At 60.2% G+C, this 43,593-nt stretch carries 37 protein-coding genes and 1 tRNA gene; 25 read left to right on the top strand and 13 right to left on the bottom strand.

The window, feature by feature from the left end; translation table 11 throughout:
- From VGG64_14995 to VGG64_14985, 3 genes are all read left to right on the top strand, one after another.
- Positions 1-1,266, top strand: a 1,266-nt coding sequence (locus VGG64_14995) for a dockerin type I domain-containing protein (GenBank protein ID HEY1600911.1), incomplete at its 5' end; no start/stop codon positions are given.
- 325 nt (positions 1,267-1,591) lie between these two features.
- On the top strand, positions 1,592-2,512 hold the full coding sequence (locus tag VGG64_14990) for a PEP-CTERM sorting domain-containing protein (GenBank protein HEY1600910.1): 921 nt from the start codon (positions 1,592-1,594) through the stop codon (positions 2,510-2,512).
- Between the two features lie 634 nt (positions 2,513-3,146).
- Positions 3,147-3,440: a hypothetical protein gene (locus VGG64_14985; protein HEY1600909.1), complete on the top strand. Its 294-nt coding sequence runs from the start codon at positions 3,147-3,149 to the stop codon at positions 3,438-3,440.
- A gap of 186 nt (positions 3,441-3,626) precedes the next feature.
- Here VGG64_14985 and VGG64_14980 read toward each other — a convergent pair whose 3' ends face one another.
- Complete coding sequence (locus tag VGG64_14980; GenBank protein ID HEY1600908.1) at positions 3,627-4,739, bottom strand: NF038122 family metalloprotease; 1,113 nt, start codon at positions 4,737-4,739, stop codon at positions 3,627-3,629.
- 367 nt (positions 4,740-5,106) lie between these two features.
- A complete protein-coding gene (locus VGG64_14975) occupies positions 5,107-6,567 on the bottom strand; it encodes a Gfo/Idh/MocA family oxidoreductase (protein HEY1600907.1) in 1,461 nt (486 codons plus the stop codon).
- Positions 6,568-7,095: 528 nt separating this feature from the next.
- Between VGG64_14975 and csrA (VGG64_14970) the strand changes: the two genes are divergently transcribed.
- Positions 7,096-7,302 carry a carbon storage regulator CsrA gene (gene csrA, locus VGG64_14970; GenBank protein ID HEY1600906.1) on the top strand — a complete coding sequence of 69 codons (207 nt, stop codon included), beginning with the start codon at positions 7,096-7,098 and terminating at the stop codon, positions 7,300-7,302.
- 177 nt (positions 7,303-7,479) lie between these two features.
- Here csrA (VGG64_14970) and VGG64_14965 read toward each other — a convergent pair whose 3' ends face one another.
- Entirely contained in the window at positions 7,480-7,656 is a 177-nt protein-coding gene (locus tag VGG64_14965) for a hypothetical protein (protein ID HEY1600905.1), read from the bottom strand.
- Positions 7,657-7,701: 45 nt separating this feature from the next.
- On the opposite strand from VGG64_14965, the gene VGG64_14960 reads away from it, so the two are divergent.
- Positions 7,702-8,271: a hypothetical protein gene (locus tag VGG64_14960; GenBank protein HEY1600904.1), complete on the top strand. Its 570-nt coding sequence runs from the start codon at positions 7,702-7,704 to the stop codon at positions 8,269-8,271.
- 112 nt (positions 8,272-8,383) lie between these two features.
- Here VGG64_14960 and VGG64_14955 read toward each other — a convergent pair whose 3' ends face one another.
- Positions 8,384-9,445: an alkaline phosphatase D family protein gene (locus VGG64_14955; GenBank protein HEY1600903.1), complete on the bottom strand. Its 1,062-nt coding sequence runs from the start codon at positions 9,443-9,445 to the stop codon at positions 8,384-8,386.
- A 282-nt stretch (positions 9,446-9,727) separates the two neighbouring features.
- Here VGG64_14955 and VGG64_14950 point away from each other — a divergent pair, with 282 nt between their 5' ends.
- The 4 genes from VGG64_14950 (at position 9,728) to VGG64_14935 (ending at position 15,205) form a co-directional block, all read left to right on the top strand.
- Positions 9,728-12,598: a DUF1553 domain-containing protein gene (locus VGG64_14950; GenBank protein ID HEY1600902.1), complete on the top strand. Its 2,871-nt coding sequence runs from the start codon at positions 9,728-9,730 to the stop codon at positions 12,596-12,598.
- An 80-nt stretch (positions 12,599-12,678) separates the two neighbouring features.
- Positions 12,679-14,184, top strand: a complete 1,506-nt coding sequence (locus VGG64_14945) for a DUF1501 domain-containing protein (protein HEY1600901.1) — start codon at positions 12,679-12,681, stop codon at positions 14,182-14,184.
- 39 nt (positions 14,185-14,223) lie between these two features.
- On the top strand, positions 14,224-14,652 hold the full coding sequence (locus VGG64_14940) for a VOC family protein (protein HEY1600900.1): 429 nt from the start codon (positions 14,224-14,226) through the stop codon (positions 14,650-14,652).
- A 70-nt stretch (positions 14,653-14,722) separates the two neighbouring features.
- A complete protein-coding gene (locus VGG64_14935; GenBank protein HEY1600899.1) occupies positions 14,723-15,205 on the top strand; it encodes a DinB family protein in 483 nt (160 codons plus the stop codon).
- A 28-nt stretch (positions 15,206-15,233) separates the two neighbouring features.
- On the opposite strand, the gene VGG64_14930 is transcribed toward VGG64_14935, so the two are convergent.
- Both VGG64_14930 and VGG64_14925 read right to left on the bottom strand, forming a co-directional pair.
- Complete coding sequence (locus VGG64_14930) at positions 15,234-16,562, bottom strand: PQQ-binding-like beta-propeller repeat protein (GenBank protein HEY1600898.1); 1,329 nt, start codon at positions 16,560-16,562, stop codon at positions 15,234-15,236.
- A gap of 80 nt (positions 16,563-16,642) precedes the next feature.
- Positions 16,643-17,944, bottom strand: a complete 1,302-nt coding sequence (locus VGG64_14925) for a hypothetical protein (GenBank protein HEY1600897.1) — start codon at positions 17,942-17,944, stop codon at positions 16,643-16,645.
- Between the two features lie 480 nt (positions 17,945-18,424).
- Here VGG64_14925 and VGG64_14920 point away from each other — a divergent pair, with 480 nt between their 5' ends.
- The gene (locus VGG64_14920) at positions 18,425-19,828 is read left to right on the top strand and encodes a hypothetical protein (protein HEY1600896.1); all 1,404 of its coding nucleotides are present in this window, start codon (positions 18,425-18,427) and stop codon (positions 19,826-19,828) included.
- Positions 19,825-22,890, top strand: a complete 3,066-nt coding sequence (locus VGG64_14915; protein ID HEY1600895.1) for a PVC-type heme-binding CxxCH protein — start codon at positions 19,825-19,827, stop codon at positions 22,888-22,890. Before VGG64_14920 ends, VGG64_14915 begins: the two co-directional genes overlap by 4 nt.
- Before the next feature lie 105 nt (positions 22,891-22,995).
- On the opposite strand, the gene dgoD is transcribed toward VGG64_14915, so the two are convergent.
- Positions 22,996-24,186: a galactonate dehydratase gene (gene dgoD / locus VGG64_14910; protein ID HEY1600894.1), complete on the bottom strand. Its 1,191-nt coding sequence runs from the start codon at positions 24,184-24,186 to the stop codon at positions 22,996-22,998.
- A 466-nt stretch (positions 24,187-24,652) separates the two neighbouring features.
- Here dgoD and VGG64_14905 point away from each other — a divergent pair, with 466 nt between their 5' ends.
- The 4 genes from VGG64_14905 to VGG64_14890 all read left to right on the top strand — a co-directional run bounded on the left by VGG64_14905 (position 24,653) and on the right by VGG64_14890 (position 28,658).
- Positions 24,653-25,990, top strand: coding sequence for an MFS transporter (locus VGG64_14905; protein HEY1600893.1), 1,338 nt, complete (start codon positions 24,653-24,655; stop codon positions 25,988-25,990).
- A 113-nt stretch (positions 25,991-26,103) separates the two neighbouring features.
- Positions 26,104-26,478 carry a hypothetical protein gene (locus tag VGG64_14900; protein ID HEY1600892.1) on the top strand — a complete coding sequence of 125 codons (375 nt, stop codon included), beginning with the start codon at positions 26,104-26,106 and terminating at the stop codon, positions 26,476-26,478.
- Positions 26,479-26,541: 63 nt separating this feature from the next.
- The gene (locus VGG64_14895; protein HEY1600891.1) at positions 26,542-27,981 is read left to right on the top strand and encodes a LutB/LldF family L-lactate oxidation iron-sulfur protein; all 1,440 of its coding nucleotides are present in this window, start codon (positions 26,542-26,544) and stop codon (positions 27,979-27,981) included.
- The gene (locus VGG64_14890; protein HEY1600890.1) at positions 27,978-28,658 is read left to right on the top strand and encodes a lactate utilization protein; all 681 of its coding nucleotides are present in this window, start codon (positions 27,978-27,980) and stop codon (positions 28,656-28,658) included. The genes VGG64_14895 and VGG64_14890 overlap by 4 nt, the downstream gene beginning before the upstream one ends.
- 7 nt (positions 28,659-28,665) lie before the next feature.
- On the opposite strand, the gene VGG64_14885 is transcribed toward VGG64_14890, so the two are convergent.
- The 6 genes from VGG64_14885 to csrA (VGG64_14860) all read right to left on the bottom strand — a co-directional run bounded on the left by VGG64_14885 (position 28,666) and on the right by csrA (VGG64_14860) (position 34,327).
- On the bottom strand, positions 28,666-30,159 hold the full coding sequence (locus tag VGG64_14885) for a radical SAM protein (protein HEY1600889.1): 1,494 nt from the start codon (positions 30,157-30,159) through the stop codon (positions 28,666-28,668).
- Positions 30,160-30,174: 15 nt separating this feature from the next.
- Positions 30,175-31,485 (bottom strand): glycosyltransferase, encoded by a 1,311-nt coding sequence (locus VGG64_14880; protein HEY1600888.1) that lies wholly within the window; start codon positions 31,483-31,485, stop codon positions 30,175-30,177.
- A 388-nt stretch (positions 31,486-31,873) separates the two neighbouring features.
- On the bottom strand, positions 31,874-32,308 hold the full coding sequence (locus VGG64_14875) for a PaaI family thioesterase (protein HEY1600887.1): 435 nt from the start codon (positions 32,306-32,308) through the stop codon (positions 31,874-31,876).
- 136 nt (positions 32,309-32,444) lie between these two features.
- The gene (locus VGG64_14870; GenBank protein ID HEY1600886.1) at positions 32,445-33,482 is read right to left on the bottom strand and encodes a ferrochelatase; all 1,038 of its coding nucleotides are present in this window, start codon (positions 33,480-33,482) and stop codon (positions 32,445-32,447) included.
- A gap of 250 nt (positions 33,483-33,732) precedes the next feature.
- Positions 33,733-33,806: transfer RNA gene (locus tag VGG64_14865), tRNA-Glu, on the bottom strand.
- A 293-nt stretch (positions 33,807-34,099) separates the two neighbouring features.
- Positions 34,100-34,327, bottom strand: coding sequence for a carbon storage regulator CsrA (csrA, locus tag VGG64_14860; GenBank protein ID HEY1600885.1), 228 nt, complete (start codon positions 34,325-34,327; stop codon positions 34,100-34,102).
- An 865-nt stretch (positions 34,328-35,192) separates the two neighbouring features.
- Between csrA (VGG64_14860) and VGG64_14855 the strand changes: the two genes are divergently transcribed.
- The 10 genes from VGG64_14855 to VGG64_14810 all read left to right on the top strand — a co-directional run.
- Complete coding sequence (locus VGG64_14855) at positions 35,193-35,720, top strand: NADH-quinone oxidoreductase subunit I (protein HEY1600884.1); 528 nt, start codon at positions 35,193-35,195, stop codon at positions 35,718-35,720.
- A gap of 26 nt (positions 35,721-35,746) precedes the next feature.
- Positions 35,747-36,214, top strand: coding sequence for a DUF2203 domain-containing protein (locus tag VGG64_14850; GenBank protein HEY1600883.1), 468 nt, complete (start codon positions 35,747-35,749; stop codon positions 36,212-36,214).
- 263 nt (positions 36,215-36,477) lie between these two features.
- Positions 36,478-36,882 carry a pentapeptide repeat-containing protein gene (locus tag VGG64_14845; protein ID HEY1600882.1) on the top strand — a complete coding sequence of 135 codons (405 nt, stop codon included), beginning with the start codon at positions 36,478-36,480 and terminating at the stop codon, positions 36,880-36,882.
- Positions 36,883-37,065: 183 nt separating this feature from the next.
- A complete protein-coding gene (locus VGG64_14840; protein HEY1600881.1) occupies positions 37,066-37,677 on the top strand; it encodes an NADH-quinone oxidoreductase subunit A in 612 nt (203 codons plus the stop codon).
- A gap of 90 nt (positions 37,678-37,767) precedes the next feature.
- Entirely contained in the window at positions 37,768-38,298 is a 531-nt protein-coding gene (locus VGG64_14835; protein HEY1600880.1) for an NADH-quinone oxidoreductase subunit C, read from the top strand.
- A 40-nt stretch (positions 38,299-38,338) separates the two neighbouring features.
- Positions 38,339-39,544, top strand: coding sequence for an NADH-quinone oxidoreductase subunit D (locus tag VGG64_14830; protein ID HEY1600879.1), 1,206 nt, complete (start codon positions 38,339-38,341; stop codon positions 39,542-39,544).
- A 344-nt stretch (positions 39,545-39,888) separates the two neighbouring features.
- Positions 39,889-41,121, top strand: coding sequence for an NADH-quinone oxidoreductase subunit NuoH (nuoH, locus tag VGG64_14825; GenBank protein ID HEY1600878.1), 1,233 nt, complete (start codon positions 39,889-39,891; stop codon positions 41,119-41,121).
- Positions 41,122-41,124: 3 nt separating this feature from the next.
- Entirely contained in the window at positions 41,125-41,850 is a 726-nt protein-coding gene (locus VGG64_14820; GenBank protein ID HEY1600877.1) for an NADH-quinone oxidoreductase subunit J, read from the top strand.
- 94 nt (positions 41,851-41,944) lie between these two features.
- Positions 41,945-42,289, top strand: a complete 345-nt coding sequence (gene nuoK / locus VGG64_14815; GenBank protein HEY1600876.1) for an NADH-quinone oxidoreductase subunit NuoK — start codon at positions 41,945-41,947, stop codon at positions 42,287-42,289.
- The coding region (locus tag VGG64_14810; protein ID HEY1600875.1) for a proton-conducting transporter membrane subunit at positions 42,289-43,593 on the top strand (1,305 nt) is incomplete at its 3' end. The genes nuoK and VGG64_14810, both read left to right, overlap by 1 nt.

The following is a 43,593-nucleotide window of genomic DNA, read 5'->3' as shown; positions in this document are numbered from 1 at the left end:
AATGGCAACCCGACTTGGCTTCAGCTTTACAATGGCGTCGCTCAGAACGATGTCGGGGTTCCCAATTGGGGGCCGTATGCGGGTAATACTAGTTCCTTGGTCACAAGTTCTGCCGGCACCATTTCGACGACGACGGGCTTCCTTAGCAATGTGAATTTCGGTGCTGATCCTCCTGACCAGACGGATTTTAACAGTCAGTTCCATCCGACCGTCACGTTCGCCCAAAGCGGAAATTATCTGCCCGAATCCGACAATGGTGGCTCTCAGGGAGGGCCATATGGCAATCCGACCCCGGCACAGACGGCGTTGACTCTTGTTGGCGCGTCTGGGAATAGTAATTTCCCCGCCGGCAACCCCTTGGCGGCGCCACTGAGTGCCGTCCCGGGTGGTGGACCTGCCGATGCCGGAGGGGGGCCGAATGGCACGGGAACTGCCGGACGCATCGCCCTGACGAATACGGCCGGTTACGCCAGCTCGGGCAATACCGCCGTGCCAGTCTCGCAGGTGCACATTACCGATCCCTCGGTCAATCCTGCCGGTACGGTGCCGGGTTTTGACACGAGCAAGCTCACTTTTACGGGTGTGCTCGCGGCGGCATACAACTATATTCCGGACGCTTCGGCCTCGGCTACGATCAACGCTCTTGGCGGTGGGTATCCGGTTAACAACGCCTTTACGCAATCGAGCTTTTATAGTCTGGTCTTGCTAGCCACGGGGGGGCAGACCGGGATCGACGGTATCAACAACAACTACTCGGGCGCCCAGGCGCAGGGGTGGATTACGCGTGCCGGAACCAACACCAGTCCTCTACCGGGCTACATACTGCACATTCCCTATCAGGCTGATATTCCGTTCGGCGGCGGTGCCGCTCCCGCAGGCAGCCTGACCTCTTTGGGATATGGTTCCAACATCGGTACTGCCATCTACTTTGATCTCCGCTTCCAGGCCACGTTCACGGCCCTCTCGACGAACGTCATCGAGGGCGATGCGAACAGCGACGGCGTTGTAAACGGTTTGGACGTCAACCAAGTTGCCGGACATTGGCTGGCGACTGATCCGAACCGCATGGGTGCCGGCGACGTCAACGGCGACGGCGTGGTTAATGGTTTGGATATAAACCAGATCGCCTCGCATTGGCTCCAGAGCAATGGCGGTGGATCGGGCAGTGGTAGCGGTACGGCAGTGCCCGAGCCAGGATCCGTGGTCCTACTCGGACTGGGCGCTTTGGGGCTCGCCCTCGCGCGACGCCGCATGGGCACAAAGTAGTAAAGAAAACAATTGCAAAGAAGTTTTGCTGCGATATAGTGGCCGACAGTCCTCGGAGGGCTGTGGCTGCATGGGCTGAGAACGAAGGCAAGATGTAGTTTTGTATTCGCGAGCCAAAGGTCAGTGGTGGGACGCTAATGAAAACAGGTTCATAAGCTGAAAAAAACGGAATTTGAGTTCGGGGCATCTGGCCGTGGGTTATCTGGTAAGTCAAGCTAACCTATGGCATTGTGACGCGTTGCAAGTTCTTCAATCGCTTAAGACCCATCTCTAGCTTGCGCATCAACTAGGAGAATGCACAGTGAAATTAAGAGCATTTTTTGCCATGGCCGTCATCCTTGCGATGGCCACTTCTGCCCAGGCCATACAATTGGTTGTTATGGCCGTCAACAACGCTCCGGGCGTCGCCGGCGCCAAGGCATTTACGATCGGCGTGCAGGTGACTGCCGCTGACGTTGCCGCCAATCCGGATTCTACTTTGTTCGTGCAGAACATGTCATTCGTTGGCAATACCCTCGGCGCGATTCAGGCTGCTGGCGCGGCAAATGTGCCGGACATTCAAACGGCCTGGAACACGTTGGACCTCAACAGCCCGAACAGCATCGGAAATGGTGGGTCAGGTGGACCTAGCTTCCCGCCAGGCAGCGTTGCTACCACAAACGAGGTGTACAAGGACAGCTGGTGGTACTCTAGTGGTACAGGATCGCTGCAAGGTATCAACGGGGTTACCGCAGATCAAAGTGCCGACACGTTCGGTACGGTGACCACGGCGAATACTCCATCGGGGGTTTATGCCCAAGGGCCAGGAGCCGCCGTCGGGGCAACCGGCTACCTATTCCAGCCCGAAGCTACAGGCATCACCGGAGGCGGTGCCGCCGTTGCAGGCGTAAACGCAACCATGGGATACACTGGCCTGTTTGGCCCGTTGGGCGCAAATGTGCTGGACCAGGCACCCTTGGCTGGCCAGTTTGTCGGTGGTGTTTTGACCGTCCCTTTGGCCCAGATCATTACCAAGGGCAACATTACGCTGCCGGACACCTACCTTGCTGGAATTGGTAACTTCCTCGCCGTTGGTGGGACCGCGTACAACTTTGCTGGACAGCCAGCCGCCGGCAATGACGGGTTCTCGACCCTCAACTTTACCGCTGGCACGCTGACTTTCACGCGTGTTCCCGAGCCAGGAACTTTCGTGCTGGCGGGCATGGGCGCCCTCGGCATGCTGTTGGCTTGGAGACGGCGTAAGTAAATGGTTTGCAGGAACTGTCTCTCGAATGCGAGAGGCTGCTCCTCAGAACACCAAGGTCGCAGTTGCCATAAGCTGCGACCAAGAGATGGGCACTCAAGCTGGGGACGGCATAACGTCGTCCCCAGCTTTTTTTGTTTGCCAGGCGTGTTTGCCAACTTGAGGGTGAAGGTCCCTTATTGGAGGTGCGGGATTAGCAAAGCGCAAGGGCGTGGCCGCGAGGAATGCGTCTGAAGGACGCGTGGAGCAAATTCGCGGCGCCACGAACGGGAATCGGATCGTAGGCAGCGCTGGTGGGACGAGCCGACATAAGACGTCGAAGCTCTCCGTCAATCTAAGGCCAGGGCTGTAAATCCGGCGGGGGCGCGCGAGGAAGGTTGTCAGACTTAGCCTGACTGATCTGTGCCGTGTCCCGGGCACCGACGCGCAGCGTTGGTCGCAGGACTGGGCAAGGCCGCAAGGCGCGCCGACCTTGGCACAGAAGTCAGCAGAGAGCGTAGTAGGAGAAGTGCATCGACCACCTTGGCAGTCTTACTCGGCTCTAATGGCCCGAACGGCTCCTACCGCGACTGCAGTGAGTAAATAGTGGGGCAAGTAAGCCTCGCGACTCATCCGCAGCAAGCGGTGGAGGAACCAGTTGCTCCTGGCCTTCGCGGCGGAGAGTAGGGGTGAATCCCCGACGGCCGCCGTCGAAGGGATTGAACTGCCCGTGGCGAAGCGAGAAGCCCAGCGCCCGACGCAGACGGATTCGTTGATGGAGCAGGTGTGCCAGCGCGAGAACTTGTGGAAGGCACTCAAGCGATTTGATGTCAACAAGGGCGCTCCAGGTGTGGACGGCATGACCGTCGGCAAGCTGCCGAAGTACCTGAAGCGTCACTGGTCCAATTCCGGAGTCGCCATTCTCGGCGACTCGAAGTCGTCCGATCTGTAAGTATTTGCAGTGGGCTTCACGAAGCGGAACATTGTGGCGCCTGCCATGAGCCGCGACGCATTCGGTGGCGCTTTGAATGCAAAAACACGGTCCCCGCATGTCCCTGCTAGTTACGGTCTATTTTCGGGACGGTATTTGTTGCGGTGACAGTCCTTGGCATTCTGCGGGCAAAGGACATCGGGCACGTTATGGCCGTTTGCTGACGTGCAGCATCAGTCCCAAGGCGGAGATTACGGCCAATAGCAGGCTGGCTGGCTCGGGTGCATTTGCGTGACCAGCCCCCGCGCCGCTTCCAACGCCACCGCCCTGCAACCAGTGTGAAGCAACCAGGTTGATATCCAGGCCGTTAACGGATCCGTCATGATTGGCGTCGGCGGCGTTGGCGCTGCTTGCCAGCCAACTGCTAGCGATCAGTTGAATATCCAGGCCGTTGACGATGCCATCGTGCGTGACGTCCCCGGGAATCGGGCCCAGCGTATAACCGATGGCATCGAGCGCCGCGAGCTCGACCCCCAGGTTCGGCGTGGCGCCCGGCGTGGCATAGGCGTCCTGCACGCGTGGCGGGTGACCACCGCTGGGGAAGCTGTACCAGTCATTGAAATCACCGCCGGCCTCTTGGTTGAACTGCACCAGGCGGTTGGTGCCGTCAAGAGATAAGAAGGCCTGCGTCGCGGCCCCCGTGTCGAAGCTGCGCGCGCCATGCTGATCGTAGCGAAAAAGATCCAGTGGCCAGACAGCGCCCGCTGGCGCCGCGGCTCCGTTCGACGATCCTGTTAGGGCGGACGCGATGCCCAACACTTCGTCCAGCTCGTGCATGGCTGTCGACGCGAGATCGTATTTGGCAAGATTTATCGAACTCCGCGACAGATTCATGATTGACGTGTTCAACGAGATCGTGCCGTCGGTATGGCCCGCGGGCGGAAACACGCTGATCCCCAAGGCCCTGGCATTGGCCAGCTGTAAATTGATCGAGACGTTGCCATTTGCCGGATTGCCCACACTATTCGGCAAATGTGCCAATGCCAGCGCATCGTTGCTGCTGGTCGCATCATTTGCCAGACTGGCCCGAAAGTTCGCATATGTCGTCGTCGTGTAATACCATTTGCTCTCCCCCAGCCCGCTGCTCATCTCTTTGAACGTCACCGTAACGGTAACGGGGTTGCTGATGAGAGATTCGTACTGCTGGATAATTCCGTTAATGGTATCTTCGATCGTGGCGGCATTGGGATCGTTGGTGATCGAACTGTCGAACGTGGGTACGATCGTGATGCCCGCACGTGAGTGTGCGCAGAGAAGCATGGCCCAGGTCATAGCGGCAAGGATGACTGCCGCGCTTCTATCGTTCCGGCCGTGCCGTGCCTGGCGACCTCTAGCGATCGCAATGTCTTGCCTCGGCAAGACCCTGTAAGCCCTGAATCGGCCACAGGCGGAGAGCAACCCACAGTCTGTGGGCGCGTGATCGGCCTCGCGCGAGTGGGGCACTTGATCGAGCGATCTGGTGGTATTTTGCAAAGGCCTCAATGTCCCTCCTTGGACTCACACGGGCATACCGCTGCGCTGGGGCCAAAGTCGCCAAGGGCGCGCTGGTCTGCAGTGCCGAATCCTCCGGCGGTGATCGCACCCCTGCATCCCTACCGCGACGCGTGATCGGTTGGCCGTGCGACTGCTAGACGACTTTGTCCGGCACACTGAAGGGGGCCCGGTAGGCCCGCGTCAGTAGTGCGGCCGCTTCGCTGTCATCAATGACGCCTTCTGTCTGGGCATTAACCGTGATCTTGCGTCCGAGCCGGTACTTTAGTCCGTCGAGCGCCAGCGAGTTAGTCGTGGCCAGATAATCCTCCATGCGCGCCAGCGTTTCGTAGGCCTCGGCGTTGTCGCCGAACGCCTTCGTCCGCGGATTGAACGGCGCTTCTTCGCCCAAGCGGTACGACATATTTGCCAGGTGGCACAGAGCGCTCGAGTAGTGACCGTCCAGGATATCGGCATTCAAGTCCGACTGTTGACGGCTGCGAACCGCGGCGATGAAGTTCTGGAAGTGCCCGCCCCCTGGCCCACGCGGCGCACCGGCGATGGGCTGCGGTTCGCTACTGCCGTTGGGGTAGAACTTTCCTTCCGTCACCAAGCCCCCTTCGCAATGGAAGAAGTTGCCGATCTTCTCTTCGTGATACTCGGGCGTACGCAGCCCGCGCACCTCGAAGATCAATTGAGTGTCACCAAAATCCATAACGGAAATCTGCGAGTTGGGCGTCTGACCCTGATCTTCATAGCCAAATCGGCCACCGAGGCTGATCACGCTTTTGGGGAGCGTGGCGTTAGGAATGCCCCAGCGGGCCACGTCCATCTGATGCACGCCCTGGTTGCCGATATCGCCGTTGCCGGTATCCCAGAACCAGTGCCAATTATAGGGCACCAGGTTCTTATGATATGCCTGCTGTGGCGCTGGTCCGAGCCAAAGATTGAAGTCCAATTGCTCCGGCGGGTCCGATGGGGTCTGAAAGCGGATGCTGCCGCGAGGCTTGTAGCACAGTGCGCGGGAAACCTTTAATTTGCCCGCCGCGCCCGAGCGGATGAACTCGACGGCTCCGGCCCAACCGTTGCTCGAACGGCTTTGCGTGCCGTGCTGCACGATGCGATTGTGCTTGCGAGCTGTATCGACGGCGATGCGCCCTTCGTGAATGTTGTGGCTGCACGGCTTTTCGACGTAGACGTCTTTACCTGCCTGGCAGGCCCAAATCGTCATCAGCGAATGCCAGTGATTTGGCGTGGCGATCGTAATCGCGTCGACATTCGGATCGTCGAGAGCTTCGCGGATGTCCTTGATCTGCTTGGGCTCGACACCCGATTTCGATTTGATCGTCTCAGCATGCGAGGGCTTACCGGGCAGCCGTTGGCCGAGGGCCCTGGAATCGGGATCTACCAAGTACGTGATCTGCACGTTCTCCATGTTCGAGAACTGCTTAACGTGCTCGCCGCCACGGCCGTTCAGACCCGCGATGGCGATGCGGATCGTATCATTGGCGCCCAACACCCGTCCGGTCGATTTCGTACCGGCAATAGTAAACGCCGATGCGCCGGCGGCTGCAGCGAGCGAAGTTTTGAGGAACGTTCGACGGTTCGCGCGTGACATGGGCAATGCGCCTTTCATATGTTCGGTGGCTAGGGCGGGAGCGCGTTTCTTGCGTGGAGTCACGGCCTGACATGGGTCGCCGAAGGCAAAAAGCATCGGGCGCGCCAGACCAACACACAGCACACTCGGAAAACGTGCCGAAAGAGGCCTCTGGTCGACCTTTAAGCTACCCGCCCGCCCATAACCAAGCAACAGTCCTTGCCGCCAGTTCATTCGCCCTGGTTTGTCTCCGGTGCGATCGGGATTGGGGGGTGGAGGGCTTCGGTAATCAATGCAGCGAATGCCGCCTACCAGCAAATCACAGCAGGACTTAGAGCAACCCCCGTGCTCTGTGCCGGGTTAGCGCCGCCACGGTCTTACGGGCCGAAGCTGCCGTAGTCCCCCTGGCCTGAGAAAGATTGTGCGCTGGACCGCGTGCGAATCACGAATTCCTGTCGGCTCGCTCACGATTGCCTCATGTAAGGCCGTTAGAGTGCTGGCACGGACGTGACAACCTGCGATCCCCTTCAAACCTTCAGGGAGGTGACCATGTTGGTGCTGACCAGAAAATCAGGGCAGGCCATCAGGATCGGTGAATCGGTCACGATCACCGTCGTGCAACTTGGTCGTGGGAGGGTGCGGATCGGTATCGACGCCCCTGCCGAAGTCCCAGTTCATCGGGGCGAGATTCACGAGCGTATTCAACAGGCCGACGGCGCGATGGCATCAGCCAAAGCCACCTCGATCTGTTCCTGAGGACGGCACGCTCAAGTTCGACTTCGGCCCCCGACCTGCGGACGGCGTGCTCGAAAGCTTTCGTGGCCGTCGGCTGTCGTCCGATTTTCGACAATTGATACTGCGGGCATCGAGTCTCATCGCACCTCTGGTCGGGCGCCGGACGGCACGCGCCGTCGACAGAGCTACGTGCTAGCTTCACTCTTTGGTCGTGGAATTTATAACGACAATCAGTGACTTTGTCGGTCGTACGGATTGTGCGAGCTTCCCGTAGGGGTCGTAGTGGTGCATTTCACCCAGTTGCCAACAAAGCAACGCGCGCAGGTAGACCAATATCTTGATCGGTTTGCAATTGCTGTTAAATTCAAGATTCACGATACGCGATCCGCATCTCAAGAGCGCAGTTGGGTCATCCACACTATGGCCGAAGTCCCTCTCAGTCGATCCGACGATGTCGAGCACTTGTTGCGCAATGCACAGCTGCGCGACGAGCTCGAGCCGTTTCTGGACGACTCGATCAGCCAATTGAACGTCGGCGAGCTTCCCACGCCGGTCGAAAACGAGTATCTCGCCAGCATGCTCGCCTGGGAGCGCGCGCCTGTATTGCCTATTGGCGAGTGGTTCCAACCGCCGCTACTGCTGCCGCGGCCCGAGACTCTCACAGACGAACAGTTGCACGACATACTGTGGGATACGATCCAGAGGTTGTATGACAAACGGATCGTGCTCGATTTCACGGACCATCTGTCGGATCGTCAGTTGTATTGTTTGATTTTCCGCGACATTCTTCCGTCGCCGGAAAAGAACCTGCAGCGATCAGACAATTTTCTGCACTGGGATTGTGCGGACGCCGGTGGGGATCCCGATGTTTGGCTGCGGTATTACGCCAGCGAAGAGGATCGGCGCAGTTGGATTGAATCAGGCGACGGACCTTTGCCGCCGACGGAGCCGCTTCCCTATCCTCGCCATCTGCCGCGCCGTCCGCTGTAGCGATTTCCACTGCAACGATTGCCCTGCAACGATTACCACCGTAGCGATGCCTCGACGCGGGTGGTGACTAAAGACGCGCCGCCGCCATCGCACCGCGGGATTTTGGCTGGAATCACTTGCCGATCACTCCCGGCTGCAGAGTGCTTAATCGGATTTTGCGGCGGATGTTCACGTCCCCCTCGTCATCGTAGATCGACAGCGCGATACGCGGATCCGACTGCGACCAATCGATCGTGACCATGCCGAAGTTATCGCCCCAGTTCATGGTCCCCACGCGGTGGCGGTTTTCTTCATAGCCGCGCCATTTCTTGCCGCCGGCGTTCAGACCGCTTGAGGTCAGATCGTACAGTGGGTAGCCAATGCCTGCGTCGATCATCGACAGTTCGGCCAGGTGCCGGTCGCCACTCAATAGGATGATGCCCGCCGCGTGGGCATCGCGAATGGCCTTGAAAAGCCGCTCGCGTTCGGCCGGCATGTTCATCCACTTCTCGTAACCATGATCCTCGGCCACGACCTGTATGCTGGAAGCGATGATCCGGACCTCGGCCGGCACCTTCAGCTGTTCTGCCAGCCAGACCCATTGCGCGTCCCCCAACATCGTCGCCGCGGGATCGTCGGTCGGCACATAGGGGCCGCGCGGGTCTCCCTTGGGAGCCGCCTTCAAAGGACTACGAAAGTAGCGCGTATCGAGCAGGATGATCTGCACGCGCTTGCCCACCGGGCCGAATACTTGCGCAGTGTAAACGCCGGGGCGGTGGCGCCGTTCGCTGCCGGGAGGGTCGCCGAAAAAATCGAGGAACACCTTTTGCGACGCGTCGCGCTGAGGGAAATCGCGGCCGCCGTCATTGATGCCGTAATCGTGATCATCCCAAGTCGCCAGCAACGGACAGCTGGCACGCAGCTTTTGGAAGCCCGGCATGGCGCCCAGTTTGGCGTAGCGGGCCTTGAGCACTTCCATATCGGCGCTATCGCCGTAGATGTTGTCGCCAATGAACAGAAACAGATCCGGATGCAGGTCCACGATCTTGTCCCAGATCGGTTGCGGCTCTTCTTGCCGAGCACAGGAACCAAATGCGATTCGCGCAACAGGCTGATCGGCCGGAGGAGCCGCCCTTGCGATAACCGTCAACACTGGCAATGCGACAAGGCTAAGGTAAACGGCCAAACGACACATTCTCGATCTCCTTGCTAAACTCATGGAAAGCGGATCGGGTCTTGGGACTATAACCCCGTCCAATGTGAGTGGGAAATGGGGTATGCGTCGGAACGCCAATCGTGCAGTGAACCACCGCGCTGCGGAACGAAGCCTTCGCCGGTCATCCAATCGTTGTTTGCGTTCTCGGCCGTCGTTATACTTTGTGATAGTTAATGGATGCGGGGCCTCGGCATTGTTCGCCCCGGCGCCTCATCGGTTGGCGTTGCCAAATCCCGCCAGCACCCGCCGCCCAGGTCTCACATGGCAATCCCCTGTGCGAGTCGCTATCGCCAGCATGTGATTTGCCGGGCACTCGTCGTGCTGTTGTTGTTGACGTCGTCGGCCGTGGCCGACGAGCCGAGCGCCGCGGTCGACTTCCTCGGCGAGATCGCGCCGCTGTTAGTGAAGCAATGCCTGGGTTGCCATGCCGGCACCGATCCTGCCGGAGGGCTGAACTTTACCAACCGCGAGTTAGCGCTGGCCGGCGGTGATAGCGGCGCCGCAATCGTCGTTGGCAACCCAGACGACAGTCCCTTGCTGAAGCGCGTGCACGATGGCGAAATGCCGCCGTCGGACAAGGCGGCACCAGTTTCTGCTGAGGATGTCGCAAAGCTCACACGCTGGATTGCGTGCGGCGCTCCCTGGCCTGCGGATCGACGGCTCAGCCCCTACGATTTCACGACTGACAAGCGTGCCGGTCTCGATTGGTGGTCGCTCAAGGCGCCTGTACGTCCCGAAGTTCCTGCCCTGTCGCCAGTCGCCGGCATGCGGAACCCGATCGATGCCTTCGTGCGTATCCGGCTGGCAGCCGCGGGTTTGGAACCGGCGCCCGAGGCAGGTCGTGCCACGCTGCTGCGACGTGCGAAGTTCGATCTCGTGGGGCTTCCTCCTACGCCGGATGAACTCGACGCGTTTCGGGCCGACACGGCGGCCTACGCCTACGAGCGATTGATCGACCGGCTGTTGGCCTCGCCGCAGTATGGCGAGCGTTGGGCCCGGCATTGGCTCGACGTGGTCCGCTTCGGTGAGACCGACGGTTACGAGACGAACAAGCCGCGCGCAAACGCGTGGCCCTATCGCGATTACGTGATTCGCGCGTTGAACGAAGACCGCCCTTATCCGCAGTTCGTGCTCGAACAATTGGCCGGTGACCAGGTGGGCGAAGATGCGGCCACGGGCTTTCTCGTGGGCGGTACGCACGACGTCGTCGGAATTCAGAACATCGAAGGGCAGTTGCAACAACGTGCCAATGACCTGGACGACATCCTCTCAACCACCGCGACTGCTTTTTTGGGGCTGACCGTTGGCTGTGCGCGGTGCCACGACCACAAGTTCGACCCCATTGCGCAGCGCGACTATTACGCTCTGCAAGCAGTCTTCGCGGGCGTGCGTCACGGCGAGCGCGAGATCAAACCGCCCGACTACGAACAGCGATTGCGCGACGAGTCCGTCGTGCGGCGCGAGTTGGCAGTGATTGAACGACAATTGGCCGAGTTCGAACCCCTGGCACAGATCGCAGCGTCCGGCAGTGCGGCAACCGAACCGCCCGCGGTAGAGCCACATCGTGTATCCGTGCATCCTAGGGCCAACATTGATCGCTTTTCACCGGTCGTCGCGAAGTACGTCCGCTTTACGGTTCTGGCGACGAATCAGGCAGAACCGTGCCTAGACGAGCTGGAAGTCTATTCTGCCGAAGCGAGTCCTCGGAATGTGGCGAACGCCTCGACGGGCGCACAGGCTTCTGCGTCGGGTGTCTATGCCGATGGCGCCTCGCCGCTGCACAAGCTCGCCCACATTAACGATGGTCAGTACGGCAACTCGCACAGCTGGATATCGTCCGAGAACGGAACCGGCTGGGTCACGGTCGAGCTTCCGGAGCCCGTCGAGGTGGCCCGCGTGGCCTGGGCCCGCGATCGTGAAGGAAATTTTGCCGATCGATTGCCAACCCAATATCGGATCGAGGTGGCGGTTGAGCCGGACAAATGGCGCACGGTCGCCAGTGGCGATGATCGGCGCCCCTTTGTTGCCGGCGCGGCGGTAGAAACGCTTTCGGCAGACACCGTGCCGCCTGAGAAGGCGGACAAGTTCAAAAGCCTGGTCGCCAAACGCAACGAGTTGCAGTCCCGCCTGCCGCTGGCCGGTATGAACAAGGTGTATGCCGGCACCTTCGAGCAACCGAAGGCGACGCATCGATTGCACCGCGGCGATCCGATGCAACCGCGCGAAGAGATTTTCCCTGCCGCCGTGGTAGCCCTGGGACATCCGCTGGCGCTCGCGGCTGATGCGCCCGAGCACGAACGGCGTCTGGCCTTGGCCCGCTGGATTGGCGATGCGGCCAACCCGCTTGCGGCGCGGGTGCTGGTCAATCGGCTGTGGCATTACCATTTTGGTCAGGGCCTGGTTAACACGCCCAGCAATTTCGGCTTTCACGCAGGCCATCCTTCTCATCCGGAACTGCTCGATTGGTTAGCCACCGAGTTCATCGCCCGCGGCTGGAGCATCAAAACGATGCACCGACTGATCATGCTCTCGGCAACGTATCGCCAGGCGAGTTCCTCGAATGCGCAGGCCCAGGGTGTGGATGCGGGTGGACGATTGTTGTGGCGCTTCATGCCGCGCCGCCTGCAAGCCGAGCCGATTCGTGATGCTATTCTGGCGGCCAGCGGTCGGCTCGATTTGCGGATGGGCGGGCCCGGTTACGACCCATTTGAGCCGAATGATAAATACGTCCACGTGTACGTTCCCAAGCAAACGTTCGGTCCGGCTGAATGGCGGCGGATGGTCTACCAACTGAAGCCGCGCGTGTTACAGGATGCCACCTTCGGCGATTTCGATTGTCCGGATGCCAGCCAAGTTGCGCCGAAGCGCAACGTGTCGACGACCGCCATTCAGGCGCTGGCCTTGTTAAACAGCCCGTTTCTGGCGCAACAAGTGCGCGAGTTCGCGGTTCGCGTCCGTTTCGAGGCAGGCGAGGACACGGCGGTGCAAACGCGCCGCGCGTTCCGGCTGGCGCTAGCGCGCTCGCCCGACGAAGACGAGCTCAACCGCGGCATGGCCCTGATTACCTCGCACGGCCTTGAATCGCTGTGCCGCGCACTCTTTAACGCCAATGAGTTTATTTACGTGAATTGAAATGGGGCGCCGATCGTTTTTGGTCGAAAGTTCCACGAGTCCCTAATTGCCTTATTGAAACATCGCACGCGGATCCGCGCATGAAGAACGACGTCGAACTTACGCACGCCGGCCGCAGCATGCTCGATCGACGCAGCTTTCTTGCCAACGCTTCGGGCGGGCTGGGGGCGATCGCATTGGCGGGGCTTCTGCAACAGCAAGGGCTGCTGGGCGCCACGAGTCAGAATGAATCGGCCTCTCAGGACCCGATCCGGCCGGCCGTCCTGCCCACGGCTCCTTTGGCCGCGCGGCAGCCGCAGTTTGCTGCCCGCGCCAATCGCGTACTGATGATCTTTTGCTCGGGCGCGTGCAGCCAACTCGACACCTGGGATTACAAGCCCGAACTTGTGAAGCGTGACGGGCAGCCGATGCCCGGCTTCGAGAAGCTGGTGACATTCCAGGGGCCGTCTGGCAACTTGACGAAAAGCCCGTACGAGTTTCACCCGCGCGGCGCTTGTGGAAAATATACTTCGGACTTGCTTCCAGAATTGGGCGCACAAGTCGACGAGATGTGCTTCATCCATTCGCTGACGGCCAAAAGCAATACGCATGGGCCGGGTGAAAATCAGATGAGCACCGGTTTCACGATCGAGGGATACCCGAGCATCGGCTCGTGGGTCAGTTACGCGTTGGGCAGCGAGTGCGAAAACCTGCCGGCGTTCGTCGCCATACCTGACCCACGCGGTGTGCCCCAGACCGGGCCGGCGAACTGGTCGAGCGGCTTTTTGCCTGCCGTTTTCCAAGGAACCAGCTTCAATGCTGAGCGGCCGATTGCGAATCTCTCGCCGCCACCCGGAATTTCGGCGGCTGATGACGTGGCCGCGCGCGTGTTTTCGCGTTACCTCAACGAGCGGCATTTGGCCGCCCATAACGGAGACAGCGAACTGGCGGCGCGCATCGCCAGCTACGAGCTGGCGGCGAAGCTGCAGTTGAGCGCGCCCGAAGTAGGCGACCTCTCGCGCGAGAGTGCCGTCATGGCAGATATGTACGGCGTCAATGACCAGAATCCGCTGCTGGCTGGCTTCGCGCGCAACTGCCTGCTCGCCCGCCGGCTGTTGGAGCGGGGCGTGCGATTCGTGCAATTGTTCAACGGTGCCTACGCGATGGGGGAAGGGGTCGGCAATTGGGACGGCCACAAACAATTGAAAAGCGATTACGATCGGCATGGACCGATTCTCGACAAACCGGCCGCAGCGCTGCTGCGCGACCTGAAATCACGCGGCATGCTGGAAGACACGCTCGTGGTGTGGACCACCGAATTTGGTCGTATGCCGATGTTCCAGCAGGGAGCACAGGGGCGCGATCACAACCCCGAAGGATTTACCGTGTGGCTTTCCGGCGCCGGCGTGAAACGCGCGTTCAGCTATGGTGCTACCGACGAATTCGGTTATCGTGCGGTCGAGAAGTCGGCCACGGTTTACGACCTGCACGCCACGATTTTGCACCTGTTAGGGTTTGACCACACGCGGCTGACTTACACGCACAATGGCGCCGAGCGCCGCCTGACGGACGTCCACGGCCATGTGCTAAACGAAATACTCGCGTAGTCACAACATCAAAGTTAGCTGATCTAATCGCAGAGACCGATGGAACCGCGTATCACACTGATTACTTTGGGCGTTGCCGATTTGGAACGATCTATGCGTTTCTATCGCGATGGGCTCAATTTTCCCACGTCCTGGACTCCGGATAAGGGAGTGATTTTCTTTAAGACCGCAGGAACCTGCCTGGCGCTATACCCGTACGAAAAGCTGGCCGAGGATATTTCGGAAGAGTTTCGGACGGCAAAACCCAAGTTTGCTGGCATTACGCTTGCGCACAACGTGCGTGAAAAGACCGATGTCGATCGATTGCTCGCTGAGGCCGAGCGCGCCCGAGGCAAAATCGAGAAGCCAGCACAAGATGCATTTTGGGGTGGGTATAGCGGGTACTTCTCGGATCCGGACGGGTACCTTTGGGAAGTCGCCTGGGGCGCCTTTCCAATTCGCGAGGACGGATCGCTCGAGATTCCTTAGACGTTTTCGACCGTAGCGACGCGTTACACTCACCCCATGATTCGCCCTCTTACAAACGGAGTACAAGTACATGAACGCCCACGAAGCGATAAAATTCTCGATCGGCTCCGCGTCTCATATTGTCGATTCGTTGCTGGCCGACTTGAGCGATGCCGATCTGCTGCATCGCCCGGCGCCCGGCTGCAACCATATCAATTGGCAAGTGGGGCACTGCATTGCGGCCGAGCATGCGACAGTGTCGAAAGCGCTGCCGGGTGTGATGCCGCCGCTACCGGCCGGGTTCGCCGATAAATACACGGGCGAAACGGCCAAGCTGGACGGCGCGAAGTCGTTTTGTACGAAGGCCGAGTTGCTACGCGTTTATGGCGAGCAGCGTGCCGCAACGCTCGCGGCCCTGGAAAAATCGACTGCCGCCGACCTGGACAAGCCCTGCACCGGCTGGACGCCTAACCTGGGTGCCATGTTCACCGGCATGGCCAGCCTACACTGGCTGATGCACGTGGGCCAATGGACCGTCGTGCGTCGCGAGCTGGGACGAGCGCCGCTGTTCTAGCGACTGTGCGTTCGCCTCGACGGTTGCGTCAGCGCTTCAGATATTGTACCTGGCGATTCGCCGTTGGTTTCGGCCGGCCTGCCACAGGCTGAGGCGAACGCGGCGCACCCTGCGGTGCGGCGATGCGGTACAGGTATTCATCTGTGCGGAGAAATATCGCGTGGTCGCTGGTGGCCAGTGAGGCTAGCGTTCGCCCTTCGACCTGATTCTCGGCCAGCTTTTTCAGTTTCTTGCCGGCCTCGATGACCGTCGTTAGGCCCTCTTCGTTCGTAATGTAGATTCTGCCTTCGCATTCCAGCGGCGAGGCCGAGAATGCTCCGCTCAGTCGGGCTTGCCAATGTTGTTTTCCGGTGCGCAAATCTAGACAGCTAACCACGCCCTGATCGCTGACCAGATAGAACTCATCGCCGACGATCAGCGGCGACGGATCGTACGGCACGCCGCGCCGTAATGTCCACACGGCGTCGGTCAGTAAGACCTCGCCGCGCGATGCGAGGCCAAAGGCATACAGCGCCGTCGATCCGTAACCCGACGATACGAACACCATCCCGTCGGAGATTACCGGGCGCATCACGACCGAATCCCCACCATGGCGGCACTGCCAAATCTCACGCCCCGTGGCCGGATCGTAAGAAGTCACCTGGCCCGCGCCAGGGCTAATCAGCTGGTCGACGCCGCCAAACGAAACGACCAGCGGCGTGGCATAGGCCATTTTGCTGGGGCGATCGGTACGCCAGCGAATGTGGCCCGTATTGCGATCGAGCGCGACGACGAACTGCTGATCGGCGCCGTCGCAATTAAGTATCACCAGATCGCGCCACACGACGGGCGAGCCTGCCGGTCCGTGCCGATGATCGTGCACTAGTTCCTCGTTACGCCAGAGAACTTCGCCGCGCGTCGAAATGCAGGCCGTGCCATGCGCACCGTAATGCACGAACACACGATCGCCATCGATATACGGAGTTGGCGAGGCATGGCTGTTCTTGGGATTGATCGGACCGAGGTCGGGCTTGCGAAACAATTCCACATCGCGCGCGATCTTGCCCGAGGCCGCGTCGAGGCAAATGGCGCGCAGCGAGCCCTCCTCTTCGATAGCGGTGGTGAGCCAAATCTGTCGTCCGCGCACGACGGGCGACGACCAACCGACGCCGGCGACGGGCGTCTTCCAAACCACGTTGTCGGTTTCGCTCCAATCTAGCGGCAAGCCTTGCTCGGTCGAATGCCCCTGTCCGTCCGGACCTCGGAACTGCGGCCAGTCGCCGGCAGCGACGCGTGCCGCGAACAACATGGTGCAAAGTGACGACGACAGAACTGTAACGTTGAACAGATGGCAAGTGTGCGAAAAGCGTGCGTGCATATTGGTGTCCCGCTAGCTCCGTCTACGGACCAAACAAATGTTCTGGGCGAGAGTCCACCACAAATCGACAGTTTGTTGAGCTACCTGGCCAGGTTCAATTCGCGACGGGTTTGCGAGAATCCGTTGAGCCACTCGGATGTGACTTTTGTTCCGCGCACGGTTAGCGTGTGCAACTTGGTGAGTTGTTTAAGAGATTCTGCCCCGACGTCGGTTACCCCGGTTTCGTCCAGGTTCAGAACTTCCAAGAGCGTCAGTCGCGCGATGACGGGCATGTTCGTATCGTCGGTTTGCGTGGCGGCCAGCCCCAGGTAGCCGAGATTTTTCAATGGTTCGAGTCGTCGGACGCCCTCGCTGGTGATGGGCGTGCCGTCGAGTACGAGCATTTCCAGTCTGGTCAAAGTAGCCAGCTGCGACAATGCCTCATCTGTGACCGCGGTGTTCGTCAGATCAAGTCGAACCAAACTCCACACCTTGGCAAGTTCTTTAACCCCGGCGTCGGTCACAGCGGTCTCAGGCAGATACAGATAGCGAAGCTGCGGCAGAGCCTTCACGTATTTCATGCCAGCATCGGTGACCTGGGTGTAGCCCAAGTACAACTTTTCGAGCAGTGGCAGGTTCAGCAATTTCGCCAGCCCCGCATCGGTAATCTCGTTCCAGGTGAGCTTGAGCGCGTGCAAGTGTCTCAGCGGCATCAGGTGAACGAGGCCCTCGTCCGTAACCTTGGTGTCGTACAAAAACAGCTCTTCCAACTGGCGGTGGCTGGCGATCTTCTTTAGCCCTTCGTTTCCGATGGGAGTCCAGTTGAGATTCAAGATCCGCAACCGTGTCAACGGTGCCAAATGATCCAGCCCCTCGGTAGTGATTCTGGTGCCCAGTAAAGACAAGGCTTCGAGCGACGTGAGGCCGCTCAGATGGGAAAGCCCTCGATCGGTGATGCGATCTTGGCTTAGCTTTAGCCCTTCGAGTTGGGTGAGCTTGCCGACGATCGCCAGTCCGTCGTCGGTGATCTTGGTGCGCGACAGATCGAGCCAGCGCAGCTCGGGAATTTGGGCGAGGTGTTCCAGGCCCTCGTCCCCGCCTTTCCAGGTCACGGCGCGCAACCGGCGGTTGTCGGGCGTGTCGACCCATTCCACGGTGGCGCCGAGTTCCTCGATCGCGGCAAGGGCCAGCAGAACGTCGCCCGGTTTGGGTGCGATCGGCAGCACGGCCGAAGTCTGCTTGACCGCATTCGTGCCATTGGTTGCGATATCCGTTGCTGCGCTATCGACCGCCCTGGTGGTCGAGGCCTGTTTCTTCTCAGCCGCGGCGGCTGTCGTCGGGAGCGCCAGATCGGCGCCGAGGAGAATAAGTACCAATAGCACGATAAAATCGTAGCGCAACATCTAGGTACGCGCACCCGGAATCGAGCGAGGGGACAAAGCCGGCGAACCGCCAAGCCGCGGGAGTCTAGGCGAAATCGTTTCCGGGGGTCAATGTGGCCATGGCGGCCAGAGCCATTGCTTTAACACAGGCGCCACATTGCGCAAATGAGGCGGCACAGGGTAACCGAGTATTGGATATGGCAGGATGAGGGCCCGTGCTATCACACAGGCACGGAAGGTTCCCAGCGCCGCGGCTTTGCCTGTCGCGACCATAACCCCAGATCCTTCATGCGATCTGCGGCCGACGGCCAAATTATCTTTGCAGAATGTTTGCGACACCTTTCGCGTGGTCGGCCGCGGGGCAGGCCCTTGGCACGCTTTGATGCCCTGAAGCTCGGGGAGCGGCCCCTGGTTGCAGAGCGCCGCGGTTGGGCTACTCTGTAAGCCTGCAGTCCTGCTGCTACCCGGCCCCCCCGGATCTCGCCTCTAAGAGACCCCTTGATGGATGACAACAGAATGATAGGCGGCAATTTTCTGCGCACTGTCGCGGCACGGCGCGGCCTGCTCGGCATCGTACTGGCAATCATGGTGACTTCACCCACAATGGGCGGGGCGGCCGAATCGTCGCTCAAGGTCGGCGCCGGCGCCGCTGATTTTACGGCGACCGACGAGATGACCATTGCCGGCGGTATCGGTGGTGGTAAGGTGCAAGGGCAAGAAGGCTCTTTGCGCGCCGTCGCTGTCGTGCTCGAACATCCCACGTCTGGCAAGTTTGCTATCGTGGCGTGCGACGTACTCTTTGTCACCGACGCCATGGTGCAGGCCGCGGCGACGGAAATCGATCGTCGTTGTGCCATCCCGGCCGATCACCTATTGGTGAACGCGACCCACACCCATTCGGCACCCAGCACGGTGCGGGTTCACGGATACGGTCCCGAGCCGGATTTTGTCAAGAACGTCGTTGATGGCATCGTGCGCGCTGTCGAGCAAGCCGACGGACGCCGGACAGACAACTGCCGGTTTGCCTATCGTTTGGGGGAGGAAAGCACGGTGGGGGCCAACAGTCGCCTGCTGCTTTCGGACAATACGATCTATTGGATTGGCTCGCGCGAAGACGCCGTGCGGCCAACGGGTCCATTCGATCCGCAATTGCCGGTGCTGGCGTTTTATGGGCCTGGCGATCACTTGCGGGGATTGATTTTTAATCACTCGACGCACACCATTGGCACGCTGCGGCCCAATGTTCGCTCGCCGTCTTTTTATGGGCTCGCCGCGCAAGAACTCGAAAAAGAACTCGATACCACGGTCTGCTTCCTGGAAGGAGCGTCGGGCTCGACGCACAATATCGGCGGTGTCACCACGGCCGACGCCATCACGCGCATGAAGCAAGCCGTGACAGGGGCGCTGGCCAAGGCCGAGACGCGTCCGGTCGAACGCATCGCGGCACTCAAGCGACCGTTTACATTCCGCGTTCGCAATTTCGACGAGGCAACCGAAGACGCCAAGGTCCTCTCGTACTGCCGCAAACGTGCGCCAGATCACGCCGACGCTATTGCCGCGGTGTTCCGCCAGATGCGGCTGGAGATGAAGCCAGAGCAAGGCCGCGAGCGCAAGACCTGGCTGCAAGTTATGTTGATCGGCGACGTAGCGATCGTCGGCGTCCCGGCCGAATACTTCACGTCGCTGGGGGTCGACATCAAACATCGCTCACCCATCAAAGACACGTTGGTAGCGGAACTGGCCAACGACTGGATCGGCTATGTGCCCGACCGCGAGGGGTACGAACTCGGCGGCTATCAGACGTGGATGGGTTGGCACAGCTACGCTGAGCCGGGCACAGGGGAGCGCATCGCCGACCAAGTGGTCTCGATGCTCGGCGAGCTTAAGTCGGGTAAATCGCGATGAGCGCACGTGTCTTGAACGGAGGGACATTGCCTGGGCGGCCACGATTGCAGGCATCGACATTGCACGCATCGTTCTCCCCGGGATTCATCCCAGGGCGATCCATCGCTGGGCTGTATGGCATTGCCCGAGGCCTGCGGCGCGTATTCATCCGCGCCGCAGCCGGTATTGCCATCGTCGGGTGCCTGGCCTGCGCGGCCGAGGCCGACGAATTGCCAGAGATGGCGGCCCGGACTCCGCAGGATGAGCTGGCATCTTTCCAATTGGCCGATCCTGAATTGATCGTCGAACTGGTCGCCGCCGAGCCCAACGTCATCAGCCCAGTGGCTATCTGTTGGGATGCCGATGGCGCGATGTTTGTTGCCGAAATGCGCGACTACCCCGTCGGGCCCACTGCGGGCACGATCCGCCGGTTGATCGATCGCGATAGCGACGGTCTTTATGAGACGGCCACGATCTTTGCCGACAAGCTGAATTTTCCCAACGGCGTTTTGTGTATCGGAGACGGCCTGCTGGTGACGGCTGCGCCCGACCTGCTGTTTCTCCGCGACACCGACGGCGATGGTGTGGCCGACGAGCGCCGCGTTGTCTTCACCGGCTTTGGTGAAGGAAACCAACAGTTACGCGTCAATGGACTTACTTGGGGGCTAGATAACTGGATCTATGGAGCCAACGGCCGCAGCGATGGCGCCATCCGGCGACCCACCGAGCCAGCGGAACAGGCCATCTCGATTCGCACGCAGGATTTTCGCTTCCGCCCAGACTTTAGCGGCTTCGCACCAATCTTCGGCCAAAGCCAGTTTGGCCAATCGCGCGATGATTGGGGCAACCGCTTCCTGTCCTGGAACACGATTCCCGTCCGACAGGCGGTGTTGGACGAGATCGACGTGGCGCGCAATCCGCATCTGGCCCGCTATGCCGTCACGAATCTCGCCGACCCAAGCGACTCAGGCGAGGTGTTTCCGATCGCGCCGCGTCCACAGACATTCAATCGCGAGTCGACAAATCATTACAATGCTCTGGCCGGCCTGACTATCTATCGCGGCGACAATCTCGGACCGCGATATGCCGGCAACGCGTTTGCGGGCGAGTCGCTCTCGGGCCTGGTCCATCGGCGCGAGTTGGTGCCCGAGGGGCCGACGTTCGTATCGCGTCGAGGTGACACGGGCCGCGAGTTTCTCGCTGGCGCCGATCCCTGGTTTCATCCGGTCAATCATGCCACGGCGCCCGACGGTTCCTTGTACATAGCCGATTTCTATCGTCGCTGGGTCGAACATCCACAGTTCGTGGCCGGCGCCTGGCGCGACAAGGTGGCCTGGCAAGAGGGTTCCGCTCATGGCCGCATTTGGCGCGTCCGCCGACGAGGCGACTTTACGCACCGGCAGCCGCAATTAAGCAAGGCTACCACGGCGCAGCTGGTTGCCCACTTGGCTGACCGTAACGGCTGGTGGCGCGACACAGCGCAACGATTGCTGGTCGAGCGTGCGGATAAATCTGCCGTTCCTTTGCTCGCCAGTCAGACGGAGAGCGCTGACCCGCTCGTCGCAGCGACGGCGCTATGGGCGCTAGTGGGGCTCGATGCGCTCGACGGAAAGTTGCTGCTGGCGGCGTTACGGCATCCGGCGGCGCCTGTGCGCGCACAGGCGTTGCAGATCGCGCCCATTTCCTGGGCTGTATCGCCTACGCTCCGGCGGGCCTGCCTGGCGTTGGCCAACGATTCCGACATACGCGTGCAAATCCGCTTGGCCCGCGTCTTGGGAGGCCTTTCCGGACAGGACAAATTGCCGGCTCTCGCGCAACTTAGCGAGCAACCGGACGCGGATGGTTGGCTAGCCCGTGCGATCTCGGCGGGGGCTGCGAATGCCGCGCTGCCGTTTGCCCAGGGATTGATCGCCCGCCAGTCTTCGTGGCTATTCGAACCGTCGCAGGCCCAGCTCGAGGCCTTGGAGCAGTTGGCCGAGCAGTTTGCGGCGCCAGGCCAACCGACAATTACCGAGGAGTTGCTGGCGTCGGTCAACGATCCCGCAAAACCCCAGTTGGCGCCTGGCCAGCTGGCGATGCTGGCCGGAGCGGCGGCTGCCGATCGTCAGCCCCTGCCCGCGACCGGTGCTGGCCAAAACAGCAGCGTTGAAGAGCAGACATTGCGTCGGGCCGCCCGGCTGAATCCTGTTCTCGATCGCGTTCTGACTTTGGCGCTCGATCGCGATGCAGCACCCTCGTATCGCGTGCTGGCGGTGCGGGTGCTGCGCGACCTGGGCTCAGCGGTGGAAGTCGGCAAACTCGTACCATTGACGACCGAGCCGGGCGAGACCGGCGATGCGGCCATCACGGCGATTTGCCGCAGGGCCGATGCGGTGGCCGTGCGAGGCTTATTGGATGGATGGGGGACGTACGCTCCTTCGCGTCGCCGCACGATCAGTGCCGCAGCGTTGGAATCGCCGCTGGCCAGCCGGGAGTTTGTCGACGCGCTCGATCGCCAGGTCGTGCGTCCCGCCGAGATTGATCCGGTCGTCCGCACAGCCTTCGGCAAGAACCGCGATGCCGAGTTGGCGGCGCGCGCCGAACGCATCTTCGCCGCCGCGGCACCCGCCGCGCGCGACGATGTGCTGACCAAGTACCGCGCCGCCCTCGACCTGCCGGCCGATCGGGTCCACGGCGCGGCTCTCTTCAAAGCCCACTGCTTCACTTGCCATCACATGTTCGGTTTGGGGCGCCAGGTAGGGCCTGATCTGTCAGGTATCGGCGGACGCCCTAAAGAGACTTTGCTCGTGGACGTGCTCGATCCTAGTCGTCAGGTGGCGCCTGATTACTTGAGCTATACGTTGGTCACCGCCGACGGTCGTGCGCTGTCGGGCATCCTAGTGAGCGATACGGCCGAGGCGGTTACATTGCGGCGCGGCGAGGGCGCGGACGACACGATCCTCAAACGCGACATCGACGAGTTACAAGCCGCCGGCAAATCGCTGATGCCCGAAGGGCTCGAACAGCGGCTCACCGTGCAGGACGTGGCCGACATACTGGGATTTCTCACTCTGCCCGACCGTCGCCTGCTGGAACAGCCCTAGGACTCTGGGCGTGACCCCGGTCGCGTCCCGAAGGCACTTTCCCTCGATCGGTCCGCGACGACGTTCTAAATACTGAACGCCATCGAACTCTTGTCTGTTCATTCCTCACCAATCGCCTACGCTGCCATCGGCGTGAAATGTCCGTTGCTGTAGCTCTTGCTGGAAGGGGTGTTTTTTCACTTCGGTCTCGTTGATCTCGATACCCAAACCTGGACGGGTATTGGGACGGACGATGCGTCCAGCCCGTTCGACAGTGAATCCCTCGCTGACCACCTCTTGCCGCCAGGGCACGTCGAGATGCACTGCTTCGCAGATGATATAGCTGGGCGTAGCGAAGCCGAATTCCAACGAGGCTGCGGTGCTTACCGGGCCTTGTGGATTGTGGGGGGCGAGCGCCACGCGGTAGGTCTCGGCCAACGCCGCGATGCGACGCGACTCGGTCAGGCCGCCAGTGTGAGTGATGTCAGGCTGGGCCACGCTGAAGGCCCGCTTCTCGAAGAATTCGCGAAACGCGTGTACGCCGATCAATCGCTCGCCGGTGGCAATTGGCGTGCGCACGGCCCGCTGGATGTCGGCCATGTCGTCGACGCGCTCGGGCCAACATGGCTCTTCGAACCAGTAAAGTTCGTACGGTTCGAGTGCCTTGGCGAACAGCAGACCCATTCGCGGCGACGGCCTGGCGTGGCAATCGACCATCAGGTCGATGCCGTCTCCCACGGCCTCGCGCATGGCACGAACGCAGGCTTCGGCGTAACGGATCGGTTTCAAGCCCTCCAGCGGCATGGTCTCGGGCACGGCCATGGTCTTCATGGCCGTGAAGCCTTCGTCGACGGCTTTGGCGGCCAAGTCGGCAAATCGCGCGGCATCGGCCGGATCCCCGTCGTACATGTCCTCCATGCGACCGCCGCCGAGATGGCAATATGTGCGAATGTAGTCCCGCACGGGCCCGCCCCATAATTTGTGACAGGGAACACCATGAATCTTGCCTAGGATGTCCCACAGCGCGATATCGATGCCACTAATCGCGGTGCCGCGAACGGCGCCGTTGGCATGCCAAAAATGTTGGCGGAACATCATTTGCCAGAGATATTCGATCCGCGTGGGATCTTCGCCGATGAGCAGTTGAGCGACGTCTTCGATCGCGCCCACGACGCTGCGTGTGTGCCATTCCAGCGTGGCCTCGCCCCAACCCCATAGCCCCGGCTGATCGGTGAGCACCTTGACGAATATCCAATTCCGCATGCGGGCGTGACAGACGTGCGTCTCGATAGCTGTGATCTTCATGGCGGGGTGCATAATGTAACCGAGGTGACCGGATTGCGGCTGTTGGCAACTTTCGTGGTTGGGCCGCTTGCGATTGTTTGTGGACGGTCGTTGCGGGTTGTTTTCGATTGACCGTAGGTGAGAAAAAAGTGAATCCGAGGGACCGTGGACGACTGCGTTCCGGGAGTTGTGCGTTTGCGCCACGGGTACATCCCTTCAGCACGCACGAGCCTAGCATTGCCGTCAGCGAGAACCAAGAGTACGAGGTGATCGAATGTGCGTCGGGGTAGGCCGCGCGATCTACCGGGGGCCATCCTATAATGCCACCGTTACGCAGAGACGGCGTTCCGGCGCATTTACGACATTTTATATTCTGTCATGGATACGGCGCTGATGGTCGTTAAAGACGTGGGGTACGCCGTTCGAGAGTTTCAATAATTGGAAAATCCTCGGCTGTGCCAGGGCGCGGTGGCGGTTCGACGGTTCTATGATGCACGGCATGAAATCCGACGCCACGACGCCACAGCCCGATACAAGCTTCTCGCTGCCGGTCCGTTATCTGGTGTTGGGCTGGTTATGCCTGGCTGCGGCACTGGCCTATGGCCAACGCATGCTATTGGGGTTATGCGCCACGCTCGTGCAAGGCGAGCTGGCGCTGTCGGACGAATCGATGGGCTGGGTGTTGGGCGCGTTTTTTATCACCTACGCCGTGTTTCAGATTCCTGGCGGCTGGTTAGCGAGTCGTTGGGGAAGTCGCGCGGCGCTGGCGTTCGTTGTCGCCGGTTGCTCGCTGGCCGCCACGTGCACTGGGGCGGCCATTGGGCTAGTGACACTTTTGGTGCTGCGATTGGCCGCTGGGGCCGCGCAGGCTGGCATTTTCCCCGCGGCTACTTCGTCGATCGCCCATTGGTTTCCTCGCACCGAGCGAGCCGTTGCGAGCGGCCAGCTGACAGGATTCATGTCGGCCGGCGGGGCGGGCGCGCTCGCCCTGGGGGGCTGGCTGTTGCAGGATCAGTTCCTCGGCTGGCGCGCCGTCTACGTGATGATCGGCTTGCCGGGAATCGTGTGGGCCGTGGGGTTTTACCTGTGGTTTCGCAATCACCCTGAAGAGCATCGCAGCGTGAGCATGGCCGAGCTGGCCACGATCCGCGGATCGGAATCCGGCGCGTTGCCTGTGCACCAGCGGGAGACATTGCCGACGGAACCGACCCCGTGGTTGGCGCTGGCGCGTAGCAAAGCGATGTGGTTGATCGCGTGGCAGCAATTTTTTCGCGCCGCCGGCTACGCACTCTTTGCCAGCTGGTTTCCCAAATATTTGCAAAAGGTGTACGGCGCGTCGATCGAGACAGCCGGCGCGCTGACCAGCGTTGCGCTGGTGGCGGTGGTGGTGGGCTCAGTCGGCGGCGGCGCATTCTCCGATTGGCTGCTGGCACGCACGGGCAGCCGCCGCGGCAGCCGTAAGATAACGGCCATCGTCACAATGCTGACTTGTGCGAGTTTTTTCCTGGCTGCCGGCTATGCGCCTAACACCAAGATTGTCACAGTCTTGATCGCAGCCGCGGCACTATTTGGCGCGATCGCCGGGCCGGTGGCTTACGCTATTACGATTGATATGGGAGGTCGCCATGTCCCCACCGTTTTCAGCATCATGAACATGTCTGGCAACATCGGCGCGGCGGCCTTTCCTGTGGTGGTCGGTATTCTGGTCGAACGAACCGGGCGCTGGGAATGGGTGCCGGCATTCGTGGCCGGCATCTACGTCGTCGGGTCGCTCGGCTGGATGCTGTTGGACACGAACGGAACGGTGTTCGACCGAGATGATGTCGTGGCGCCGTAACCTTGCCAAAAGCCATTTAGGTGATAATGCTTTTCGATTACGACGACAGGCGGCCCGATCCGTTCACGCGCGGCGGGTGTTGTCAAGAATTCCATCGCCGCAACAATATACGCATGTCGAAACGCAAGTCACGCCCCGTTGCGCCACCGATGGCGTCAGAGCCTCCGGCTGTGGAAACGCTGACCGTGGGCTGGATGTTGTCGGTAATGACGGCCCTGGTCTGCGAACTGGGCTTTATCGCGGCGCGTGGATACCTGCTGGCGTTTGACGGTGCAGCCAGGCGGATTCAAATTCTGGCGCTAATGCTCATGTTCGCAGCGCTGGTCGTCGGCACGGTCTCGGTGGGATTGATGGTCGTGGTCTTAAGGACACGCCGTATTGCTCCGCCCCAGGGGATCGTGGTTTTCTCATCCGTCGTGGGCCTGGCCCCCGCCATAACGATTCTGTTACGCTTGCTGGCAGGCGGTTGGACGCCCTTCGCGCCATGACATGGTCGGCCGCGGATGCCATTGGATGCTCCACGGGCGCAATATCCTGAAAAAAATCGTGCGATGACAACAGACTCTGATTACGCCAAACACGAGCATCACGAGTTTCTGGCCGCCAGCCGATTGGCGATGGCCAATGCCAGCCTGCAATCTTCGCTCTCGCTATTGGGAACGTCCCTGGGGCAGCGTAATCGCGAAGCCTTCGAGGCCTTTGCCGATTCGAGTTTGATGCGCGATAAGGCCCGGGCGATCAAGGACGCCACGTTAGCCGATCTCGACAAGCATCTGGAAACGCTCGAGGCCAACGTTTTGAAACGCGGTGGCCAAGTCCATTTTGCCGCCGATGGGGACGACGCCTGCGAGATCATCGTCGGCATCCTGCGAGATCGAGGCGCCAAACGGGTCGTGAAGAGCAAGTCGATGACCTCGGAAGAGGTGCATTTGAATCCGGCGCTCGAGGCGGCTGGCATCGAGCCGATCGAGACCGATTTCGGAGAATACATCATTCAGGTGGCCGGGCAGCGCCCGTCGCACCTGGTTGCGCCGGCCATGCATTTACGGGCGAGCGACGTATCCAAGATTCTCAGTCCGGTCGCGGGGCGGCAATTGCCCGAGGATGCCACGCAACTGGCGGCTTTTGCTCGCGAACGTTTGCGCAGTGGCTTTGCCACGGCGGACGCGGGCATTACAGGCGCGAATTTTGCCATCGCCGAGACGGGCACCATTGTGCTGGTAGAGAACGAAGGGAACATCCGCCTCTCGACCGCGATGCCGCGCATTCATATCGCGCTGCTAGGAATCGAAAAGGTAATTCCAAGGCTCGACGATCTGCCGGTGTTTCTCAAGATACTACCCCGTGCGGCGACGGGTCAAAAGCTTTCGATTTACACTTCGATGATTACCGGTGCACGGCGCGCAGAGGAATTAGATGGCCCCGAGGAGTTTCACCTGGTTCTGTTGGACAATGGCCGCACGCGGATCCTTGGCGGGCCATTGCGCGAGAGCTTGTTCTGTATTCGCTGCGGCGCTTGCCTGAACGCCTGCCCGATCTATCGCAATATCGGCGGGCACGCTTACGGTGGTGTCTACTCCGGACCGATCGGAGCCGTCTTGACGCCGCTGTACGATGGTTTGGCGGCCAACCGGCATCTACCGCACGCCTCGAGCTTGTGTGGAGCGTGCCAGGCGGCATGCCCCGTAAAAATCGCAATTCCCGAGATGTTGATTCAGTTGCGCGAGCAATTGCACCACGAGTCGGGCGAGCTGGGCTGGATCGAATCGTTGGCCTATCGACTTTGGGCCCGCGCGATGCGCAGCCCCCGGCTCTATCGCCTGGCGACCTGGCTAGCGACACGCACGGCGGGGCGACTGTGGTCGAGTGGCTGGATGTCGCGACTGCCTGGCGGCTTGAATGGCTGGACCGCGAGCCGGGATTTTCCCGCACCGGCGCCTACTCGATTCCGCGATTGGTGGGATAGCGAGCAGAACGGGGGCCCGCTTTGAACCGCGAGGAGTTTCTGACCCGCGTTCGCACTGCGGCGGCCGCGGGGCGCGCCTATCGTGTCGATGTAAACGCAGATATCCCTGACGGGGCCGGATATGTTGGCGGAGGGGGCGATCTGGCAGTGTGCCTGGCGCACGAGATTGCCGCCGTAGGAGGTCAGGCGACGGTTGTAGACGATTTGGCGGCTGCACGGACGGCTTTAGGCGCGCTGCTGGAGCTTTATCGGCCGCGCAGCGCCTTTTGTTGGCAACATCCGCTGCTCGACCGATTGCAACTCGACGAATTGCTCGCCGAACGCAAGATCGCGCAGAGCAATAGTCAGTCGCTTGCGGCGCTGTCGTACGATGCGCGGCGTAAAAGTATGTTGGCTGCCGACATCGGCATCACAAGTGCTAGTTTCGCCATTGCCGAGACCGGCAGTCTGGTCATGATCGCGCAGCGTGGCCAAGAACGATTGGCGAGCTTGCTGCCCCCGGTACACGTGGCGATCGTCGAACGAGCGCAGATCCTGCCTGATTTGTTCGATTTGTTCGCCGAGCTGCGTCGGGCTGGTTACGACAACTTGCCCAGCAATTTGGCGATGATCACCGGCCCCAGCAAGACGGGCGATATCGAAATGACGCTCACGACCGGCGTACACGGTCCTGGCAAGTGGCATGTGATCGTGGTGCGCTAAGCCGGGTCTACGAAGGTCTCTTGGTGCCGGCCGGCTTATCGGTCGTGGAGTGCCTATGCGGCTGATCGGCGCGCAATTCGCGAGCCTTGTCCAGGATCGGCAGCCCCGCAGGCTTTGCCTGTTCGAGCGGCTGAGAGACCGGGACCATGGCCGCTGCCTGCTTCGCGTATTTGCGTCCCACGCCTAGCAAGCCCAGCTTGGGCCACAGCAGATGCGCGTTGCTGGTGAGCCATTCCCAGCGGAAGAAGAACCGCATGAAACACTTGGCATGCCAGAATTGCACTTGTTCCGGCGTTAGGTGTTCGTACTTCATTACCGGCGTGTAGACGTTGTACTTGGTGAAGTCGAAATCCGCGATCTGATCCTTCACCTGTTGGAAGAACTCGGTGCCGGGATAGGGAGTGACAATGTTGAAATTGGCGTAGGTCGGGTTGGCTGACTTGGCGTAGGCCAACACGTGGCGGATCGAGTCGACCGTATCGCCCGGGAAGCCGATCATGAAACCGGCTACGGTGCGAATTCCCAGCCCTCGGCAAAGCGTGACGAAATCGCGCTGCTTGTCGTCCTTGATCGGGGCCCGTTTGTACTGCTTGAGCGTTCCTTCGTCGGGCGTTTCAATGCCCACCGTGATACTTGTCAGTCCCACTTCGCGCAGGACGCGCAGCGTCTCCGGTCGGAGCAAATCGATCCGGCTTTCGATGGAGAATTCGATCTTGCGGGGCAGTTTGCCGATCAGCTCTGCCAATCGCAACACGCGCTTGCGATCCAAACCAAAAAGCGGATCCCGGAATTTGAACGACCGGAAGCCGTACGTCTGCATGCCGTGCCGTAGTTCCTCGAACACACTTTCAGGCGTGCGGAATCGCGTCGAGTTTTCCACGATAATATACGGGCAATAATTGCAGGAAAATGTGCAACCGCGGCTTTGCTGAATCAAGCCTGTCGGAAACCGCGTGAAGTCGTATCCGATGCGGAACTTGCCCGGATCAAACGGCGACCAGTCCGGAAAGGGCAAGTGATCTAACTCGCGCACACTTCCCACGTCGACGGTGCCCGTCGTGTCGGCGAGCACATCGTCGAGTTTCCACAGCAATTGCTCGGGTTCGCCGCGGACGATCGTCACGTCCAAATCTTTAAAAGCTTCAGGTATTGCGTAACCTACCAATCCGATGACGAATACTTTCGCGCGAGGGTTCTTGGCCAACACCTCGCGGATAGCCGCGATCTCTAAGTGGAGGGTAATGAGCGAGGGGTTGAAGACGTACAAGTCGGCGCCTGTGGGAGCGTGGTCTTCGACGTACTCAACCGTGTGCCCGAGCCGGCGGAAGATAGCGGCCAGATAAGCAAAGTTGAGCGCCACCGGCCGTCGATCGCGTTTATAGGCCCAACGGATCATGCGGCCGCGGAAGCCGCCCTGGCCGTGATATTGGCCGACGCCAAACCCACCGGCGAAATCCTTTGCGACGTCGAGTTCGCGCGTATCCCACAGGACAACATGCATGACAGATTCTCCGACTTATACGAACTTCTTGTTTTGCTCGCGCGGCTTGGACTGAAAGAGATCAAAGACCTCTTGAGCCCGATCGATGCGCACGCCATGCGGCAAATCGATCCGCGCGGGATTGATGACGCTAATTCGTCCGCCCTGATAGATTCGGTAGGTGTTTCCGCGCCAGGTAATCCGCGAGCCGAGGGCTGCCGCCACCATGGCGCTGGCATTGACCAGGGCCGTGAGGGGGATACACCACGCGTCGAACAAGCATGCGCGGGCGAGCACTGGGAATCGATCGGCGAAATAAGTACGCGCCGTAGCACGCCGCATGTACCCACGCGCGACGTTGAGCACATACCACGAGCAGCAGAACAGTGCGGGGATCCAAGTCCAGTTGGCTCCCACAATTAGCCCGACTCCGATCGCCGCCAGTCCTGCCCAAAAGGCAACGGCTGTCGTAACAATCGCCGCGAACCCCAGGGTCCAGTTACGGACGGCATACGTGCGGCCCACGATATACTGGCGCCGCAAAAACTCGAACATCTGGCCGACATCGAGTTCCAAAGGGGACGGCAGCATGCAGGCCGGTTCGAACTCGACACGCATCCGCGCTTTGCGCAGGACACGCGAGGCCACCAGGTCGTCGCTGAGCGTGCCATGCCAGGCGGCGCGGAGGCCGCATTCCTCGAACTTGTCACGGCGAATCGCCCACGAGCCGCCCCACACAAGTCTGCGGGCGTCGGCACGGTACATCACCGCGGCGCAGGCGTTGATCGAATATTGAATGTAAGCGGCGAGTGATGGCCGCGTGGGAACGAACCAGCGATAACCGGTCGCGGCGGCCGCACCCGGCGCATCGAGGCGTTGCACTAGCAATCGCAACCAGGCCGGATGCGGACGGGCGTCGGAATCGACAAACGCCAGGATCTCGACATCGGTCGGCAAGTCGGCCGTGCCAGCCAGCAGGTTATGCACCTTCTGGCCCGTTTCGACGGCTTTGCCAGAGATCAGCAGCCGGACAGGAACGCTGCGACTCTCGACCATCAGTTGTCGAATGGTGTTGCAGGCCGGATCGTCGGCGCTCTCGACGATGAAAACGACCTCATAGTTTGGATAATCTTGCGCGAGCAGCGGCCGCAGATTGTCTGCCAGGCCAACGTCGACCCCTTTGCACGGCGCCAACAACCGAATGCGCGCATGCATGGCCGTGGTCCGGGCGTTGCGGAGTCGGCTGCGGGCGAAACGGCGATGCTCGTACGTTTGCAACGTTAGCAGCAGCACTTGCGCCATGGCGCAAGCGGCCAGAACGAGCCATGTAATCGCTAAAAAACTCATGACGCCCCGACCTTCCCTGGCGCGGGCAATTCTACGATCTGTTGTAGCAGCACAAACTTAATGCCGGTCACCGGTGCAACCTCGGAGCGGCAGGATACTCGGCACGGCACGAACGGGTCAATTCGAAGAGCTTTTGACTCAGTTTTTGGAGGCCACTTGGGTTGAGTTGGACACTGCGTCGTCTGAGGTGACATTCAACAAAGCGATGACTGTCGAGCATCTATAGGGGTGGCTGCCAGCAGTGCTGGCAGGTGTCGCCGTCAAACTCACCGCAAATGGCACAATCCGTCCATCAGCCCAATCGGCCGGACTGGGGGCGGGACTTGAGACGAAGCGGGTGAGGAGGTTTTCGTCAGGGGGTTTGTCCGTCGCCCCGCCCTACTCCGTCTTAGTGATAGCCGATCTCGGGGGCGAGCTGGACACGGCTGCGGGTGAAGGTACCGCTACCGCGACCAATTTCGTGGCCGGCCGTGTCGCAGACCACGCTTTCGGCCACGAAGAAGCTCTTCGCTGCGTGGACAACCCGACCCCGGGCGTGCATCGCCCCGTCCGAGATGGGGCCAGTCAAATAGGTTGTGAACGTGACGGTCAATACGAACACATCCTCGACAAGCGAATTCACGGCGAAGAACGCGGCGTCATCGAGCGCTTTGAAGTAGACCGAACCGTGAGCCGCACCGGCACTGTGATAAAACCGCCGATCAATCGGGATCACAAGTTCGGTGGCGCCGTGCGAGATCGTCAGTCGCGGTGCGTAGTAATCGTTGCCGGGCGCGCGGACGTACATCCGTTCGAGTTTTCGGAAATGCTCTTCGTCAGCCATTTTACTAACCCAGCCGGAAAATCAGGTTGCTAGAACGAGGGACGCGTGCGCGACGTCATGGCGGAATGCGGCGATCGCAAGTGGATGGGTTCATTAAGAGCAATCGCGCTGAAGCGACCAGCAGCTGCCGTTACTATCAGCCGCGTCGCGGTGGCATGCAACAATCTGCCGGGCAAATATCATGGCTGGGACCCAGCGTCCCCAAGGCTCGGCGTTCGCGCCCCGGCTCGAGTCGCTCCAGAATTAATTCGCGAATCATGCTTATTAATCTCGGATCGGTTCCGGCGGTCGCGGCGCGGACCATGTTCAGTCCCAATTCCTGGCTGATCTTCTTGGCTTCCGTGTCGAGATCATAGATCACTTCCAGATGGTCCGAGATGAAGCCGATCGGAACAACAATGACATCGCGTGTGCCCTGGCGCGCCAATTCGCGCAGCGCATCACCCACATCCGGTTCGAGCCAGGGTTGAGACGGCGGACCGCTGCGGCTTTGATAAGTCAGCCACCAGGAGTGGCCTGGGAACGCCCTGGAAACCAGCCCGCAGGCCTCGCGCAACTGCGCCTCGTAGTCGCAATTGGTGGCCATCGCCAGGGGAATGCTGTGGGCCGTAAAAATCAGGAATGTACACGAACGTCGCTCGGCCGGGATGAGCGCTAGCGCCGCGGCCACGCGATCGATCATCGTTTCGATAAAGAGGGGATGATTAAAGAAGACGCGCAGTTTCTCGATGCGCGGGGCTTCGGGCCCTGTTTCGCGCTGAGCTTGATCGATGTTCTCGCGGTATTGGCGGCAGCCCGAATAGGAGCTGTAGGCCGACGTGAAAAAGGCGAGCGCGTGCCGAATGCCGTCCTGCGCCATTTTACGTAGCGTGTCAGGGAGCATTGGGTGCCAGTTCCGGTTGCCCCAATAGATGGGCACATGCGGACCCTGCCGCTCCAATTCCCGCTTGAGCGCCCTGATCAGCTCGCGATTCTGATCGTTGATCGGGCTCTTGCCGCCAAATTGCCGGTAATGTTCGGCAACTTCCAACATCCGCTCGTGCGGGACGTGTTTGCCGCGCAGCACATTTTCCAAGAAAGGAATGACGTCGGCAGGTTGCTCTGGCCCGCCAAAGGAAACAATCAGCAGGGCGTCGAAAGGTTGGGCAGCGTCAAAGTCCACATCGACCCCCATCGCTACTATAAAAAGCTGAGCGAATCGCTGGCTTGAGCGACTGAAGAGTAGGAGGCTGTGCGGAGTGCCGGCAAAAACGCGGAAACGTGCTCGGCCCGCGAATTAGCCAGATGAAAACCCCACATGCTAAGACCGGCACGCGGCATAGCCCTGGAATGGTTGACGACCGCAACAGTGGTCGCACCAAATCCCCTGGTTATTCTTACCAGCTGCGCGCAAAGATCCCAAGATTTTGAACGCTGCGCACCAATGACCCCGACGGGATTCGAACCCGTGTTGCAGGCGTGAAAGGCCTGTGTCCTAGGCCGGCTAGACGACGGGGCCGCACTTTCGGGCACCGTACGGATACCCAGATGGCTGTATAATCGCATCCGCCTAAGGCCGTCAAGTAGCGAACGGAATGTGCGGCGCCATTGAGGCGGTGCTGACAAAAGCGTGAGCGGCTTCTAACCGCCACAAGACGGGCTCAGCGATCAGGCACCCGGCGCGATGCCGCAGAGGCGTGTGTAAGTCAACTTCCAGACATCGCTCGAAGGAATGCGAGCGGCCTATCGGGCCCGGCCATCGATCGGCTCTGAGCGTTCAGAAGAAATCCTGCAGCACTGCGGCTCGCAAGATTATGCTTCGGCCGCGGGTTCGGCACCAGCAACGTCGGGTTTGGCGGTGGGCTTCTCCAGCGAGTCGTTGCGATGGATGGCTTGATAGACCTCGCTACGATGCACCGGCACTTCTTTAGGAGCTTCGACTCCCAGCCGCACCTTATCCCCCCGGATCTCGACGACAACGATCGTAATGTCATCGTTGATGACGATACTCTCGTTCTTTTTCCGCGATAAGACCAACATCGGACGTTCCTTCGCTTGAAAAAGCTTCCCTGGGGGGAGCGACTTCCTTGTTTTTGGTCTGCGATCATGCTGGCGCACGATCACGGAAACCGACAAATAGAGTCAACTTCCGTACATCACCCAGGTGATATACCTCAATTCACTCTACGTGGCCCCGAGAAGGAGTCAAGCGATCGTAACGGCCGGACAAGATTTTTTTCGCACTTTTGCGGCTTTTGGCATGCCATTCGTTACCTGGCGTCCTCGTTGCGGCAGGGGACGAAAGCGGGGCGTGTCGAGATGGTGTGATTTAACCACTTATACAGGAATGGGTTAAGCGCGCAGTTCGAGGTTTTTCTCCGCCGGATTGCCGAGTCCTTCTGGGAACCAACTGTCGCAACCTTGCACACGCACGGCGCGCGGCCTAGGCATAGTGTCTGGCAGGCGAGGAGTGGTCAGTTCGACAAGACCAATCGCTCTGCCGTGCCAGTGGCCGTGGAATCTTTTGTTCGCAGGGGGTTTGCAATGCGTGGACTTCCCGCCTGTGTCGATGCCCCCAAAGAATTGAAACATCGTGGGGAACGTGTCACCATCAAGGATTCGAGCGGTCGACCACATCGGCTTGGCACTCAGATCGTCGCCTTGGCAGCCGCGGAACTGATTGAAGTTGCGCGGGAGACCAAATCGGAATCGGCGCGGCGCTACGCCGAAACCCTGATCGATAAGGCACGTCGGCCGGACGTCGCTTGCGGCAGAGGTCGACGTGTCTATAATTTGAAACGTACCGAGACAGAAAGCTGTTGGAAGCGCGCCCAACACCTCGTCGTTGCCTCGGCAAGATGCCAAACCATCGCGCGAGCCTAACCACAGCGGGTTGCTTTTACGTATGTTGGACTGGCTGCGGAATATTCGAAACGCGGTTTTTACCGTTGTCAACGGTTTGTGGGTCACGATGCGCTACTGGCTGGTCACCTATGACCCACAGCGCAAGACGTTCACCGAGCGTTTTGAATACCCGGAATTGCCGGTTCCCGTGGCGCCGCGCTATCGGGGCTTTCATCGCTACGACTTGACGACTTGCATTGCCTGCGACCAATGTGCGAAGGCATGCCCTGTCGACTGCATCTATATTGGTAAAGAGCGCGTGACGCATGGCAAGGGTTTTAAAGTCACGGGCTTCACGATTGACTACTCGAAGTGCATGTTCTGTGCGTTATGCGTCGATCCGTGCCCCGTGGACTGCATTTTCATGGGCGCGACGCACGATCTGAGTTGTTACAGTCGGGATGGCTGCATCGTGGACTTCTCGCGTTTGCCGGTGGATGTGGCCTGGGGTCGCGCAACACTGAACCCCACGGCCGTGGCAAACTCGAAAGTGATCGCGGATCCCGTGCATGGCGGTCCCAACCAGTGAGCGGTCGGAACATTGAGAGGCCAGTGATGACGGACGACCTATCCGAGGTGCGGAAGACCTTTACGGTCGAGTCGGCAAATGCCTCGTTGCCGTTGGTGCGGGCGATCGTAACGGACCTGGCCGCGCTTTCTCGTGATGTCGTCGACCGCCGCGAGCGGCTGTCCTTGTTGTTGGCCGGCCGTGAGCGGGGCGTGCAAGACCCGTACGGCGAGGAGCTCTCTCAAATTGAGGAAGAGCTGGAGAAGGACAGCCAGCGCCTGCAGGAATACGTCGAAGAGCTTCGTCAATTGGGTGTCGAGCCGAAGAATGGCCCCGAGGGACTCGTTGATTTTCCAGCTATTCTGGACGGCCGGCCAATCTATCTCTGTTGGAAGCTGGGCGAGCCTGAAGTCCTGCATTGGCACGACTTGGATGCCGGCTTTCGGGGGCGCCAGCCCCTGACGGCCAGCGCCGCGACCGGCGCATCGTCGACAACGGATACCATGGACGGCTGACGTTCCGTCACGCGGCCGCGCCATTTTCAGCGCTTCTTGCTGTGCGCCATCGGTGGTACGGTCAATCTATTCTTGCTGCAATGACCCGGTGCGGGGACAGTTGCAAAGGAATCTCGTACAGTATTCTAGTAGGACCTTCTCCGGGCGGTGAATCGTAGGTATGTAGCCGTGCCTGTAGGGCGTGGAGGACGGCACTGATCGATATCAAGCACAAGACCACCGGTGCAATCTTGCACCAAATCGACGCGCGGGACCTCGACAAGGTGAACTTGTCAGGCCTTTCTTTGTGCTGCGCGGCCATGTCGGGCTTGGTTCTCACACGCGCCGCTCTAAAGAATTCCGACTTTTCCGACGCCGATCTGTCGTTCACCAACCTGGCGGCTGCCGATCTTAGCCATGCCCGTCTGGTGCGGACCAATTTGAGTTGCGCCATGCTTATCTCGGCGTCGCTCGCGCATTGCGATCTCAGCGAGGCCAGCCTGCGGCGTGCGAGCCTATTTCAGGCGGATCTGCGTGGTGCCTTGATGGAAGGGGTCTTGCTTCTGGGGGCAGACCTGACGGGCGCCGACCTCGAAGGAGCCCAATTCCACCGCGCGATCTATGACGCGCGGACGCGCTGGCCGGACAAATTCGATCCGGCCGCCGTGGGCGCCATCTTGAAGGCGTGAGGATGACTCGGCCCGTCGTATGGTTGGACCATTGAGCGCGATCTTGGCATTCGGCCGGCACGGTGTTAAGGGCCGGATGCGTTTACGCCAAGACAGCAGGGTTGCAAAAGGGGCTGGTTGACCTAGAATCCTTGGTTTGTGGAGATCCTTCGGGTCCGCCTCTTACCTTGATGGTTTCGCGACATGTCGCCGACTCTGATCGCTGGCTACCTGGCCTTGTTCTTTGGCTTTGGCTTCTTTTTCCTGTTCATCCATCTGGTGATGGGTCGGTTCATTCGGCCCAATGCTCCGTCGGTCGAGAAGCTGCAAGTCTATGAGTGCGGAGAACCCGCGATCGGCTCCAGCTTCGTGCAATTCGATTTACGGTTCTACGTCGTCGCGCTGCTGTTCATCATTTTTGATGTGGAGGTCGCGTTCTTCTTTCCGTGGGCCACAGTGTTCGGCAAGTCGACGCACTTGATGGACCCCGCCGTGAGCGGTCCGGCCGAGGTGCGGATCATGAAGGAAAAGAATGCTCTCAGCGCGCCGATCGTGGCGGTTTATGACGAGCTTGACGTACCGGTTGAGTCTCGTCCTGCACCGGCCGATGCGGCACAAGTTGCGCAGACGGCTCGTGCCCTGGCGCTAATGTCAATTGCCGACATTCTAGTCTTCTTTGCCGTGCTGTTGGTCGGCTTCGCCTATGTGTGGCGGCGTGGCGATCTGGATTGGGTAAGGGCACTGAGTCTGGAACGGGGCCGCGCCGGGGCGGGCAGTCGCACTATCGTCGAGGAAGAAGAGCCGGCGCTGGCGTGACCAGTTTTGCCAAGACCATGTGCGCGGGGCGGCATTTCGCCCCCTAGATCAATATCGAACATTGCCCTTTCTGCCAGTTAGCGAGTTGAAATGAGCGGTCAAGCATTTTTGGACCGACTGAAGAAGCGATTCGGCGACCTTATCACGGGCGCCAACCTGGAAGCAATCGATCCTTGGATCGAAGTTGCGCCGCAGGCGATTGCCGAAGTGGGGCGTTATCTGCGCGATGAGCCGGATTTGCGTTTCAATCTGCTCAACTGCATCACGGCCGTGGATTACTTCGAGCCAGATCCCAAGAAAGCCGCCAAGGCGAGCTTCACGCCGCATCTGGAACTCGTCTACCATCTGTGGAGCATACCCAACAAGTCCAGCCTTGTGTTAAAGGCAATGTTGCCACGCTGGCAGAACGATGAACCGGGCCAACTGCCGGAAATCCCCTCGGTCACGTCCGTGTGGAGCACGGCGGACTGGCACGAGCGCGAGGTCTACGATCTGAGCGGTGTCCGCTTCATTGGCCATCCCATCTTGCGGCGCATCCTGTGCCCAGAGGATTGGGTGGGCCATCCGCTCCGCAAGGATTACGAAATGCCGCTCGAGTACCAGGGCATTCGCGGGCGCTGAATATATATCTTGTTCGCCACCGGCATAGAACGAAACAGTCATGGCCACGCATCTCGACGATCCTCGCGTCATTGAATTCGACGTACGCACCGACGAAATGTTGGTGAATATGGGCCCACAACATCCCAGCACGCACGGCGTGTTGCGATTGGTGCTGCGTACGGATGGGGAAGTGGTATCGGAATGCACGCCCCATATCGGCTATCTGCACCGTTGCGCGGAGAAGATCGGCGAGAATCTGACGCCGCGTCAATTTATTCCGTACACGGACCGGATGGATTATCTGGCCGGCATGAACATGAATCTCGGCTGGGCAATGACCGTCGAGAAGCTGCTCAAGCACCAATTGTCGGACAAGGCCCGCCATCTGCGCGTGATCATTGTCGAGATGAACCGCATTGCCAGCCATCTGGTAGGCATGGGGGCTTACGGGCTCGATTTAGGCACGTTCAGCCCGTTCCTGTATGCCTTCCGCGAACGGGAAAAGATTCTCGATTTGTTCGAGTTGGCTTGTGGCGCACGACTGACCTACAGCTACTTGACGGTCGGCGGGGCTACACATGACCTTCCCTCGGGCTGGCTGAAGCAATGTGCCGAGTTCCTCGATCAGCTCGAGCCGGTCATCGCCGAGTGCCATACGCTGCTCACGACGAACGCGATCTTCATCAAACGCACGGCCGGATTGGGCATTCTGACGCCGGAGATGGCAATCGACTACGGTTGCACCGGCCCGGTGCTGCGGGGCAGCGGGGTGGATCACGACTTGCGCCGCGACGGCGAGGATCGTTATACCGCCATGTACGACGGCTATGCCTTCGAGGTCATTGTCGAACGCGACGGCCATTATCCGCGCGACCACGACTACCCGGCCGTCCCTCGCGAAGCCGTCCTGGGAGACTGTTGGCATCGTTTCTACGTGCGAATGCTGGAAGTCATGCAGGCCATCGACATGGTGCGGCAGGCCATCGACCGCTACAGCACGGCCAAGGGGGATTACGGCATTCCCGTCAAGCTGGCCGAGAAGCTGCCCAAAGGCGAGGCCTATCTCGAAACCGAGGCGCCGCGCGGACAAATGGGCTTCTATATCGTCAGTGATGGAACGTCGATACCTTGGCGCGTCCGTGCCCGCAGCAGCAGTTTCTGCAACTTGTCAGTTACCCACGAGTTGTGCCGTGGCTGCCTGATTGCCGACGTGCCGGCGATTGTAGGCTCTCTGGACGTGGTGATGGGCGAGATCGATCGTTAGTAAGACCGCCGTTGTTTGATGCGCCATCGTCGCGCGCCGTTGCGGCACGATTTGCGCCGACACGGTTCTGTGCGACTTGCACGTGGCCACCCCCGATTCCCGCCACCAGCTGGAGATTGTCGACCGGATTTCTCGGCTGCGCCCGGCCGGCAGAGTCGTGGTCTCGCCAGCCTGGGAAAATCGAGCGGTGGGGGCTTGAACAGACCCCGGCCCTTGTGCCATATTTCACGATCTTACGGGACTTCTTTTCACGCCAAAGAGTTACGCTGGTGCGCGAGAGCCGTGCCAGCTGAAGTTCCGCGGTTTATTTGAGCGGCTTTTTCCGCTCGGGACGAAGCAACACGGTGGCCGAAGCACTGGCGAATTACCTGCCGCAGCCGATCGCCTATTTGATGGTCGGGTTGTTGCAGTGCGGATTGCTGCTTTTGGTGCCCTTTATTGGCGCCATGTTTTTTGTGTGGGTCGAACGCAAGGTCTCGGCCCGCATTCAGGATCGGCTCGGCCCCACGCGTTGCGGTGGCAAGTACGGTTGGTTACAGTTGCTGGCCGACGGTTTGAAGCTCATTACGAAAGAAGATTTGCGGCCCAAGGATGCCGACGCGGTTTTGTTTCGGCTGGCCCCGTACGTTAGCTTTTGCGCCTCGTTCGCCGCCCTGTTGGCGCTGCCGTTTGCCAACGGTTGGGTGGCGCAGGATCTCGATGTCGGCGTGTTCTTCATCCTCGCCGTGTTGGGTCTGGAGGTGTTCGGCGTGATTCTGGCCGGCTATGCCTCGGCATCGAAGTGGTCGCTGTTCGGCGCCATGCGCGAGGCGGCTCAAGTCGTTAGCTACGAAGTACCGCTGGGCATGTGCGTAGTGGTTCCCGTCTTGATCACAGGTCAGATGGACCTCGTCAAGATTGGCAACATGCAGCAGGGCCTGTTTACCAACTGGCTTGTTTTCCACGATCCGTTTACGTTCATCACGTTTTGGGTTTACTTCACCTGCGCGACGGCCAGCGTGAATCGTGCCCCGTTCGATCTGGCCGAGGCCGAAAGCGAACTGGTCGCCGGATTCCATACCGAGTATTCGGGCTTCCGCTGGCTGGCGTTCTACATGGCCGAATATGGCTCGATGTTCGCGGTAAGCGGACTGGCGGCGATTCTGTTCTTTGGAGGCTGGAACGGCCCGCTACCGATCGTTCATATGTTAGGCCTGACGCCGGAAAACGGTCCTGTTTTGGCCTGGATCGGCAACCTGCTGGGATTGTTTAACTTTGTATTCAAGTGCGTCGCTGGCGTCACGTTCATGATTTGGGTGCGGTGGACGTTGCCTCGACTGCGAATCGACCAGGTAATGCAAGTCTGTTTGAAATACTGCACGCCCATCGCGGCGGTAATGTTTCTCGGTGCGACGCTGTGGACGTTCCTGCTGCCCGGCGGCGTTGGATTGCGATCCATGCCCTACGCGTACCGCTACGTGCATGCGACCGCTGCCGAGCCCGCGGAGGCCAAGGCGCCGCAGGGAGGAGTGGCAGACGCCTCGCGTGCGGATCGTCGTCTTGTCGCGCTTACGCAATCTGCGGCTGAAGGGAAGTAAGCTTTGGACGCGATTAACTGGCACTCACTGTTTTTCCTGCTCTTTGCCGTGGTGGCGTGCGGCTCGGCCGTGGCTGTGGTCGTGGCCACGAACATCGTCCGCATGGCGCTGTGCCTGATCGTGTCGCTCGGCGCTACGTCAGGCTTGTTCTTTCTAGCAGGTGCCGATTTTGTCGGCTCGATGCAGCTAATGATCTATGTCGGCGGCACGCTAGTGCTGTTGATCTTTGGCGTCATGCTCACCGCGCAAGGGCCGTTTATTTCGATGCGCACCGGCGGTGGGGACTGGATCGTGGCCGTGATGCTATCTGGCTGCTTGGCCGCGCTGCTGGTGCCAGCGGCATTTAGTGTCGTGGCGTGGCGCAATCAGCCGACTGTGGCGGTCGACGCCCATGCCGATCAGCATGCCGCCGATGAACGCGGTGCGACAGCCAAAATCCACCAAGTCTCGGAAGTGGGCACCCACGAGTCAGCGAACGATGCAGCCGCCGTTTCCTTCGAGGGGGACCAGATCGGCGAAGGGCGACCGAGAACGTCGACCCATATCGGTCTTGGTTTGCTTGGGGCGCGGGTCGATCGATTGCAACCCGGCAGCGCGGATCTGAAACCGGGCATGGCCGGCTACCTGTTGCCGTTTGAGCTTGTTTCCGTACATCTGCTAGTGGTGCTAGTGGGTGCGGCATATTTGGCGCGCACGAAACGCAGGGCCAAACCGCAGCGCGAGGCGTAGCGCCGCATAGCTTGACACATTGCCACGTTGCAAGACGTGGGCCTGCCAAAGACCGTAACGAAAAACTTCGATCAAGTGCCTGGTGGCGACGAACATGGAATTGCTAACACATCCGGTCGGCGTTTCGCACTTCCTGGTGGTGGGCGCGGTGCTGTTTATTGCCGGCGTCGTGTGCATGGCGGTGAAGCGCAATGCGTTGGGCATCTTGATGGGAATCGAACTCGTTCTGAACGGGGCCAACATCAACTTCGTCGCCTTTAGCAGCGAATTGTTGAATCACGATTCCTCGTATCGGCTGGGACTCGACGGGCAACTTATTTCCCTGTTCGTAATCGTCCTGGCCGCGGCCGAGGCCGCCGTGGCCTTGGCCATCACCTTGAACTTTTACAACAACCATTCCACGGTCGACGTTGATCGTGCGGATGAGCTGAAGGGCTGATGTCACCCGACCATTCACTACCGCTGCTGCTTGGCCTGGCATGGCTTTTGCCGCTGGCATCGTTCGCGCTGATCGCGCTATTCGGCCCGCGCATGGGCAAGGCCGGATTCTTTGCCAGCTACATCGCCACGGGTGCGATTCTCGGTTCTTTTTTGTTGTCGCTGACGGCTTTTGGCATCTGGCATTTCGGGCATCTTGGAGCACGAGATACGGCCGCTGCCGTCGCTCATGGTGACGCTGACGCCGCGCACGACGATGCGGCCGCCGCGCATGGCGAACAGGGTGCGGCCGCCCATGAATCGGGGCATGCTGGGCATGGTCTGCCGACGGCCCCGCCCAAGGCCTACACGAAAGATTTGTATAGCCTTGGTCAGTTCGGCGCGCTGAAGCTTTCCATCAGTTACTACATCGACTCGCTCACCGTACTGATGTTCTCGATGGTGACGCTGATCGCCACTTTGATTCACTTCTATGCGTCGGGCTACATGCACGACGAATTGCACGAAGTAACCGATCATGAGGTGACGCTGTCCGACGGCCACCATCTGCATCGTCCAGGGCGATACTACCGGTTCTTTCAGTATCTGTCGCTGTTCTGCTTCAGCATGTTGGGCCTGGTATATGCCGGCAACATCCTGATGGTGTTTGTCTTCTGGGAGCTGGTCGGTATCTGCTCATATTTCTTGATCGGCTTTTACATCGAGCGGAAGAGTGCCTCGAACGCGGCGAACAAAGCGTTCATCGTCAATCGCGTCGGCGACTTTGGGATGATCATCGGACTTATGGCACTGTGGGCCACGCTGGGGACGTTTGCCTTCGGCGATATCGAGGGTGAGGCTCCTGGCATCTTCAGCACGGTCCGCCCCGCCTCACACGAACACATGCTGACTGTGCCAGACGGCATGGTGAAATCGTCGGCGATTGACTCGGCGCCCAAGGCCGACATTCCCGCCATCGTGCATGGCACGAACGAAAAGATCGAGTCCTTGCGGGACGAGGGGCATGGCTATTGGCTGCTGGTGGTTGCCGGATTGGGAATCTTCTGCGGCTGTATCGGCAAAAGCGCGCAATTCCCGCTACACGTCTGGTTGCCCGACGCTATGGAAGGGCCGACGCCTGTCTCGGCGCTTGTGCATTCGGCAACGATGGTGGCAGCGGGCGTCTACCTAACTGGGCGGTTCTACCCGGTCTTCGTGCCGGAAGTGCTGTTGGTGATCGCCTATGTCGGCGCCATTACACTATTTCTGGCGGCCACGATTGCCACGACCGCAGTCGATATCAAGCGCGTGCTGGCCTACTCCACG

The organism is Pirellulales bacterium, assembly GCA_036490175.1.
Lineage (GTDB): Bacteria > Planctomycetota > Planctomycetia > Pirellulales > JACPPG01 > JACPPG01.
The sequence above is the reverse complement of the archived record's forward strand: the minus strand, read 5'-3'. Positions and strand labels throughout refer to the sequence as shown.

What these genes read in the sequence shown, in the direction of transcription:
- VGG64_14990 (HEY1600910.1), top strand. Translation starts at nt 1,592, where the DNA reads ATGGCCGTCATCCTTGCGATGGCCACTTCTGCCCAGGCCATACAATTG.
- VGG64_14980 (HEY1600908.1), bottom strand. Translation starts at nt 4,739, where the DNA reads ATGCTTCTCTGCGCACACTCACGTGCGGGCATCACGATCGTACCCACG.
- VGG64_14975 (HEY1600907.1), bottom strand. Translation starts at nt 6,567, where the DNA reads ATGTCACGCGCGAACCGTCGAACGTTCCTCAAAACTTCGCTCGCTGCA.
- csrA (HEY1600906.1), top strand. Translation starts at nt 7,096, where the DNA reads ATGTTGGTGCTGACCAGAAAATCAGGGCAGGCCATCAGGATCGGTGAA.
- VGG64_14960 (HEY1600904.1), top strand. Translation starts at nt 7,702, where the DNA reads ATGGCCGAAGTCCCTCTCAGTCGATCCGACGATGTCGAGCACTTGTTG.
- VGG64_14955 (HEY1600903.1), bottom strand. Translation starts at nt 9,445, where the DNA reads ATGTGTCGTTTGGCCGTTTACCTTAGCCTTGTCGCATTGCCAGTGTTG.
- VGG64_14950 (HEY1600902.1), top strand. Translation starts at nt 9,728, where the DNA reads ATGGCAATCCCCTGTGCGAGTCGCTATCGCCAGCATGTGATTTGCCGG.
- VGG64_14945 (HEY1600901.1), top strand. Translation starts at nt 12,679, where the DNA reads ATGAAGAACGACGTCGAACTTACGCACGCCGGCCGCAGCATGCTCGAT.
- VGG64_14940 (HEY1600900.1), top strand. Translation starts at nt 14,224, where the DNA reads ATGGAACCGCGTATCACACTGATTACTTTGGGCGTTGCCGATTTGGAA.
- VGG64_14935 (HEY1600899.1), top strand. Translation starts at nt 14,723, where the DNA reads ATGAACGCCCACGAAGCGATAAAATTCTCGATCGGCTCCGCGTCTCAT.
- VGG64_14930 (HEY1600898.1), bottom strand. Translation starts at nt 16,562, where the DNA reads ATGCACGCACGCTTTTCGCACACTTGCCATCTGTTCAACGTTACAGTT.
- VGG64_14925 (HEY1600897.1), bottom strand. Translation starts at nt 17,944, where the DNA reads ATGTTGCGCTACGATTTTATCGTGCTATTGGTACTTATTCTCCTCGGC.
- VGG64_14920 (HEY1600896.1), top strand. Translation starts at nt 18,425, where the DNA reads ATGGATGACAACAGAATGATAGGCGGCAATTTTCTGCGCACTGTCGCG.
- VGG64_14915 (HEY1600895.1), top strand. Translation starts at nt 19,825, where the DNA reads ATGAGCGCACGTGTCTTGAACGGAGGGACATTGCCTGGGCGGCCACGA.
- dgoD (HEY1600894.1), bottom strand. Translation starts at nt 24,186, where the DNA reads ATGCACCCCGCCATGAAGATCACAGCTATCGAGACGCACGTCTGTCAC.
- VGG64_14905 (HEY1600893.1), top strand. Translation starts at nt 24,653, where the DNA reads ATGAAATCCGACGCCACGACGCCACAGCCCGATACAAGCTTCTCGCTG.
- VGG64_14900 (HEY1600892.1), top strand. Translation starts at nt 26,104, where the DNA reads ATGTCGAAACGCAAGTCACGCCCCGTTGCGCCACCGATGGCGTCAGAG.
- VGG64_14895 (HEY1600891.1), top strand. Translation starts at nt 26,542, where the DNA reads ATGACAACAGACTCTGATTACGCCAAACACGAGCATCACGAGTTTCTG.
- VGG64_14885 (HEY1600889.1), bottom strand. Translation starts at nt 30,159, where the DNA reads ATGCATGTTGTCCTGTGGGATACGCGCGAACTCGACGTCGCAAAGGAT.
- VGG64_14880 (HEY1600888.1), bottom strand. Translation starts at nt 31,485, where the DNA reads ATGAGTTTTTTAGCGATTACATGGCTCGTTCTGGCCGCTTGCGCCATG.
- VGG64_14875 (HEY1600887.1), bottom strand. Translation starts at nt 32,308, where the DNA reads ATGGCTGACGAAGAGCATTTCCGAAAACTCGAACGGATGTACGTCCGC.
- VGG64_14870 (HEY1600886.1), bottom strand. Translation starts at nt 33,482, where the DNA reads ATGGGGGTCGATGTGGACTTTGACGCTGCCCAACCTTTCGACGCCCTG.
- csrA (HEY1600885.1), bottom strand. Translation starts at nt 34,327, where the DNA reads ATGTTGGTCTTATCGCGGAAAAAGAACGAGAGTATCGTCATCAACGAT.
- VGG64_14855 (HEY1600884.1), top strand. Translation starts at nt 35,193, where the DNA reads ATGTTGGACTGGCTGCGGAATATTCGAAACGCGGTTTTTACCGTTGTC.
- VGG64_14850 (HEY1600883.1), top strand. Translation starts at nt 35,747, where the DNA reads ATGACGGACGACCTATCCGAGGTGCGGAAGACCTTTACGGTCGAGTCG.
- VGG64_14840 (HEY1600881.1), top strand. Translation starts at nt 37,066, where the DNA reads ATGTCGCCGACTCTGATCGCTGGCTACCTGGCCTTGTTCTTTGGCTTT.
- VGG64_14835 (HEY1600880.1), top strand. Translation starts at nt 37,768, where the DNA reads ATGAGCGGTCAAGCATTTTTGGACCGACTGAAGAAGCGATTCGGCGAC.
- VGG64_14830 (HEY1600879.1), top strand. Translation starts at nt 38,339, where the DNA reads ATGGCCACGCATCTCGACGATCCTCGCGTCATTGAATTCGACGTACGC.
- nuoK (HEY1600876.1), top strand. Translation starts at nt 41,945, where the DNA reads ATGGAATTGCTAACACATCCGGTCGGCGTTTCGCACTTCCTGGTGGTG.